The following is a 57,671-nucleotide window of genomic DNA, read 5'->3' on the forward strand; positions in this document are numbered from 1 at the left end:
CCCCTTTCTCAATCACGTTATAAGTCAATTATCTCTCGATTGACCATTTTAACAGTTACGGCTAATGAACTTAAGTCAACAAAAAATGAGCGCCCCATATTGCCACCTGTATGACTGGCTAAAATAGGAATGTTCAACTCATTTAAAATAGCTTCCACTGCTTCCACATTGCGTTCACCAATATTGCGGTTATTTTCAAAGTTAAACATACTGGCACCACCTGCAAATTTAGCGACTAAGCGTGCTCGCGGACACTTGGCTTTAATCTTTGATACCATTAAAGGGACAGCCAGATCTGCAAATTTTTCTTTTTTTATTTCCGGACGACCTTTAAAGAGTTGACTGTCAGGCAACATGATGTGACTTAGACCGCCTATTTGCTGCCTTTCATCGTAAATGGCAATGGCAATGCAAGACCCTAATCCCAAGGTCATCAATTTATTTGGTGCTTCACTGATTTTATAGTCTGAAATTCCAACCTTAATTTCTTGCATCACTCAGCCGCCACGTCTTCTGTTAGTTCATCACATTGAGGCCCTTCGATTTCTTGGTTGAGTTTGTCCAACATGATATTGTCAGCAAATAAGGTTTCCATTTCCAATTGAATGATAATGTCGTGATTGGTTTTAATAAAACTATCAATGTAAGCTTTATCGATGGTTAAATCACTGTCCACACATTCAAATTGAACCACATCAAAATCTTCGATACCCGTAATCAATTCTACTAACAAACCGATTAATTGGGCTTGCCACTGAACCACGATGAGTTTAGCCATCTCATTAATACTAGTCGGCTCATCGTATAAGCGCCATCCTAAATCAATGATTGGCAACACTTGTCCGTTGTATTGAATCATACCTAAAACAAATTTTGCCGTTTCAGGTACTGGGATCGGTGGCTCCCATTGAATAATCTTTTCTATTTTCTCAATTGGCAGACTAAAACGTTGCTTATGGCTTGCAAAAACAATTTGTTTTTCCATCTATTTCCTCCATCTATCTACATCCGTTAACATAATCAGGTCGATATCCCCTAATTTCAAGGCCTATCTACCTGATTACAACAGCACTCATCGTTACTTCGTTTTAAAAGCATTTGCTTGGAAACGTAACAATTCAGCGATTTTTTCCAGTTCGCTGATATTCGTGGAAAATTCTTCCATCGTTGCCAAAATCTCTTCTGCATTAGCAGAAACTTCTTCGGTACCCGCAGAATTTTCTTGAGTAGAAGCAGAAATATTTTCAACAGAGAACAAGACGCCATCTTTTTGTTTTTTCACTTCTTGACTTAACATGTCGACTGCTTGAATTTCTTGAATCAATTGTTCAAACTTATCTGATACTTTATTGGCTGAATCAATGGCATCGTTAATCGCTCGAGTTTGTTTCTCGCCACCTTCATAAGAATCCGTCACTTGGCCAACCATGCCACTTGACTTGTGTTGAATTTCTTCGATAATACCTTCAATATCTTTAGTTGAAGCCGAACTTTGTTCCGCTAATTTGCGAACTTCTTCAGCTACTACAGCAAATCCTTTACCCGCTTCACCTGCACGAGCCGCTTCAATAGAAGCATTCAAAGCCAATAAATTCGTTTGTGACGAAATATTAGTAATCACTTGAATAATTTTATTAATATTTTGAATATCAGCATTCATACTACTCATATTCGTCACTAATGTCCCTAATTTCTCTCGCTCAATTTCCCAACTTTCATGAACATGGAACATTAACTCAGAATTACGCATGTTAATCTCAGTGGCTTTTTTAGCATCGCTATTCATATCAACTGCACTTTGATGAATCACTTCAATCACTTCTCCTAATTGATTCATCTCTGTCACCGTCCGTTCGGCGTCCACCGCTTGAGAACTAGTAGCTTGTGCGATACCTGTAATGGTTTCAGACACTTCTTCCGTTGCTGAGCTTGTTTGTTTCGAAATATCAGCTAAAGATACGGACATTTCAGCAATGTTAGTACTCTCTTCCTGAATACCTTGTACTAAACCAGCAAAGCCTGTCAACATATCATTGTAAGCATTGGCAATCTGATCAACTTCAGTTCCATCTTCCTTGATGTCACCTGTACCAACTATTTTTTGAATCCACGGATGTCTGTCAGTTTTTGTCTGATCACCATCTATCGCACGAATATTGGTGATTTTTGCTGTTAAATCCCCTTCACTTGCCCGTTTAAAGGAGTTGACCAATACTCTTGCAGCTTGAATGATAACCCGCGATAACATAAGGGCAATCAGTGAACCAATAATGCCCCAGCCTACAACCACGACTGCCGCTGCTTTTATAAATGAATTACGCTCGTTGTTTAACTCTTGCTTCTGAACACCTGCAAATGTCACTAAGTCAGTTTTTGTTTTAGAGTAATATGATTGGCCGGTGTTAGTTTTAACATGGCCTTCTTCACCTGTCATTTTTTTAAAATAGGCTGACTTAGCTAAAGAAGTGCCAATTTCTTTCTCAATTCCTGAGCCAAGAACTAAGCCATCCTTAGTTGCCAAAACCATCCGGCCAGTATTTCCTACTTTAGTTTTTTCAATGATTCGACCAATCTCAGCAAAGTTGACATCGACGCCAATGACCCCAACTTGTTTGCCATTTTTATCAACAGTCGTCGATAAAGTCATGACAATTCGTCCTGTGTTGCGATCAGCGATTGGCTCACTCCAAGCCATTTTCCCCGGTGTAGCCAAAGCCGCTTTATACCAAGGTCTAGTTAAAAACTTGCTCTCAGTATCATCCATACGCACACTTGAAATCAATGTACTACCTTGTGGTACATAATAAATGTCTTCAATGTTGACATCCGCATCCTTCACCAAAGCTAAAACCCGTCGTAAGTTCTCTTGTTCAGTAAAGTTTGTCACCGGATTTAATACCTCGGGTTGAACCATAACAGTTGCCATGATATTCTCAACACCTAACTGAATGCCATCTAAGCGATCCGCTATCCGTTCGGTGCTATTTTTTTCCTCAATACTTATGCGACTGCCTATCATTGTCGTCATAATACGCAAATTAAGTAATAGAACAATAATCACTGGAATTAAACCAATTGCGATTAAAAATGTCACAATCAGTGGTCCCAGAGATTTAGTTCTTTTTTTTCTCTTCTTCTCCATCCAAAAAACTCCTTTAAACTAAATTATTCTTTCTCTGAGTTTATCGGCTATTTTTAGACAAAAGTTAAAGTGTTAATTTTATATTTTTTTTCGCAACCTTGAACCAGCCATTTGTCGACAAAGTAAAGTCTTTAAATGATGAAAACATCTCGTTCGTCAGAAGGTAACCCATAATTGCCTGCGGCTTGATCGCGAACGATTTCCCCATTTTTTATTTCCAGCACTCGGTAACGTATCGTATTAACAATCGTACTGTTATGAGTGGCCATCATAATGGTAGTTCCCAACTGATTTAATTGATAAAATATCCGCATGATCTCGATAGAGGACTTCGCATCCAAGCTACCTGTCGGTTCGTCTGCAATAACAATTTTCGGTCGATTAGCAATCGCACGCGCAATCACAACCTTTTGCTGCTGACCTTGTGATAGGTCGGCAGGCAAGGTATCCTTGTAAGCCAACATCCCTACAAGCTCCAAAGCGTCCAAAGCTTTTTGTTTGATACTTCTACGATTTGCCTCAACTGCTTGCAAACTGTAGAGAATATTTTTGTAGACACTTAAGTTATCTAGCAACAGCACTTCTTGGGGAACGATGCCCAACTGGCGTCTTAACAAGGGAATCCGCTGTTCCTGAAGATTGAACAAATTAGCATTACCGATTTGCACAGCCCCTTTAGTCAAGCGTTCTTCACAAGTTAATATTTTAATTAACGTAGTCTTCCCTGCGCCACTTGGACCAACAAGATAAATAAATTCTCCTTGACTAATACTGCATGAAATTCCCTTTAAAGCCCATGTACCATTACTGTATTTTTTAAACACATTCGTTAACGTAATCATCTCTCCACAACTTTCTAACTGACTCCATCATGTAAAATAATTCGAACAGATAGACCCACTGGATTATTTAACAGGAGCTATCTAATTAATAGAAAAATTGATTGCCTCAATAATTGGCTGGATACTTGCATAATATTTACGGTCCACTATATGCAACAAGCGACACTTCCTCTTATTGTTTAAATTCATTAATCCGCTGCATCATTTCATCTGTCGATTGTAGTACCTTAGCATTCATTGAATAAGCCCGCTGAGTCACAATCATGTCAGTCATTGACTCTGCTAAATCCACATTGGAACTTTCCAAATAGCCTTGTTTTATTGTACCAACCCCCTCAGGATTGGTCTGGGAATTTTGCAGAACCCCACCATTAATTCCAAACTTATTTTGACCCAAAACTTTTAATTGGCTAGGATTATCTACATTAAATAAAAGAACTTTGCCTACTTCTTGAGCGCCCACAAAGATTGTCCCATTTTCGCGAATCGACGGTGATCCCGCTGGCCATTGTCCTTGAGGAACTGTATATGCCACTTCCAATCGATCGCCGCCACTATTGCGCAAGATTCCATTCTGATCGGGACGAAACCCACCATCGCGCGTTAAAACTAATTGATTATCCGCTCCCCTGACACCAAAAAAACCTTGACCCGCAATGGCTAAATCATAAGGACCTCTCCCAGACACAAGTCCTCCTTGAGAGACGTTGAGACTACTCTGACTAACCTTGACACCACGATTAATACCGACGTTCGTCGCGTTAGGACTTAAGTCCACCGATCCTGTCACATCATTTAACAGTAATTCCTGAAAGACCGATTCTGTCTTTTTATAACCTGATGTATTGACATTAGCTACATTGTTAGAGACTGTATCCAAATTGTGTTGTAATCCTTTTAATCCGGTTAAACTAATTGATAATGACTGATTCATCTTTTCCTCCTAGACCTTTCCAAGTTCGTTTGCCGCACGACGCAGAGTCTCATCAGATGCATGCAAGGCTTTTTGATTGGTCTCAAATTGACGAGCGGTCTCGATTAGCCGCGTCATCTCTTCAACCATGTCGACATTTGAGCTTTCCAGATAGCTAGCTTGAACCACGGTTTGATTATCCACTTGACCATTAACACCTGTAAAAACTGTTTGACCTTGACTTGTTAAATCCTTTGGATCATTGAAACGAGTTAATTGAAAGGCCGGTTGATTCTTTAGCTGGTCAGCTGTAATGCCTTGGCCATTCTGTCCTAATACCAAATAACCTTCCTGCGTTATCAATTGATTGGCTTCGTTTAATGTAAAATTACCATTGCGAGTATAGGCTGTTTGGCCATTGGCAAGGCGAACATTAAAATAACCATCACCCATTAAGCCAAAATCAGTTTCCCGACTAGTTGCTTTCATTCCACCTTGATCCATGTTTTTACTAACACCATCTAATTGATTACCAAAAACAAAATCACCAATCTCATTGCGCTGGTCTAAATTAGGGCCATTTAAATGGTTAAACATTTGGACAGCTGGCGTGGTCGTTTGATTCAACTGTTGAGCCTTATAACCATAAGTATTTATATTAGCCACATTGGCACTAATATTTTCCTGCTTTTTTTGGAGAATATTCAAATTGCGCTGAATGGTATCCATACTTCTAATCATGCTAATTCACCTTCAATCAATTCTTTTAGTTTAAGTAAAATTTTACCGTGAAGCTGAGACACTCGAGGGATGGAAATTTCCAATATTTCAGCTATTTCTTTCAATGTTAGTTCTTCCACATAATACAAATTCAAAATAATTTGCTCTCGCTCAGCTAATTGCTTAACTGCTTCACTGAGGGCTCCTTTCCGTTCTTCATCAAGCAGTAATTCGTCAAAAGGGATCATTTGATCATCTTCAATCACATCTTTTAATTCAAGAACTTCGCCTTGATTATTAAAGATGGTATCTTCTAAAGAGATATTAGCTAAATAGTGAACTGTTTCATGAATTTTTGACAATTGCTTACTATTTATCCCTAATTCATCACAAATTTCCTGATCAGTAGCAGCTGCCATCTTTCTTTTTTCAACGACTTCTTTTCCTCGGTAAAACTCATCCAAATTAGTCATCCGGGTCCGAGACACTCGTGAAGTTTTGCGAACTTCATCAATAATAGCACCCCGAATACGAATATAAGCATAACTTTCAAAAGGGACTTTCTTGGTCACATCAAACTTCTTTAAAGCATCCATCAGCCCAATGACCCCAATATTAAATAAGTCATCTTTATCGTACTCACGGTTTTTAATATCAATTCGGCTAACTACCCGTTCTACAAAAGGTAAATATTTTACGATCTCCTGTTCATAATCTATTTCATACACGACTCTAGCCCCTCCATCTTCTATTCATTACCTTTGTTCGCCTCTATTCTGCTAAAGAGACCATTCCCACAGTTTCAATTGCCACTTCATTAGGAATCTCATTGAGGGACAAAACACCCAAGTCCGGAAAATTGTAAGAAATTAACTTTCTAAATATTAGGCGCATATTGGGTGATGCTAAAATAACATGAGTCACATTCTCTCCAACTAACTGATGATGAGCGTGACTTAAACTATCAAATATTTGTGTGATAACCTCTGGTTTTAATATTGGAATGGAACCAGTAGTTGTTTTTTGAATACTTTTTGACACCAATTCTTCCACTTCGGGATGCAACGTAATGACTCGCAGCGTATTATCATCTGCTAAATATTGTTTGACGATGGTCCGTTTCAACGATTGGCGAACATGTTCCGTTAGGACTTCGGAATCTTTTGTTGTTGTTCCAAAATCGGCTAATGTTTCCAAAATCGTGACTAAATCATTAATGGGAATTTGTTCCTTCAGTAAATTTTGCAGGACTTTTTGAACCTCTCCTAACCGCATAATTTCCGGAATCAATTCATCAATCACCACATTATATTTATCCTTAATACCTTCCAGTAAATGTTTGACCTCCTGGCGACCTAAAAGCTCGGCTGTATTGCTGTAGATTACTTCTTTTAGGTGAGTGGCAATCACTGTCACAGGCTCAACTAATGTGGCCCCCTGCAAATCTGCTAACTCCCGATCCTGTTCATCAATCCACATAGCATCTAATCCAAAAGCCGGCTCTTTCGTGGCAATCCCCTTAAAGGACAGCTGCTCATTCTCAGGATTAATAATCATGTATTTTTGAGGGTAGATATCCCCTCTTCCCACTTCATTCCCCTTAATTTTAATACAATAATCATTGGGATTGAGTTGCAAATTATCACGAATCCGGATTGGCGTTAAAAGTACCCCTAATTCATGAGCACATTGCTTCCGAATATTGATAATTTGTTTCATTAAGCTGTTATCTAAACTGTCGTCGGTCATCGATATCAAGGCATAACCGATTTCAATCGAAATGGGCTCAACTTGAAATGACGATACACTGTCATCTTCTTCCAGTTCTTTCTCTTTTTGTAACAAGGTTAACGCCTGACGTTGTTCCATTAACCGCTGCTCTTCATTTTTCTCTTGAGCCTTCATGCGGTAACCAATCGTGGCAAAAACAGCTGCCACAATAAAAAAAGGTAATTTTGGGAAACCTGGAACCATAGAAATAATGACTAAGACTATGGCCACAATATAGGAAATCATTGGACTGCGGAACAAATCAGCTTTAATAGCATCTCCAAAGGTATTGTTATCATCTGAACGGGTGACAATAATCCCCGATGACACCGAGATTAACAAGGACGGAATTTGGCTGACCAAGCCATCCCCAATCGATAGCTTACCAAATTTATCCAAAGCTTCAACGACACCCATCCCCTGCCCCATTGAAAATATTAAAATACCGCCTATTAAGTTAATCAAGGTGATGATAATGCCCGCAATGGCATCACCTTTAACGAATTTACTCGCACCATCCATGGCTCCAAAAAAACTAGCTTCTCGTTGAAGATCTTTCCGCCTTTTTTTGGCATCTTCTTCACTAATAATACCTGCATTTAAATCGGCATCAATGGCCATCTGCTTCCCTGGCATCGCATCTAATGTAAAGCGAGCTGAGACTTCTGAAACGCGACTGGCTCCATTGGTTACCACGACAATTTGAACAATTGTAATAATCACAAAAATAACAGCACCTACGATGTAATTATTCCCCGCTACAACATTGGCAAAAGCGTCAATCACATGTCCCGCTGATCCTTTTGTTAAGACCAAACGAGTAGAGGAAATGTTCAATCCTAACCGAAACATCGTCGTAATCAACAATAAGGTGGGAAAGGTAGAAAATTCCAAAACATTTTTTGTAAACAACGTAATAAGTAGAACATTGATTCCAATAGTGATATTAATAATTAACAAAAAATCTAAAATACTACTAGGTAAAGGGATGATGATTAACCCTATCACCGCAACGACGATAAATGAGATGATAACATCTGAATAATTAATCGTACTTGCTTTGTTTTTTGAAAAAATACTTCCCATGTTACCCCTCTTTATGTCAACTGTAAGGTTTCGACAAACTAATGTTCCAATATGAAACTACCAGCCAAATATCGTAAAATCCGTGCTTGACTGACGATTAAGTTAATCATAATTGAAACCATACTTTTGATTATTTTTACAAACTTTCTCTCGTTAACAATCCCTGGTAAATGACCGATTAAATAACTATAAAGTTCCTGTTAAAAAATCACGATCAACCGTTAAACTTTCAGCTTATGTTCAGCTGAAAGTACCACTTTTTGCTCATGATTATGTTGATAATCTAGCGAAACTATATGCTCAAATGATAATACGGGATGTATTTATATCGATTCTATTAGGCACAGTTAAACAAGCTATTTTCTCATTTAGTTAGATATAAAAGCCTTATATTTTACCTTTATTAGCCTCATTTATCTGATAGACCAAAGCTAGAACTTCGGCCATCGTTTCGTACATCTCAATGGGAATCGGTTCTCCTACATTAGTAGATTTATATATTGCTCGTGCCACCGGTTTATTTTCAATTAGCGGAATTCGCTGACTCTTGGCTTCTTCCCGAATCTTTTGAGCTAAAAAGTCGGCGCCTTTCGCAATGACTATTGGCGCACCATCACGGCTTTTATCATATCGAATAGCAATTGCTAAATGAGTTGGATTGGTTAACACGACCGTGGCATCCTTGACGTTATTCATCATGCCACCGACCATTTGCTGGTACATCCCTCTGCGCTGTGATTTCACATGAGGATCACCTTCCTGTTCTTTGTACTCGTCTTTAATATCCTGCTTGGACATCCGCAAGTTTTTGCGAAACATGAAACGTTGATAAATGTAGTCAATAATACCTAGAACGCATAAAACAAACGCTATTTTTAAACTCAATTTGCGAATAAATTCTAAGACAAAGGGCAATAATCGTTCAACACCATAATTACCAATATTCAAAAAATCGGCCACAACCGTTTTAATCTCATTCAAGGTCAAATAAAAGATCAGCACTAATTTACAGAGATTTTTAACAAGACCAAACATGGCCTTGGAGCTAAAAATATTTTTAAAACCGCTAATAGGATTAAGTCGCTTAAAATCTGGTCTTAATGGTTTGCCTGTTAGCAAAAAGCCAACTTGACCAAGACTGACAATCCAAGCACTTAGGAACCCCAAAGTCAAAAACGGCCCTATCATCACCATAAATGCCAAAACACTTTGAAAACCAATTGCGCCTAAATTATTTTCTAGGTTAGCCACGTCGTAACCTTTGGAAAAATGGCTCTCTAAGAGCCTAAAACACTGCTTGGTGACAAACTCCCACAAAGGGAGAATCAAGGTCGCAAAAACCGCAAAGGTTACCGCTGATGTCAGCTCAGGACTTTTGGTCAATTCCCCTTTTTGCCTAGCATCACGCAGACGCTTAGGAGTCGGTTTTTCTGTCTTTCCATCTTTATCCGCCACTCACCTCACCTCACTTTATAAGAGATTCAACAAATCCGTGCAAATACTCACCGATTTTCGGCATAACATGAGTAATTGATTGGACTGCATTTGGCAATAACAACATCATAAAAAAGAAACTAACTAAAATTTTCAATGGCATACCTAACATCAAAACATTAATTTGGGGCACACTACGGGAAATAATTCCCAATACGATATCAGCAATTAAAGCCACAATGATCATAGGTGCTCCTAGAACCAGTCCTATTCGAAAAACCTCCGAAAATAAATGAACAACACCCTCGACACTGATTCCAGACATCGAAGCTGTCCCAATGGGGACTAACTGAAAAGAATCAAGCAACCCTTGAATCACCACATGGTGCATATCGGTGAAAAAGAAAATACTTAATGCTAACCAATAATAAAGACGGCCATAGTTAGACGCATGAACCCCTGTAGCTGGATCGAAAATCGATCCCATAGAAAACCCAACTTGGAAATCTATTAACTGACCGGCAATTTCAATTCCCGTAAAAATCAACTGCGTCACAAACCCCATTGCCAATCCAACCAAAACCTCACGAATCACATAAAAAAACAGCACATACAGGTTTGCAACAACTACCTGCTGCTCACTCATACCACTCACAGACATCGTAAAGGCAATCGCCAACATGACCTTAGCCACAGTAGGCATACTTTTAAACGAAAAACCCGGTGAGACAACTATAAATGCCGTAATCCGACTAAAAATCAATAATAAGTCAATCAATTTCTCTGACACTCTAACACCTTCTTGAAAAGCGATCTCATTACGTCAACATCACCAATGACTGACTCATTTCTGAGAAAGATGGGTGTTTCACTCAAATGAGCTGTTCTAAGGATGTAACATGGAACATAAAACCAATTAAATAATTATAAGGTGGAGATTAATTTAAAAATCGACTTTGTAAACTCTACCAGCGTATTTAACATAAAATTCCCCACAAAAATCAAGGTTAAAAACACCGCAATTAATTTAGGAACAAAACTCAACGTTTGTTCCTGAATTTGAGTGGTCGCCTGTAAAATACTAACTAACAAACCAACAACCATCGCAACTCCTAATACTGGTCCGGCGATCATAATAATTTTTAAAAAGGCTTCGCCAATTACATCTAACACTACTTGTACCGTCATCTTTTTCCCCTCTTGTAACACTTGATTTGACCGGTATGGAACTGATACCATCTAGGCTAGTGAAACCCTCTAACTAGTGATTCTACCACGAGATACCAACCATCAACCAAAACAAACAACAGTAATTTAAATGGCAGTGAAATCATCACTGGCGACAGCATGAACATTCCCATGGACATGAGAATACTTGAAACAGCCATATCAATAATCAAAAAAGGAATAAAAATTAAAAAACCTATACTAAACGCTGTTCGTAGTTCACTAATTAGAAAGGCTGGAATCACCACAGTTAACGGCAACGCCTGTGCATCTTTAACTTGATCTTTACCTGAATTTTTCAAAAATAGTTCCAAATCTTTTTCCCTAGTCTCCTTTAACATAAAAGTTTTCATCGGTTTCTCCGCAAGACCAATAGCTTGAGATTGACTGATTTCATCCTTCATTAAAGGTTGGATGGCCACATTATTAATCTCTGTGTATACAGGTTGCATAATAAAGAAAGTCAAAAACAAGGCGATGCCAATCAATACCTGATTAGGTGGTGTTTGCTGAGTTCCAAGTGAACTTCGGACAAATGACAAGACCATAATAATTCGGGTAAAAGACGTCGTTAAGATTAGCAAAGTCGGAATCAGAGTTAAGACTGTCATTAAGACAAACATCTTAATCGTATCTGGGCTACCGTTATTACCAGCTAACTTAGTGACTGTCTGCGTAATTTCATCTACATCTACCGCCAGAACCTGCTGACTCCAACCAAAGGACCCCACCAGCAAAAAAAGTACTCTTAAGATTAGCTTCGCCATTTTTTCCTCTTTCCTGGTCCTTTCACTAAAGCCAACAGCCGATGGCCAATTTGTTGATATTGGCTAACTTTTTCAGATTGACGTGCCACTTCCTCTGCCTGTCTTACCTGAATGTCTCGGGCCTCTACTTCACTCAACTCTCTAATAATCTCATTTTTATCTTGTGTAAAACTCATCAAGTAGTAACTGCCGCAGATACAGACAATACTAAGAGACGAGTCTTTATTTATCGGCATTTTTTCAATAATCTTAATTATTCTCCCATTTTTTGTTACATAACGATTTAAATACTTCAAGACGTAATTCGCTAGTAAAATAATGGCAAAGAGAAAGAAAATACTTTTTAATAAATAAATAAAACCACTCATTTCGTCGTCACCCCTTGACTGTCAGGCCCTAACTCGCATAATTGAGTAAGCCTTTACTGGACAGAGCGGAAGCGAATTCGTTGCTTTGCTCCATCTTACTGTATGACCAGATTCGTAATAAAGACTTCACGAACTAATGCAGAGCCATAATCTTTATTAACCTGCTCTTTAATTTCCTGTTTCAAATTGTCAACCCCATTTTTTTCATGTAAAATACTTTCTGCTTCTTTTTGACGCAAGGTATTGATAATGCTGTCGCGAATTAAATCTTTACTAGTTGCAATGACTTCGGCATTTTTTTCACTGGATACCATCAGTGATAACTGGACCTTAATATAAGGCATCTCATTATTTTTACTTTTGGCTAAGTTGACTAAAAATTCATCTAAAGGAACTGATACTTCATGCTCACTAAACTTTTGATCCACTTCTTCTGGCACTTCTTTTCCCTGGACTTTGCTCGAGAAGTAGTTACCGATAAAGGTTCCCGCGGCACCACCGCCAACAGCAATAATCAGGATCACTATTACCAGTAAAATCGTTTTATTGGCTTTTTTAGTTTTTCCCTGCTCATCGACTTTTTCATCCATTTACCTACACCTCACCTTTCAGTTACTCTTGTCTTCTCCCTGATTCTCTTTAGCGATTAACTCTTTCGGCTCTTTCGTGTGCACAGCTTGTTGGAATTGTAAGACTAAATCTGCCACTAACTCTGGACTTTCACGCACCATTAACGTTTTGCCATCGACTAAGGTAATCACCGTATCAGGAGATGCTTCCATTCGGTAAATCAGAGCGCTATTTAAGAAAAAAAACTGCTGGTTCATTGTTGTTAATTGAATCATCTCAACCGCTCCCTTTTTCAACTTTTTTACTTAATTATCGTTTTAAGTTAATTAATTCTTGTAACATTTCATCTGACGTAGAAATACTTCTTGAGTTTGCTTGGTAAGCACGACTGGCGATAATCATCTCAGTAAATTCATTTGCCAAATCTACATTAGAACCTTCCAAAGACCCTTGCACTAATTTACCTGATCCTTCTGTACCAGCAGTAACAATCATTGGTTCACCTGAATTAGCTGTTTGGGTATAATTATTGCCACCCATTTTTTCCAAACCATCTGCATTGGAAAAAGTTGCTACTGAAATCTGGCCAATAACATAAGAATTATCATCGCTGTATTTCCCAGTCACAAGTCCAGTCGAATCTATGCTGTAATTAACTAAATCAAGTTCTTTACCGTTAACAGTCATTTTATTCTTGATTTCAATGGGACCAATTTGATCGGTACCAGTTAAATCAGTTTTTGGATCAAAGTCTTTGTTATTCTCTAAGGGGTTCCCACCCACTGTTCCACGGCCCATAACTTTATAACCATCGGCATTGGTTAACGTTCCGTTATTATCTAGAACAAAACCGCCATCACGAGTGTAATACTTCGTCTGGTCATCACCACCTTTTTGTAAAATAAAGAAGCCACTGCCATCTAAAGCAAAATCCAAGGCACGTCCCGTTGGTTGCGGTGTACCATTTTCCATCATCGTATCAATTGAACCAACTTTAACCCCAAGACCAACTTGACGAGCATTAACCCCACCCATACCATTAGCCGTTGGTCCTTGAGCGTTCGCCGTTGTTTGACTCATTAAATCCTGAAACCGAACCCTCCCAGCCTTAAACCCAACCGTATTAACGTTGGCAATATTATTTGATACAACATCCATCTTTGTTTGCAGGCTTTTCATCCCACTAACTCCTGAATAAAGTGACTTAAGCATTTTTTTCCTCCCATTTTGCCTTTTCTAGTGATGGCTTGTTCTGCTTCCGTCATTCCACAGAAACACAGCCTCTTGTCAGTCCAGCTGTTAATCGCTCCCACCATTTAAAAGGTACTATCTTTTTAATTTTTGTCTCTAAATAAATTTAACACTGTCAATATTGGTTATTTCTTTTAGTTCCACATGATCAATCGCTGTCACTATGGTTCGCTGAGGCAAGCTAGTAATAAACCCTGTTTCCTTATACATAATCAAACAATCACGACTGCCTTTTGATATCATTTCAGTGACGGCTTGAGACAACGCCTTTTTATCGTTTTCATCTAAGTGAATATCTCGCTCAAGCATACGTTTTTGTGCATGCTGAGAGATTTTAACACCATCATTACCCAACTTTCCTTGTAACAATTGATCAAAATCACCCATTGCTTTTGATTGGATTGAAGGAAGGTTATGTTGTCCAACTGGATAAATCTGATATCCCATGAACTATGCTCCTAATTCTAAAATATTGCTCATCAAGTAATCTTTGCCATTAACTTCAATTGTGGCAAAACCTGTTGCAAATTTCACTTTGTCAATTTTCCCAGAAACCGTCTTGTCTCCATCCATGACTTTCACTTCCTTGCCAATCATACTGATGGCTTGTTGTTGCTGAGTCATCATCATCGTGTACTCCACATTGGAACTTAGTGTTTGAATTTGCTCCAATGTGGTAAATTGTACCAATTGAGAAATATAATCAGTGCCACCGTTACTGCCGCCACTTTCGCCTCCCAATGAAGGGTTGCTCATTGACGCCGCCAGAATTTTAAGAAAATCATTCATGTTAATCCCGCTGGAATTTTGACTTTTCGCACTTTGAGCTGATGTACTACTTCTCCCCATGGGCATTTGCGAACTTACTTCTGTCATCTGCTGTCTCCTGTCTGATTTAAACTTAAACTAAAATATCAACTCGATCTGCTACTTCCGCCACTACTTCGACTTGCTTTTGAGCCTGGTAATGACCACTTTGTCGGAGTGACTTACTCCGTTGCTGATGAGCATGTTGTTGGTGGTCAAACTGGCCATTAAAATCAAATGATCCTTGGTTTGTCGTTTGCAAAGAAACGTCAACCTTACTGACTGAAATCTGTTGCTTGACTAAGTTTTGCTCCAATAAGGGCAAACTTTTTTCAACTAATTCTTTAATTGCCTCGTTCCCCACTATAAATTTAGCTGAGATTTTACCTTCTTCAAACTTAACTAAAATTTCTAACTGCCCCAAGCTTTCAGGTTGTAACGTCAGTTTCATAACCTCTTGACCTGTTTTACCGGCTTGACTTAGCAACTCCGTAATAGGTACCAAATTATGCTGCTGAAAGGTTTTTGTATCTGAATTAGCAACTGTTGCGCCTGATACCTGAGGTTGTCCCCGCTCTTTAACAATTGGTACTTGTTGCTGTATGATTACCCCAGGCCCAGACCCAACTTTTACGATTGGGTTATCTGCCACATCGCCAGGCTTTTCATTTTCTAGGCTAATTTCTTTGTGCTCTGCCTCCCTCTCTGGCAACAAGCCACTCTCATTTTCTGGACTTTTTACCAAAGGGTTAGCAGGCACAGCAGACTGAGAGACATCCCCTTGTTCAAGCTCATTGTTGACCTTATTTATAAGAACATCTTTCTTTACTGGAGCATCGTCCTCTTCCATCAACACAATCACAGGTTTTAAGCTCTCAGCCATTTCAGCATTTTTGGTTGGTACGATCTCCCTGCTTTCCTCAGTGGTGAGATTGGTAACGGGTTCTTTTGGCCCCATCTCCTTTACCAATTGCGTTGTCTCAACAAACCCAACTTGACTATGGTTTATTATCTTATCCTCTGGTACCCTTTCGTTTATTAGTAACTGACTATCTTGCACCTTGCCAGCTGTGGTGACGTGTTTAGTATCCAAGCCAAGCGATACTGCTAACTCACTAGCGGGCAGTGCTCCTTTTGCTCCAGTTGCTGAGGTCATTTCAGTGACTGAAGGATCACTATCGATCTCATGTGAAATGGCTTCTGTATGTAGTAATAAAGCAAGATCAATCCTTAATGCCATGTCCTCGTTTGTTTCACTCTCCACTTTCTCTGAATTAGGCAATTGAGAGACTTCCGTTTCAGATTTCACTGACTCACTTTCAGTTGGTTCTTCCATAACTAGAGTGACTTCCTGGTCAGTAACCATTGAGAGAGACGTTTCTGTCTGCCCCTTCATAGCTGACTTTAGAGATTCAGCAAATTGGTGTTGATCGATCTGGACATTTCCAGTTTCTACAGGTTCTATAACTGGATCAATTCCTTGAATTTCCATTTTTCACCACCTTTCAATGAGTTAGATTAGCTAACGGATGATCGAAAACGCAAGGTTCCCATTTCATCAAGATCTTTTTGTTCCCGGTGTTTTTCTTCATTGAGATAAGCTTCATATTGACGCTCTTTAAGTTTCTCCATGATTTTTCGATCTTTTTGAGCGCCTATAAAGACTTGCAGTTCCGCCTCAGTCTCATGATTGACTTTTTCAAGTGTCTTTTCCTGTAAGACAATTTGCTCATCCAAATAATTCTTATACAAATGCTGTTGTCTCAAGGTATTAACATTCGTAAAGTTTGTTGTTGACACTTTCAAATCTCGACTAGCTGTGACAATGTCTGCTAAGATTGATTCCTGCTCTATTTGTTCCATCCGTTTTTGTAAAAAGTTTTTCTTGGCAAATTCTTCTTGAGATTCTCGCCAATTTAATACTTTTGCCATGCTAAATTGATACTTCCCCACTAGTTCTCCTCATTTCCTGACCGTTACCAGTTATTTTCAAAAAGTTGTTCCAAGCAAGTGACTGTTTCACAAAAGGTCGTTGGTTCATCAACCTTTTGTCGTAAAAACCCTTTAATCCCCTGATGTAAGTCTAAAGAACGATCAATATTTGGATTACTACCTAATTTATAGGCACCGATGTCAATCAAATCCTTTGCTTCTGAGTATATGGCCATATTTTCTTTCAATTCGCCAGCGTGATGATGGTGACCATCGTCTACAATTCCTTTCATTAAGCGGCTCAGACTCTGCTGAATATCTATGGCTGGATAATGATTTTCAGAGGCCATTTTCCGGGATAAAATGATGTGGCCATCAAGAATCCCGCGAACAGCATCTGCAATTGGTTCATTCATGTCATCTCCTTCAACTAGTACCGTGTAAAAAGCTGTAATAGACCCTTTTTGAGACATCCCGCTCCGCTCCAGTAATTTAGGCAGCATCGTAAATACCGATGGCGTATATCCTTTGGTTGTCGGCGGTTCACCTGTAGCTAAGCCTATTTCACGTTGAGCCATGGCAAAGCGTGTCACAGAGTCCATCATCAAGATAACTTTTTTTCCCTGATCCCGAAAATACTCAGCAATAGCCGTTGCCACAAAGGCCCCTTTCAATCGAACTAAGGGAGGTTGATCAGAGGTGGCACAAACGATCACTGATTTTTTATAACCTTCTACTCCTAAGTCATTTTCAATGAATTCGGTAACTTCGCGACCACGTTCACCAATCAAGCCAATTACAATGACGTCTGCCTCACAGTAACGAGCCAACATGCCTAATAGTGTACTTTTCCCCACACCACTACCCGCAAAGATTCCCATTCGTTGACCTTCCCCAACTGTTAGAACACCATCAATCGCCCTGACACCAGTGCTCATCACCGTTTCGATTTTCCGACGAGTAAAAGGATCCGGTGAGGTTCGGTTGACATCGTAAAACTCCCCCTCAACAGGTTCATCAGAGGTCAGAACTCGGCCTAATCCATCCAACGTTTGACCCAGTAATTTTTCACTGATTTCAATTTTTAAGGATCGGCCTGTTGGTTTGACCAAGCAACCTGGACCAATTCCATCTAGCTCATCTAGGGGCATTAGTAAGACAGTTTTATCAATAAATCCTACGACTTCTGTCAGAACAATTTTATTGGTTTTAGCAATTTCAATTTCACATACTTCGCCAATAAAAACACTTAGTCCTTCCACTTTAATAATTAAGCCAACTACTTGTGTCACCTTACCAAATTTTTGATGATAGAATCGCTTCGCCAATTTTTCCTGATACTCAGCAAAAGGTAGCTCTATTCCCATTTTCCCACCTCCTTAAAAATCACGAATCATGGCTTCAAGTTGTTGTTGAATCGCCAGATCAAGTACTTCATAATCAGTCTCAATTACACAACCATCCAGAGGCAAACTTTCATCCACTAAAACGGCGTATTTCATCACTGGCTGTTCTTTTCGCAATTCTTCCATTTTTTGTTGAACAACCTCATGTCGATTTTTCCCAACAAAAATCGTAATGAAATTATCCATTTTATTGATTTGATTTAGCAGTGGTCCTAGCAAAAGAAACAATTCTTCAGAAGACTGGGCTATTTCCTGATGGATAATATTTTCAGCCATTGATACTGCCAATTGCAGCAATTCGGCTTGTTTTTCTTTTTGATACTCATAAATAGCTGTTTCGGCCTTTTTAAAAAGACTGACTGCTTGTTCTTTCAGTTCAGCAACCGACTCTAATCCTGCCTGATGACCTAATTCATAACCAGTTTGATAGCCGTCTTCTTGACCAATTTGGAGGCCTTCCTCCCGAGCCAGTACTTTTAACGCTTCACCATCGGTACGCGCCTGTTCTAATACACGCCCTTTGAGTTCTTTTAATTCGCTTAAAAAAGACTGTTTTTCTTGTTCTAACTCCTCTGCAAATTGCTCTCGTCGGCTGTTCTCTTCTTTAGCTAACAACTCAACTTGTTGAGCTTGCTGTTGAAAAAAATCGTGCTCCAACTGTTTCATTTCAGACGTTGAAGGAATCGCACTCACCTGCGATTGTGACCGGGGTTGGTAATTGGTCACAATCCTTTTGTTCTCTGTTAACTGATCGATTTCGGCCCCTTTGTATAGACTACGAGATAACCGCATCCTGATCCCCTCTTCCGATATAGATTTCACCTTCTTCATCTAATCGACGAATGACTGCTACAATCGCTTGCTGAGCTTCTTCAACAGCAGATAAACGAGCAGGTCCTAAGAACTGTAAATCTTCTTTTAGCATTTCAACAGAGCGAGAACTTTGGTTGCTGTAAATAAATTCCTTGATGCCTTCGGAGGCTCCTTTAAGAGCTAAGACTAAGACATCGTGTTGAACATCACGTAACACTTTTTGGACATCCGATTTTTCAAGACCGACAATATCTTCAAAAGTAAATAGATTGGCTTTGATTTCTTCTGATAATTCTGGTTGGCGTTTTTCCAAATCACTAATGATATTTTTCTCAGTACTACGGCCAACGGAATTAAGAATTTCCACCAATGTATTAACACCACCCACATTTTCTGTATCATTTTCAACAAAATTAGAAAATTTATTCTCAATCACTTTTTCAATTTTCTCAATAATAATAGGAGAGGTACTGGAAATAGTACCTATTTTTTCAGCGATTTCCGCTTGCCGATTATCAGGAAATTGAGCGAGAATCTGAGCGGCTTTGTCCGGTTGCATGTAGCACAAAATCAATGCCACCGTTTGAGGATGCTCCCCTAATAAGAGATTGGTCAGTTGTTGAGTATCAGCTTTCCTGGCAATATTAAATGGACGTTCCCGCAATTGAATCTGATTAAGAACCCCGATTACTTCCTTCGCTTTTTGTGCACCTAACGCTTTATTCAACAAGTCAATGGCGTAGTCAATCCCGCCATCGATTACATGTTTACGAGCCGTCGACATCTGGACAAATTCATTGATGACGACTTCTCGATCGTCAGGATGAACATAGTCAATGTTTGCAATTTCATAACTGACTTTTTGAATGTATTTCTCTGGTAATAATTTCATGATTTGAGCAGCAGTTTCTGAGCCAAGTGAAATCAATAAAAGTGCTGCTTTTCTAACGCCATCTACATTTTCCATTGATTCACCTACTTATCTTTCATCCAAACTTTGATTAATTCAGCTGCCAAATCTGGATTATCTTTTGCGTATTTCTTCGCTTGTTGTTCTTTTTCATTAACTATTTTAGTTAAGCGCTGTTCTTCTATATCCGCTTCCTCATCCGCACGCAACTGACGATTTTCAATTTCTTTCACGACTTGTTCGATCCCTTCGTTTTCGACAACTTCCTTTTGAAGGAGTGACTCCGTGCGATTGGCGGTATCAGTCATAAATTGTTCGACATCGACTCGATCCTCTTCTTCTTCCGTTGCCCGACGACGTTTTCTAAATAAACGAAAAACCACCATGGAAGTAATTAATAGACCAGCAACTAATGCTAACCAAATCAGATTGTCTTTTAATGATTGGAAAATCGAACGGCTAATTTTATCAGTCGTCGTCATTTCTGCCGGTACAGGTTCGCCAGCAAACTTCATTCCTTGAATCGTAATTGAGTCTCCTCGCTCTTGTTCAAAGCCAATTGCCGAACGAACTAAAGCTTCCAGTTGAGTGCTTTCAACCGGTGTCAAATTTTCATTGATTAATACCGACGCGCTGACTTTTTTGACAACTCCCGGTGCATTTAAGACCTTAGTTGTCTCAGTATCCAACTCATTATTCACACTACGATTAAAGCTCTTACTATTCTGATCCGCATTATTTCCAACAACATTCGTCACGTTATCATTAACATTGCCGCCTTGAATTTGTTCCTGATTGATGGTTCCCCCAGTTGCTTGAACGTTCTCACTGCGAATCTTAGGATCTGCATATGTAACAGTCGTTTTTTCAATAGAGTCAAAGTCCAAATCAACATTCACCATCAATTTAACTTTCCCTGGTTCGAAGACAGTTTCTAGTAAACCAGTCGTTTTCTCTTCCAAGTTACGCTCAAATTCTTGCTTAAGCACTTGATACTTACTTGCTAGATCAGTCGCATTAATACCATTTTCCTGATCTAAAAAAGCAGATAAAACCGTTCCCTGTTCATCAACAATTTTGATGTTTTTTACGGGTAAATTTTCAACAGCTCCAGATGTTAAAGACGCAATCCCTTGAATCGTTGATTCTGAAGGAGCCTGACCTGAATTTAATCCTAGAACGATGGAAGCACTGGCTTCTTTCATTTTATTTTCAAAAATACTCTTATCTGGAATGACCAACATCACCTTGGCTTTTTTCACTGTTTCTAAGGCCTCAATCGCCCGTTGTAATTCACCAGTAACCGCTCGCTGGTACATTATTTTTCGATCTTCATCTGTTGCCATCATATTTTTCTCGTCAAATATTTCAAAGCCAGTCGATTTATTTGGTAGCTTATTATCGACAGCTAAATCGATTCTAAATTTATCTAGGTGCATTTCGTCTATTAAGACTTTTGTGCCATTATTCTCAAGTTTGTACTTAATAGCTTTCTCGTCTAAATCTTGAACTATCACCCCTGACTCCGCTTCTGTAAGGTCAGAAAAAAGAACAACATAATTTGTCTTTTTGGCCATATATGTTGTCAATAAAATGACGATGATAACACTGAGAGTCACCAATATCAGCCCGCTTTTTTTGACAGTATTTAGGTTTTTCCAACCACTGACTGCTCGTTCTTGAAACTCTCGTAGCTTATCTATCATTTCCACCTAACTCCTCTGACTGCTTTAAAATTGCATATTTTTAACGTCATTGTACGCTTCAACTACTTTATTTCTCACTTGAACGGCACTTTGCATCGTCAATTGAGCTTCCGTCATATCAATCATCATCGTGTGAAGATTATCTAAGTCTCCAGTAATTAAATCAGTCGTGTTACCATTGGACTTTGCCATAGCTGTATCAAGCTTATCTAACGTATTTGTAAAAATCGTCTCAAAAGATTCCTTGTTTCCAACTAATTCTGATGAAGTTGGTGCCGATTCGGCACTAACAACTGATTTTAATTGACTTTGATAGTCTGTTAACATTTGGGCATAATTTGTTGCGATATCCATATTTTTCCCCTTTTCCCATTAGTCTTTCGTTATCTCTAATGCTTTTTTCATTAAATTTTTACTGCTTTCAAATGCCGAAACATTTGCCTCATATGTCCGTACAGTGTTCATCATTTCAATCATCTCATCACTTAAATTAACATTGGACAGTTCCACATAGCCATCTTCATTTGCATCAGGATGGCCAGGACTATAGGATAAGTTTGTGGTCCTTTGATCTTGTTCCAAACCTGTAACTTTCACACCGAAACTCTTTCTCCCTTCGGCACTAGCCAACTGATCCCGACTGGCTTTCATACTTTCTTCAAACATCACCGTTTTTTTTCGATAAGGGCCGCCTTCAGCCGTCCGTGTTGTATTAACGTTGGCAATATTTGTCGAAATAGTGTCGAGCTTTAAGCGCTCAAGTGCTAGTCCACTAGCATTTATATTGAATGAATCAAAAACTGACATTTGCTTGCCTCCTTATGATTTAGTGGTTAATTACATAATTAAGTAATGAGAATTCCCCGTTCATTTGACGCGTCAATGCACTGTAATAAAGTTCATTAACTGATTTTTCAGACATTTCAAGGTCTATATCCACGTTGTTGCCATTTTCTTTAACTGAGGTATCTGTTCTTTTTTGAACAGTAGGTTCAATAGTGTCTAACGCCCCTCCTGCTACCGTTATATGTTTCTCATTTGTTCGAGCTAATTGTAACTCACTTGCAGAGATAGCATCTTTTAACTTGTCTTCAAAGACTACCCGCTCTACTTTGTAACCTCCTGTGTTGATATTCGCAATATTATTTGAAATCGTTCGTTGCCGCAAGCTGGCCGTGTCCATCGCTTTTTGTAGTAAAATCAAATTATCTTGAGTCATATCTTACTCCTCCTTTCTCGTGAATTCGAACACAAAATAAAACGCATCCACTATGCGTTAACTCTTAGGAATTACTTTAATTATTTTCTCATTTTACTACTGTTTTACATTAAGTTATCAAGACAAAATAACCGACTTTAAAAAATAACAAAAATTCCCTAACTAACTTAAATTAAACACAGAGTGGATTATAGCTCAATAAATAGCCTTTTGTTTCTTCAAGAATTGCTTATCGATACGCAACAACCCCGAAATAAAAAGAGGTATCGTTGACATCATCAACTTTTTTTCTCAAAAACAGGATTGCTTTTTTTCTCATCAAATTCTAATCTAAAAAAGCTTAAACTCACGACAAAACTTACCGATAAATAAAATAGGTGATGGATTTTTTGTCTGAATACAAACATCCAAAGAATTGTTAAATAATACACAGAAATTAGGGGAAGCAAAAATGGATTTGTTTTTATTTTTAGGTGTCATAATGGGATTTGTCTCAGTTATCGTCGGAATGATTGTTAAAGGAGCAGACGCCATGGTCTTACTTAACCCTGCAGCTGCGATCATTATTGGTGCTGGCACATTAGCTGCACTGATGAATTCCTTTCCAGCCAGAGACATTAAGCGATTACCGAAAGTCTTTGGAGTCTTATTAAAAAATAAAAAAAATACTGAAACAGTCGAATTAGTCAACACCATTATGGGATTGGCTCAAAAAGCAAGACAAGAAGGAATCTTGTCTCTAGAGTCGACTGTCGATAACTTAGAACAACCTTTTTTAAAAAACGGCATGGAAATGGTTGTCGACGGGGTCAGTGCAGAACAAATTCAAGAAATTCTTGAAAATGAGATTGCCTCACTGGAAGAGCGACATCGTGTTGGTGCCTCTATGTTTAAAACAGCTGGCTCATCTGCTCCCACTTTAGGAGTGCTGGGAGCAGTTATTGGTTTAATCGGTGCCTTAGGTAACCTCAACGATATCGATGCTTTAGGTCATATGATTTCGGCTGCCTTTGTCGCAACTCTGTATGGGATTTTCTTTGGTTATGTGCTATTTATTCCATTCGGCACAAGATTAACTCGTAAATCAGAGGATGAAGTCAAAAATATGCTGATTACACTTGAAGGCGTTATGGCCATTCAAGCTGGCCATAATCCCAACACCATTGAACGTAAATTATTGGGAATGCTTGATCCGGCGGAGCGAACAGAAAAGAAAAAATAAGGACTGACGCAAATGAAACGAAAACATAAACATGAGGAGCATGTCGACGAAGGATGGCTTTTGCCATATGCTGACATGTTAACCTTGCTTTTGGCTCTCTTTATCGTGATGTTTGCCATGGCCAAAGTCGATGACACTCGCTTAGACGCTTTAAGTGATCAATTCAATATTATTTTATCTGGTGAACACAGTGGCGGAAATGGTGGTATTTTACCTGATCATCCAAAACAAAGTTCTGATGAAGGCCAAACGGCAACCCAAGTCGATGAAGAGAAAATGGTTTCCGCTGGTGAGACTATCAAAAAGGATCTGACAGAAGCCGGACATGCAGAAGACATCGATGTCTCTTTAGAAAAAGATGGCTTGCGAATTGCCATTAAAAGCGGATTGCTCTTTTCATCTGGTAGTGCTGAAATTCCAGCTGATATCGAATCCTTAGTTGGTAAAATATCTAGCTCTCTTAAAACATTGGACAACGATTTAATCATTGCAGGCTATACGGACAATGTTCCTAATCAAACCGAAACCTACGCCTCTAATTGGGAGCTAAGCGCTGCTAGAGCGATTAAAGTCATGGACTTCCTCGTAAAAAATAATGCCGTTAAAGAAGAGCATGTGTCGATTCAAGCCTATGGTGAATTCAAACCAAAAGTGCCTAATAACAACGCGGAAAATCGTGCAAAAAATCGTCGAGTTGAAATTTTTGTAGTCCGGAAAAATAAGTAACGTTCAGATTTACGGCAAAAAAAGAAAGAAAGTGACTGGTTCTTGTCACTTTCTTTTTTGTTATATAATAATAGTTATATAATAGAAGAAACAGGTTTAATCAGGATCTAATCTATGTGGGTAGGTCAGTAAAAGATGATCACGCTCATTAATACTAACGAGCATCTTTTTTTTATCACCATCGTTTTTCAACAAAATGATAATTTACTGTAAATAATACCTCACTTTATGACTAGTATCTTTTGAATATCATTTTAATTATTCAGTCTATATAACTATTGACTCCTATTTCAAATAATCACAGCATCTTAACAGTAAAGCTGTTTGACTATTTCCTTCCCATCTTAGTAAATCAGAGGCCTTATTTAATTCCTTTGACATTTTTAAATTTCATGTTTTGTGAACAGAAGAGCACATTCTTTTATCTGTCATCCAATCTCACATGGCAAAAAAAAGAGCATCGTTTTCACGATACTCTTTCATAATACAGCTTATTCGGCTGAGTTTTCGTCTGCCAAACCGTATTTCATATACAATGTGATTTTGAAATATCGCTGACCGTCAAAAGCCTTATATAATAGAAGAAACACGATTCAAACTATCGCTAAATATCATCAAATTTCATACTTAGACAGTCACGGAGACAGTCACGAGAAAGCAACGGCCAACGCTTTAATATAGATCAGCACCTACTTGTTACTAGTAGGTGTTTTTTAGTTCGCAATTACTTCAATTAAATATACTTTTCGATTGCTTTTATCTCTTCATCTTCATACAATTTATACATATCAATTAAATTATTTGATAATTTCAACAATTCAGATACTCTTTCTTTGGCCCCCATGCTCTCCTTATCAATTAAAAATACCCCACAACTGACAAACGCACTACTTAATTCTTTATATTTCGGATTATTAATATTTAACAGCATATTAATTGATTCTTTTGACTCATGATTTTTTCCTAAAGATTCAATTGCTTCTGAAGAAATAAAATCATCATAAATAATTATGTACTCTTTCAATTTTTTTAAGTCATTAATTCTAAATTCAATCATCACATCAAATTTTTTCAGTTTTTTTATTTGCGAGCGTTGATAAAACAGTTGAAATATCTGAAAAGAAAAAACCACAAATGACATAATGGCGGCCACACTTGACCACATGAAAATACCATCTTTATCATAGAATATTGACCAATCCATTCTCGATCACTCCTCACATCAATTATACCAGAAAGTGACTCAGTATCATGGCATCGAAATAACAGTTCTAATAATTAAGCGACTGGTAATCTTTTATTTTATACTTCTTCGCTATTCACGACTTAAAAATTAGGATCTGATATAAAATATTTTTTTACTGCATCATACGTTCTTATTATTACTGGTAAACCAGAAAACCCTAAATCATTTATTGCGTCTTCTCTAAGATATTTAGCGTATCTTTGTTTATCCAGATAATCATGTATTAGGGACAAATTATTTAGGATATCTTTTTTATTTAAAATATCACTTAAAAATACAAAAGAATATTTGATACTGTCATTACCTTTATCTAAATCAATGGAAATATATCTATCTGCTTCAAATCCATTTCCTGTCCATTGTAATAATAATAGTGTTGGTGTTGCAGGATTTTCCACAGAATAATTATTCATAATCTCCGTTAAACTACAATTATACATCTTTCTATCAAAAGAATACAAGCCATGATCTAAATCAATAAAATTTGATGTAACTTTTTTTTGATTATTCAGTTTACGGTACCCAGGAATATAAAAATTAATATCTTCACCCGAAATTTTGTCCAACATGTCTATGTAACCCATAATGTAATCTCTTGTGTCTTGTTGTTCAATATCTGCTAATAAAATCCCCACTACTCTATCTCTGTCACCTTCTTTTTGGCGCACAACTTCTTCAAATCCACCTAGTTTTTTAATTGGAAACAAAATATTCCCTCCTTATTCTTAACAAACTATATACACAATATTAGACGATCTCAACTAAATCACATTCTGAATCTTTACTAATCATCAATCATGTAACTAATATATGAAGTCTCGCTACTCAAAGAATCTTTCAAATTTTTTTCAAAGTCTAATTTTGAATAATCCGTTAGAAAGCCATATAACTCTTGCGTATCTAATAGTTTTTTAGCTTTATCAAGAAATTCACTTTCAGATATTCGTTTATAAAATAAATCAGTATTTAATTCTAAAAACTTTTCTTTGTTCACCCACTCAAATGATTGATACTTACCAACACTAATATAAAACAACTTATCATTTGGTTTTCCAGACATACGAACATATACAAACATTGGCATAGATGTCTCTTCAATGAGTTTTAACAACTCATCATGCTCAATTTCTATCATAATCATTCTCCTCACTATCTAAAACATACCGCCCATCACGACTTTTATTTATATTGATGTTTTAGAATAAATGTATCCAAACCTACTTTGGAATATAATTTAATACCTTTTATCTTTATTGGTTTAAGCCCTAACTCTTCCCAGTTCTCAATTGTTCCAACACTAGCACCACAGTATAATGACGCTTCACTGGGTCGAAAATACTCTTGTTTAACCTCTTGATTGGTTAAAATGTTCAATGATTCCTTTACCATAGCTAAAATTTGAGCAGCAATCTTACTTTCCATCTGTTCGCTAAAAATGTTGTTAGTCACAGTTCCCACCACTCATCATGGATATAATTGAGAAACTCAGGATTTTGGAAGTGCCATTCATTTCCAATTTTCTTAATGAGTTTCCTTTCTCTTAATTGATTTCCAGTAACACCTTTACAGAATGTATCTCTTACCCATTTGGTTGATTTGCCGTCTAGTTCAATCGCAATTCGATCAATCTTGAACCAAGGTTTTAACAAAAATGCTTTTGTTTCAATCAAGTCAAATTTTTCATTAACTTTCATCTCTACTAATTTTTCTAATTCACTTTCTAAACTCACTTAAACACTTCCCTCGCTGACCGCTAATTTTAGTGTTTTTTATAATTCTTTTAATATTTTGAAAGTTGATTCATTGAATAGGACAGCGCAATTTTGCGCTTACCTAATTTTAGTGTTTTTTGTCCCTTTCTCTAGATTCTATCCACCTTACACTACTAATTATACAGCATTGATACATTTAGTCCATAACGTAATAAAAACCTGTCATATCGCTCTAGATGAGCAACTATGACAGGTCTAGTTAGTTTATACTACTGTAAATTCCCCCTCCTGTTTATTTCACCTTCAAAAACAAAATCAGCCGACAACTCACGAGTAGATTTATCTCGTGTATTGACATTTACAATCATATTCTTTTCTAAAATTCCAAAAAGTATTTTTTCCAGTTTATCCATTTTCTTCAAAATTCCTGAATTGTCAGTCTTAACATTGACAGTCGATTCAGTTGCCTTATTAAGCCAATCCATCGTTTTAATAACTTTAGCATTCTTAGGTACTCCAACACCTTTTTCATAATGCGGAATAAGACTTTTAGATTGTGCTGCTGTATAAACTTTCGTCCCTCTTTCGAGTGGTAAAGTTACATTGCGACCCTCAACTGTAAATAATTGACCATTTGGACGCTCTACTAGTTCTTTGTATAATGGTCCACGTTGGTCATTAATTGTCGCTAAACCGCCGCTATGGAAGTTTGTACCAGTAGCATACGTTGCCACAGCATAACCTGGTGGAGCGTTTCGATAATCAACATCAATATATACGGTTTTACCTTGTACTGCATTAATGGCATTCTGTGCTTCAATCGCTCCATAGGTATCTGCAAGAATTTCTAATGTTTTAAGATCTACATTCATACGATTATAGTCGGTTAAGGTGCTACTTGCATTTTCCAACTTATTCATATAGTCCCTGTTTTCCATTACCAGTGTTTTTAAATCCTCAGGTAATGCATTAAACTGCTCTAACGCCGTCCTTGCATCTATAGCATTCATTTTTTGCTCACCATCAATAATTAATCGTTTAAGTTCTGGATTTGTTTCATTAAAAGATTTCAATGAATCTTTAGACTCATTCAATTTAACTAAGAAATCGTAATTATTTGCACCTAGCTCTTTAATGGTTGGTGATAATTGTTCCCACAGACCTAAATCACTGATAGCTTGCGCAACTACTTCTGGTGTATCTGAGTATAAAATAGCTTTTTGTTGTTCAAAATTAAGATTCTCCCATATCCCTTTGGCCTGTAGTGCTTGCATGACTGTATTAGTAGCATTAGACTCAACTAACGCCTGTTGATCAGTATATGTCATAGTGTTCCAAATCCCATTTGATATAGCTGCTTCAGCAATCATCAACTTTGTATTAGATGATAAGTCAGCATTTTTACTTGCCCAAACTAATTCATTCCAACCTTTTTCTGATGATGCGGCTTTAGTTACCTCTTCTTGAGCATTGGTCTTAACCTCTCCTGTTTTAGGATCAAGAACTAACCCATTCCATATCTCTCCAAATTGATTAGCGTGGTCGGCAACTAAATCTATTTTCTTAGCATTTTCCTCTGCTGTTTTTGAAGCAGTAGTAGAGAAATCAGTAAAGGATTCCATTATACTTTTATTGTTTGCCACTGCATCTTGACCAGCAGTCCCCATTGAACTAATCAATTGACCATTTGCAAGCCAAACTTCATCTACTAATTCAGGATATTTTCCAAGTATTAAAGACATTTGATCCTCAGTTATTCGTGTAGCACTTTCAGAACTTTTTTCCAGCAAGCCTAACATTTCTTTGGCATAAGAACTATTTAAGTCGTATCCAGCATCAACTAAACTCGTTTTTAAGTCTTCTGTCATTTTCCCATATTCTAACTTTGAATTTTGACGTTGTTGACCTAGCGATTGAAGCCATGATTTTGCTTGTTCACTAGTTGCTTCATCCACATTACCAGTCATAGCAGATAAGATTTCTTTTGTTTCTTTCTCGCTTTTTCCAAGTGACTGAACGTATGCTGTAGCAGTTTCTTCCGCTAAAGCTTTAATAATTACAGACTCTTCATACGTTTCTTGTCGATGATTGTTAGATGCATTAGTTCTGATTTGAGAAATCTTCTCATTATTTTCTTGTACCATTTTAAGATATTTTTCTTGGTTTGCTATCTCTTCGTTAGTCCTTTTTTCTCCAGCAGCTTGGACATCATCAGGTAAAGTAACAAGCATCTCTTTTAGGGCTGATATTTTTGAAGTCAAATTATCTTCAATATTTTTACCCATCTTCTCAAAATTGTCATTAATTACTGGAGTATTTTCAGATATGCCCTGTTCTAGTAATGTAAACTGACCACCAGCATCTTGTAAATTATCTCTAATGGTCACTAATGTTCGATCAGTTACACCGCCAACATCAGTTCCCCAACGTTCGACTCGTTGAGACGAATTCCAAGCCTCTTCACCAAACAATTTCCAAGCACCATAACCAGCAACCAACACACCCGTAGTACCTACTATTGCTAGTGCCACGGGGCCTAATGCGCCTAACGCACCAGTTAATCCAGCAACTCCACTTGTACCAGCTGCAGTTGATGCCGCACTACCAAAACCGGCAGTTGCAGTTGCTCCAGCAGTGGCTGCACTATTCCATTTTAGAATATCAGCAGATCCCGTTAGTAATTGAGCTGTAAAATCAGCAACAGTTTTCTTCTTAGCCATAACGCCTAAAAATCCAATTGTTTTTGTGGTCATGCCACCTATTCCAGAAGCAATTCGACCTGTAATACTTAATACAGGACCAGCTGCAGCAGTATAAGCAATTAGCTTCATGACCATCTTTTGAGTTTTAGGATCAGCATCAGCAAAACTTTTTGCTAATTTAGATATTGATTCAAGCATTGGTTTCGCTACTTTAATCCCTTCACGGAATGCATCAACAAAAGGGCCACCCAAATCAATTGCCACATCCCTCACTTCGCTTTTTAACATCTCTAGTTGAGATTCCATTGTCCCGTATCTTTTTTCTGCTTCCTCACTCAGCGCTGTATTTTCCTTGAACGCTTTATTTGAAGTAGCTATTGCATCACTAAATAGTTCACTTGCCCCTCCTGCTCTGAGTAAAGCATCGCGCAATCGAACTTCTGATATCCCCATATCATCCAACATCTCAATTGCGGTTGATCCTTTTTCTTCAGCATGAGATAGCCCCTCAATAAATTTTCCTATTGCACCCACAGCATCTTTCTCAAAGGCCTGTGCAAACTCATCACCGGTCATACCAGCAACATATGCAAAATCTTCAAGTGATTGTTTATTATCTTCAGCATTTTTGTAAAGTTCTTTCAACCCATCATTTCCAAGACCTAAAGCATTAGACATTTCTTTTAATTCTTTACCACCATTATTAAACGCAGTACTAACATTCTCCCAAGCAATGCCGTTTCTTTCAGCTACTTGCTGTAATCCATTAAATGCATCAACACCTTTTGAAGAAGCTAACTGCATGTTAATCATTAACTTGGAGATACTTGACCCACCAGACTCAGCTTCAATACCTACTGAACTTAAGGCAGCACTTAACCCAACAATATCGGCTTCTGACATTCCTACAATACTACCGGCACCGGCCAATCTCATTGCCATAGCAGTAATCTCAGATTCAGTTGTTGCAAAATTATTGCCTAAATCGACAATTGAACTTCCTAAATTTTCAAATTCTGTTTGTGGTAGCCCTGTAATATTAGCCAGTCGAGCCAAAGCTGTGGCAGCTTCTTCTGAAGACATGCTGGTTGACTCACCTAGGTCAATCATTGTTTTTGTAAAACTAGTCACATTCTTTGTCTCAATACCCAATTGACCTGCTGCCTCGGCAACAGCTGCTATTTCTTCATGAGTAGCTGGTAACACTTTGGTTAACCCTCTTAAACTGGCTTCTAAATCATCATAACTGTATACAACCTTACCATTACTATCTACAACCTCGTCTACTGTCTTCTTAACACCTGTAAAAGCTGACTCCCAATCAATAGCCGCTTTAGTCACTAAACCCACACCAGCGACAATTGGCAATGTGACACCCTTAGTCATTTTGTCACCAACAGTAGTCATTTGACCACCGACAGTTTCAAGCCCTTTACCAAACGTCATTAAACCGCCAGTAACACCTTCGTTTTCAATTTTCCACTTAGCCATCTCACCAGCAGTATTTGCTAATTGTGTGTTGTACTGGGCTAATTGTCCGTTTGCTTGCTGTAACTGTGTGGCAAGCTTGGCAGTCTGTTCGGTTGGTTTACCATCGACTAATGAACCTTCATAAGACTTTCTTAGCTGTTCAAGTTTCTGTTGTTGAGCGCCAATAATATTGGTCAATCCATCAAATTTAACGCCTAACTTACCATACTTATCACCAGCTAAATCAGCAATTCGCATATTCGCTTGCATTTCCTTAGAAAAATAACTAACTCGTTTCTTAGCTCCGTCTACACCTTTACCAAAAGCTGTGTCATCGAGACCAAGTTCAATCATCATTCTACCTAACGGTGTTCCTCCACTCATAATGTTCACCTCTCATTATTTTTCAGGCCCCATAAGAACTAACTTACGAGGCCATTTTTCACAATTATTTAACTTAACCGCTTAGTTAATTCAATCAGTAACGTCTGTTTATCTTCATTCGTAAGCTCACTATTATCAAGTATTTTTTTACCCAATATTTCGTCAATGTCATTTCTAGTTAAACCAGATTGAGATATCAACATTGCCAAACTCATTGATGGTACTACATTACCAGCACCGATATCAATCAATCTCGGTCTGTCATTGTGAAGCTTACTAAATGTTTGGTCTATTCCAAACCCATCAAATAAATTCATATTCATTGTCCTACACCCCCCTATTAAAATTTTTTATCGTACATATTTAGACAGTTGACCCCACCACCGGTTTGACGGAATTATATTTTCATTGAAAATAAATCAGTGGGGGGTCTACTATTTTTGCGAGAATTACAAATTCTGTGACATCATTGTTTCAATTCTTTAATGAAGACATTCAGCAACTGTAGCTGCACATTCAAGACCTTCTCTTGTGGTGTGATGATGCCGTCATCATAGTAAGTAGGTTGAGTGATATCAATCTTCAAGTCATCAAGCAACACCTTCTGATTAGCTGGTGTCTTGAAGCTTCGCTCCATGATGTAGTAGCTGAGTGCAGCTAACTCTGCCATAGTCAACCCATACAACTCAATGATTGTCCAAACAGATTCAGCTACCATGTCAATGTCCTTCTCAGCACGTATTGCAGCTAAGTAATCTAAGGTTGGTTGATTACTGTTAGATGACGATGTCATCGGTATAACATTATTGTCTACCATAATTAATCCGCCCCTTTAAACGGGCTAGACTCATAGTGGAATGGTGTTTCATTCTTAACCCTCTCTAATGATATAATCTCAGTTCTAGGCTTAATTACATCGGCTTTAGTAGTGAAGTTGAAAGAGGCCTTGTGAAGGTTTAGCTTATTGATGTAACGTCTTCGCTGCTCATCCGTCTCGTCAGGATCATCGTAGTACAAATAAGAAGTGGCAATGAGATCATCAAGTCGAATAGCTTGGAGAATCTCTTCATCTTTAGATAGGTCAATACCAAACTCATCATTGCTTACGGTCTTGTTCCATGACAGCAACCTATTCAGGTAGCTAGACTCATGTTCAGGTTCTGGTTGCACAATTATGACATGAGTATCAGTTTCAACAATACGGGCTGGTGGTTGAACATCAAATGACTTTCTAATTTTAAACTCCCACACAGGACTGAGGCGCTTCTTTTGTGCTGTAATACGGTCGATTGGATTCATAGTTACTTCCCTCCCTTAGCTTGGTTCAACATGATATTTTGAAACGCTTCGTAGTTATTAACTAGATAACCATAATCATTTACACTTGGATTTGATAAAATACGATTACTTTGTATATCTTTATCAAAGTGGTCATGATACTTAACAACTCCACCTAGTTCAAAATTGACTGGTAAACCTTTAGAATCATAAACATATCGCTCAACATGTTGTAAGTCTGCCATATCTCTCAGCACGTCTGTCAACGATGACTCGTGTTTTAGCAGTACCTTTTGAAGGTCTTCCTGTAATGACTTAACTCTGGAGTCATACATTGACTTCGCTTTTTCAACTGCCTCAGCGTGAGATTGCTCTTCTTTCGCATAAAATTTCACCAATTTGGCGGTGTCCCCTTTTGTCGCTTCAATACTTAATTCAGGAAGAGAACGACCATAAAACTTAATCATGCGTTTCTCTTTCTCTAATAGTTCCAACTCTTCTGGAGAACGAACGTCATTCTTTGCAAAATCAATCATGATTGATTGACCACAAATCACTTCATCCCATACAGAGCGGTCGTACCTTAACCGCTCATATTCCTCATTTCTTAATCGATTTAACTCTTCTATTGTTTTTTCAAATGACATATTTCTTATTCCTCCTAGTTTTTAATCGTGCTTAACGGGATCATTATTTTGAGTTCAACGTCAAGTCCCAAACTTGAGCAGCATCATTGTTAACAGGTTGACCATTAGCCAACATATCAACGGCAAACAAGGTTGCACGTTTCATAGCGAACGTTTCTTTGTAAGTGTAGACTTTTTCAGGTCGTGACTGGTTCGCATCATATTCACCGTCGACATATGAAAGCAATTTATTTTCTGGAACTTCAACGGATTGAATAATTTGCTCAATTGAAATGAATGGTAAAATTGAAACGAAAGTTCCATCAGCTGTCTGAGTGGTTACATTACCAATAATGTCGTAGTAATTAGCTGGATTAACCAGTAAATAAATTTTTCCAGATATATTTCTAAACTCTTTTGTACCAGGATCATTAGGACTAATTTTAAATGTGTATTGTGACATAAGTTTCATAATGATGGACATTTCTCGAATCATCATATCAGAATCTTTAAATGTCAAGGTTCCAGCTGATGCTTTGTCGGGATAAACTCCAGCAGTTACAGCACCGTCAAGGTCTTTCATTAATCCAATAGGTTCATTTTTACCTGTACCTGTAATGATTACCTTTTCCCAAATTTCGGCAATTGCCTCTTTAAGACAGATTTGAATATACCGATTAATCCAACGAGGTCCTAAATCTAACGTGTCATTTGAGATTAGAAAGAAAGCTGTTAAAGCTAATTGAGTAAATTCAGTTGCACCGAATTCAGCATCCAATTGACCTTCTAAATCCTTATGTAATGGTCCAAATACTGCTACACCTTTACGACGTGATTTAATCACTTTTTCGCGGCCTACTGTAGGTGAGAATTTGATGATGCTTAACAACGGACGTTCTTTTTGTAGATTCTCAAAGACTCGTTCTAAAATGGTTTCAGGCCAAACCATATCCTCATCAAAGCCACCCTTTTTAACCACTTCATTGTAGAATTTTGTTTCTTTCCCAGTTAAAACATCAATGCCTCGGGCTTGTAAAACTTGAGTATCGCTACTTCCACCAATTTCATCGTATTCAGCTCTAACTTGCTTAGCGGCATCCTCTGCAAGTGCGGTTACATAGCCTTCCATTGCTTCACTAATTTGTTCCGGTTTCGCAGTTGATGATGTAATTGCCGATTTAAAGGTATTTAGAGCATCGATTTTCGTTGTGTTTAATTTAATTGTCATTATTTATTTCCTCTTTTCTATTTTTAGGGTTTTATTTTTTTCAGTAATATAAGTGATGTAGGTGGTGATTTATTCCTCATAGTTCGGTTAAACCTGTACAAGTAGAAATGATAATTCTAGAAATTCTTTCTTTTGATTATCATTTAAGTACCCTTCAAGCATTTCCATAAAAGATACATGTTCACTATCATTCGTAATTAGTTCAAAATTGAATGTCTCATTGACAAAATATTTCATGATATCAGCGTGTTTTTGACTTAAATTACTACCGCTGCACCCCAACATATCTGCTGTTTTATCTATAGCGATACCAGCATAGTATCTGTTTTCCAATGTGATAAACATTAGTGAATCATGCCTCCATGTGTAGATGAAACCCATGATAAAAATAATTTTTCTTGATAATTCTTCAACTCTACGTTTCTTTTCAACATTATTAATATTTTCAGGATTCCTTATAATTTGCATCTTTAATATCCGAACTTCCAACTTATAACTAATTAAATGCTTAGGATGAAGATTAAGATTCATACCTGTTACTAATTTTGACATGTCAATTTCTTTAGCTTTACGATTAATATCTTTAATTCGTGAGTAAAGAGGCGCCTGTGCTATTTTGAGAATATTTGAAATTTTTTTTACTGAATTTCCCTTTAACTTTAATGCTAAAATCTCTTTTTCCATCCGAGTCAATTTACAAAATACTAACTCCATTTTTTCATTCTCTGGATAATTAAGAGTTTCAAAACTAACTTCTTCTGAAAATGATGCCAATTTATCAACATCAATATGATTACTCAATAATTTCAAACTCTCATTCTTCACCTTGCTAAACTTGGTTGCTGACATTTTTAAGTCTTTAGCTACCACGTTATCTTCTCGTACTTGATTTGTTTCTTGTGATCTATGAAAATATTTCCGCATTAATATTTCACGTTCTAATTCAGACACTTCTTTTAAAGCAGTTAATAATATTTTAAAATTGTGAAGTTGATTTTTACTTAACGATTCTCGGTTATCTTGAAAATGTCTCCAAAATCTTAATATCACTTCTGTTGCATCATCTTTTTTCAAATTTCACACTCCTATCATTTCCAACATTTTGTTAAAATCATCTTCAATCTCTTCCTCAGTCATTTCCGATGTCTCTCTCTCAAACTCATAACCAAAATGAAAAGCAGCAGCTTCTTCTATTTCTCGTATTTCTTCAAAAATACTTTTTTCAGACTCTAAAAATTGTTTGCATTTTAAGGCACTTCTTTTTGAGTAATATTTTTCGAATAAATATTGATGGCTTAAATTATCCAAACTTTTTAGGTACCGTTGAAAATGTTTACTTTTAAAATTCAAGATGTCTCTTTTCAACTCCATCATTTGTAAATGAAAGACATGTTCAACGACAACAGACTCTACCCGAACTCCAACATTGATAACACCGAGCTCAGAATACTCAATCCAAGGTGTGAAACTTCGATGTTTAAATTCTTCTAAGGCATAGTGGTATCTCCTGTTAATTTGGCCAATACGTTTTAACAAATGAAAGTATCTGTAGATGATAGACTCTTCATAAGTTAGCTCTCGTTCTTCTTGCTCCAAGCTCACACCCCGATTCAGCAAAATAAAAAGAGCCAAGATACAACTAATTAAAGTTGTGATCATTGGCTCCAGTTTTCTGGTCACCTATTAAATTTTTTCTTTATTAGTGGTGCTTACAAACATTACTTTTCCTTCAACCACTTGCAATACTACTTCACCGTACGCTGGTAGCTCATAACTTTTCTGGACACTGTCTTTTATGACAATAATTTTATTCTCCAAGATGATTTTCCTCACTTTCAAAATAATTTACATATTCGTCTTTACTAAACGTTTTTTCATTGTGATGCTTCAAATCAACCTTGTTGGCTTGTTTGATGATATAGCCTGTTTCTAGAAATGGTGAATATGGGTTGATACAGTGAGAGGTTCGTGAACCTTCCCCTATTCCATGATAATGCCAACGATAGCAATAACAGCACCAGACAGCAAGTTGAGTATTGTCATCATGTGGATATCCAAGTAATACAGGTTGATTCATGTCTTTTTTTAATATTTTCATTAGTTTATTTCTCCTTTAATTTAATTAGATACAAATGACCATCACTCAATAATATTTTGCTTAAACAACTCTAAAATAATTAATCTCAAGTCTTCATCAGAATAAAGATTTATTTTCATGTCAGTCACCTTTCTAAATATATCTATGACACCTCTAAAACCATTGGTATATCAACGTTTCAGTATTATTACACCTTTAAATAGTCATAGATATATATAATAATTATCTCTCTTTATATTTACTATTTTATTTTTTTATTCTTTATTATTATTAAGAATTGAAAACAATCTAAGTCATCTATGACTAATTGCTTATAAATCCCAATACACCAGTAGGTTGACACTGCCATAAATATGTACTCAAATTTATACTTAGGTCTCACCAATTATTCGATAATCATCAAAAAAACATTTAATTGTAGCTGTTTTCTAGTAAAATACTGGTGTAAACTCTGCCAAAAATACACTGTTTTGACATGTTTTTAACCACAACTTTATTTTTTCTTTTTTGAAAATACATATTTTCTTTTACCGTTAACTCTAACTTGTTTAGTAGTTAGAACTTCTCTCTTGCAAACTTCCCTACTGAATTCAATTTGGGAAACAGATTCAACACCATACTCAACACACCAAACTAAATACTGCTGGTAAATTGATGAGGTTGATTCATTTTCTAATTTAGGCTCATTATGCTTAATGAATGCTAAAATAGTGTTATTCTGTTCCTCATATGTCTCCAATTGCTCTTGGACATAATCAGACTGACTAAAACCTTTGTTCAACATTAACCGTTCCAAACCTTTCAAGGATAGTTGTAACAGGTACTCAATGCTTGTAGGTTCAGTCAATTGATCTTCTATATTTGGGTCAAAGTCTTCATCAGTTTCTTTGAACTCAGCTCTTAAAGGGATTAATAGCAATCGCCTCATCAATCCATTACTATTATCTTTTATCATTGGTACTCCATTACATCCATAAATTAGTGTACTGTAATTTTTGAAAGAAAACGGGTCACCATTCTTTCTTTCAGCATCAAGAACCCCACCAGTCGAAAGCATTTTAAACACTGAATTATCTTGAATCGTCTCCTTTGAAATATCATCACCAATGTTTGCTAACTTCCCAAATAACTCAGCAGTCTTAAATCGCTTATCTAAATCTTTCAATTGAATATTGGAGATATTTACTTCACCAATCATTTTGCTAATTAATGCAAATAGTGTTGATTTACCATTCGACCCCTCACCTGTAAAAATTATTGTTTTTGTAAAACGATTCGAACGAAGCAAAGTGTAGCCCATTACTTCCTCAATTAATAATCGAGTTTGAGCATCATTGCATGCGATTTTATTCAATGTTTTATCTAATACTTTTGAATAAGCTGACTCATTATAACGAGTTGGAATTTTATTTTTAATAATATATCTTGGATTAAATTCTTCACTCTCCATATTGTCCAAATTTATCACGCAGTCTTTCAGTACAATAAATTTGTGATCCGATAACTCTCTGTCTGGAGCCTTCAATCTCAAGTAGCTGAGAACTTCACGACGTTGCATTGAACTCAAATTATTAATATTTTTCAGCATGATTCTCTCAATTTCAGATTCATTATCTAAATAAACACCATCTTTGAAAATATGAAGTTGTTCACCTATCCGAATTACAAAGTGTTCGTGAATTAAGAAATCTCCAAACTTATCAAACTGAAATTTATTTCCAACAAAGAAACTTTCCTTTAAAAAGGCCTCATCACGTAAGATAGTTTCTATCTCCCGGTCAGGGAGTGGTTCACGTATGATAAACTTATTGATTAATCGAATAGTTTCGCGAATTTCCTCTTTATTCATTCCAACAGACTGCAGCTTTAATATATAATTGAAGAGTTCAGCGTTTCGGCCATCACCGTCTTCTAATTTGGACAGGCCATTTTCTTTACGACTAGTTGGATAGAGCCATTTTGGTAAATAATCAAGTTCATTTTCAACATCCACTTTTCTAATCCAGCGCCTGGCTTCACCATTAATTTTGAGAGGCTCTACAACATTGCTAACACCAACTTTAACAGTTATTTTGACTCCAATTGAAGAGAACCAATTGATTCGATTCTTATCGACCTCATCAGGTCGTCTAAAATAGAAATGTGCACCTTGGTCTGTTTTTAAGACATTAACATTTAGCTCAAGTTCATCGACTATTTTTAACAATATATCAGTTTCCTCATTAGTATCGATGTCAAGAAAAAGCACCTCTTCTTTTAATACTGCACCATAAGACTCATATCGTCTTGCAGTGTTAAAGGTGACCAAATTTGAATCGTCATCTTTAAACTTTTGAATACTTTTCTTGCCACTTGATTTAATATAACCACGGTAAATTTTAATCACCACCCTTCTTTGCTACTTCCAATTTTATTGCGGTACTAACTGTTCATTTCTGATGCGCTGATTTAAAACCCGGTATCCAATTTCTATCATTTCTTCATAAAGATCAGTAACACCAGTTGTGTCTTCTTTTATAGACAACTCAAGTATTTTAATTTGGTTTACGCACAATTGATAACTGCAAGTTTTCCAAGATTCAACAAGGGCCTCGACTCTTTTAATAAATTCATCCACTTCTAAATCATCAAGTTTTTTCATTTTAAACTCTCCTGTTCTATGTTATGATTAGAAGATAAAGGCACATGCCTATATCTAATTTTGATTAGCCCTGTTTACAGCCAAGTAAATAGTCAGGGCTAATCTTTTTTTCGTGTTCAACTAACAACTTAACTAATTCACTAGCTTCTACCATCATTTCTACCACCTCAGCAAATGTTTGCTCATTCGTCTTATCCTCCAACATGTTATCTGAAAAACTATCAATCCTTGTTCCGTCCTCAATAGAGATTAAGCTATTGATTATTTCTTTCTTTAATCGATGAAACTCTTGGTATCCATTCATTGTTGATTCACTCCTTCAAATCCTAATTTTGGCCGTTGCGTTATTTTTTTACAATTACTTCCTGATGCTGGACTAAGTACTTCAATATTTCATTTTTTACCCACCTCTTGGATGATCCTACCCTGAAAAATGGCAGCTTAGCAATCAAATACTTATCTGCAGATGCATTGGAAATGTTTAGAAATTCTATCAATTCTTTTTTTATCATGATCTCCGGTGAATCACTAAGATTCATGTTGAATTGTTCTAAACCACTTAACACGGCTGAGACAACCGAATCAATTATTTGCTGTTCGGCTGTTTCTGATAATAAACCCGTAGTCATATTTAGTTCACCTCCCTTAATTCAAAAATGTCGTCGAACTCAACATTTAACGAATCCACAATTTTTTTTGCTAATTTAGCACTTGGTTTTCTTTTTCCATTAAGAATATAACTCAAAGTATTTTCGCTAACTCCAATCTCACTGGCAAACTCACCATTGGTCAGTCCTTTGCGGTAAAGAATCATTTCCAAAGTTACTCGTTTTATTAAGACATTCATTATTTCACCCTCCTTGTTTCATTTTCAAGATCAAAATTATCAACTTGATAATACGGATTATACACTTATCCAATTGATAAGTCAACTTTTATTTATCAATCGGATAAACACCTGCTAACTTCGTCATATAAACATCTTATCAAAATGATAAGTTTCTAGTGACATCTTGGTTGAAATGTGATAAGTTATACCTATCAAATAATATGTCGAAAGTGAGAATATAAAGATGAATCGAATTAAAGAGTTACGAATGAAGCATGGAGCCTCATTAAAGGATGTAGCAGAAGCGGTTGCGGTTGCTGAAAGCCAACTATCTTTCTATGAAAATGGAAAACGAGCTCCACGAGACCAGAAAACGTGGGACCGCATAGCTGACTATTTCGATGTACCTGTTGCCTATTTAATGGGTATAAGTGATGACAGAATTGATTGGGAAAAACACAACAAAAACATCACTCCCGAAACTGTAGAGGCTGCTGCTCGTTTTGATAAGCTAGACCCTAATAGTGAAGAATACAAGCTTACTGAAGATTACTATTACGCCACTCTTACTATTGAAAAACTTGAACAAAAAATAGAGCATCTGACAAATAATATTGACCTCAGTAAAATCTCAGACGAAACTATTAACTTCCATATTAAGGGTTCAAACTTAACTGAAAAAGAACGAATATCACTTGGATTATTCATTGCTGGCATCATTGAACTAAGAAACTATAAATAATTAATCAGTACTCCTAAAATCACAGCGTGGCCGTTGCGACAAACAAGGAGAGAACAAATTATGGCAGCACCTAAGCAATACACAAATAAAGATGGGTCAAAGTCTTGGATGTTTCAAATATACATTGGACTTGACCCTATTACTGAAAAGAAGAAATACACCACTAGACGTGGATTTAAAACTAATAAGGAAGCTAATTTGGCACAAGCAGAATTACTACTTGAATTAGAAAAGAAATTGAGCGAAGCAGAAGAAGCAGAACTTAAGAGGTTGGAAGAAGCTAGGACTAAGAGGTTTGTGGAGATTTATGAGTTATGGATAGCTCAACACCGCCACACTGTCAGAGAGGTGACAGCTGACCGCATAGAGGACCAGTTTAGACTTCACATCCTCCCTATTTTTGAGGATGAACGTATTATGGAAGTCGACACTTTATTTTGTCAAAATGCTATTAGTAAGTGGGCCGGATATTACTCCCATTTCAAGGCTCTTAAATCTTATACTCAGAAAGTTTTTCAGTTTGCTATCAACATGCAACTGATTACAACGAATCCCATGCAACATGTAATCATGCCAAGAAAACAAGAAAAAGTAGACGATAGTGATCAATTTGAAAATTTCTATGACTTAAAAGAGTTGCTGCTCTTCTTTAAATGCTTAGAAAAAGAAAACGTCAAAAAAGACTTAGCAATTAGCCGAGTCCTTGCATTCACTGGAATTAGAAAAGGAGAGCTAGCAGCACTCACTTGGGAGGACATTGATTTCGAAGAAAAGTCCCTTAGAATCTCTAAAAGTTTGACTTACGTTAAGGCTGTACCAAAGATTACACCGCCTAAAAATAAGAAGTCTAAGCGTGTTCTACCTATTGATGATAGAACTATTGAGATACTGAAACAGTGGCGTGTAACGCAAGCTACCGAGCTTCTACAGCTAGGTTTGAATGTAAAGAACGACCCGACTCAAATCGTTTTCACACATCCTAGTAAAGGTGAGTTAAATCACTATTTAAGCCGTGATTATATTAACCATTTCCTTAAGATGATCATTGCTAAATACGACCTTGGTTACATTACACCTCACGGATTTAGACATACACATGCATCACTCTTATTTGAAAGTGAAGCTTCTATTAAAGAGGTACAGGAGAGACTAGGACATGCTAACGCTCAAATCACTTTGGATATTTATACTCATGTAACAAAAACAGCACGAGTTGAGACTGCTGAGAACTTTGCTAGGTATGCAAACTTTTAAGGGCTACCCAGAAAATAGCAGTTTAATTGATAAACGAACTTTTAAGAGCCAAGTGACAAAAAGTCACCTAGTTGATAAACGTGACCTACGATTAACTCTCTGAACAAAGTTACAAATAGTAACCTCGTTGGAAAAAACGCAAGTCAATTAATTCTTTACACCAAGCAAGGTCGAAAATTTCGACTTTACTATTTCTCCAAAATAAAAGGATAGTCACGGGGATAGTCACGGACCATTTTACCGCTAAAAAAGAATAAAGAAAAAAGCAGAAACCCTGTAGTACCAAGGTCTCTGCTCTAACTTTTCTATTCGGCTGAGTTTTCGTCTGCCAAACCGTATTTTTTGTTGAAACGATCCACACGGCCATCTGCTTGAGTAAACTTTTGACGTCCAGTATAGAATGGATGAGAATCAGAACTGATTTCAACACGGATCAATGGGTATGTGTTACCATCTTCCCATTCAACTGTTTCTTGACCTTTTTTAGTAGAACCAGACAAGAATTTGAATCCAGTTGTTGAATCCATAAATACAACTGGTTGGTAATCTGGATGGATATTTTCTTTCATGTTTATGTCTCTCCTTTGCCCTGAACCATTTGCTGAGTCAGAGTTGTTTTTTTAAGTTTTGCAACATTACTATATTATCACAGTTTTAAGTCAGTGACAATCATCTTTTTGCTCTTTGTTGATTGTTTTTTCCAAAAGAGACATCTTTAAAGGCTTCAAAGAGTTGTTTATTGTTATCTGTACGGCGCAAGAAGTTTAACAACTGTTCAGTATACTCCAAGGAATCGCCTTTCATATTACGTCGTAATTTCCAAATTTCATCAAGTTGAGAGGCTTCCATCAACAGATCTTCTTTGCGTGTTCCTGATTTTTTAACATCAATGGCCGGGAAAACACGTCTCTCTGACAGTTCTCTAGATAAATGCAACTCCATGTTACCTGTTCCTTTAAATTCTTCATAAATCACATCATCCATTCGGCTTCCAGTATCAACTAGGGCCGTCGCTAAGATGGTTAAACTACCACCTTCTTCGATGTTTCGCGCTGCCCCAAAAAATCGTTTTGGTTTGTAAAAAGCCGCTGGATCAATTCCTCCACTTAATGTTCGCCCACTCGGTGGAATGACCAAATTATACGCACGCGCCAAACGAGTAATACTATCCATCAAGATGACTACATCACGTTTGTCTTCCACGAGGCGCATCGCACGTTCTAAGACCAGTTCTGATACCCGTGTATGATTTTGCGGTTGCAAGTCAAAGGTTGACGAGACCACGTCTGCTTTGACGCTACGCTCAATATCGGTCACTTCTTCAGGGCGTTCATCGATTAGTAGCACAATCAATTCCACATCAGGATGATTTTCAGTAATCCCATTAGCAATTTCTTTAAGTACTGTTGTTTTCCCTGCTTTAGGGGGCGCAACAATTAAGCCTCGCTGGCCAAAGCCAACTGGCGAAAAGATGTCAATCATGCGAGTGCTTAAACGTCCTTTTGACGTTGCTAAAATTAATTGGCGATCGGGGTAAAGAGCAGTCATAGCAGGAAAATGCGGACGTTCTTTGGCTTCTTCAGGGTTTTTACCATTAACTGTTTCCACATGCATTAAGCCATAATACCGTTCTGATTCTTTTGGCGGGCGGGCTTTTCCAGCAACTTTATCACCATTTCGTAAACCGAATCGACGGATTTGAGACGAGGAAATATAGATATCTTCTTGACTGGCTGAATAGTTAATAGGACGTAAAAAGCCATAACCTTCAGAAGAAATAATATCTAAAACACCTTCCATCATAAAGAACCCTTGTTTTTCAGCTTGGGCACGAATAACGGCTAAAGACAATTCCTTTTTTGTCATCTGACTGTAATAAGGAATTTTAAAATTCTTTGCATAGCTATAAATTTCTTTTAGGGTACTGTTCTCCAGCTCCCCCATTGTTAAATAATCTTTCATCAACTTGTTGCCTCACTTCCTGAATAAAAAAAGTTACCTCCAAATGACTGCCACACCACTCCTACAATTGACAATGAACATCGTAAACTATTTTGTTAGATGATTAGTCTTCTTCCACCATATAAATGTCAGCACCTAAAGCCGTTAATTTTTCAATGATTGAATCATAACCTCTTAGAATATATTCGACATTCGTGATTTTAGTTTGCCCTTCAGCCATTAATCCTGCCGTTACTAGGCAAGCTCCGGCTCGCAAATCGCTAGCAGCCACTTCGGCTCCTTGTAATTTATTTGGCCCATTTAAGATAATCATATTCCCCTCTATTCGGGCATCTGCTCCCATTCGTGCTAATTCTGGAATATGATTAACCCGCTTTTGATAGATGCTGTCCATGACAATGCTTTCACCTTGTGCTCGGAGTAATAAGGGTGTTAATGGTTGCTGTAAATCCGTCGCAAACCCTGGGTAAGGGTAGGTTTTAACATCCACAGACTTTAATTCTTTTACGGGGTGAACGAAAACAGAATCTTCGCCAATTTCCAAATCTACGCCCATTTCCTCAAGTTTCGAAATAAAACTTTCGATATGTTCATGAATCACATTTTTAACTAAAACACCTTGACCAACAGCCGCTGCCATTGAAATATACGTACCAGCTTCAATTCGATCGGGAATAATTGAATGACGGCAACCATGAAGTTCTTTAACACCATCAATTCGAATTTCATCAGTGCCTGCTCCCCTAATTTTTGCTCCCATATTGTTTAATAGTGTTGCCACATCAATAATTTCGGGTTCTCTGGCAGCATTTTCAATAACCGTCCGACCTTCTGCTTTAACCGCCGCTAACATCACGTTGATTGTCGCGCCAATTGATACCATATCCATAAAGATACGTGTCCCTTTCAGTCCGTTTTCACTTGTATGTAAATAAGTGGCACCGTGTTCAGTTTTAACATTTGCACCAAGTGCTTCAAACCCTTTGACATGTAAGTCAATCGGTCGCGGGCCTAAGAAACAGCCCCCAGGCAAACCGACAACCCCTTCGCCAAATTTCCCTAATAAGGCGCCCATAAAATAATAAGAAGCACGTAAACTATTTATTTTACCATTTGGCATCGGAACTGAAACCATCTCAGTCGGATCAATGACCATTTTATTATCGGCAAAGGTCACTTTAACACCCATGATTTCTAATATTTCTTTAAGTGAATACACATCGTTTATATCGGGAACTCCCTCTAAGATAACAGGGGAATCGGCAAGAATTGCTGCGGGGATTAGTGCAACAGCACTGTTTTTAGCACCATTTATCGTGACCTCGCCTATCAGAGGATGGCCACCATTAATTACAAATTTTTTCATTAATACTTTCACTCATTCCTTAAAAAAGCCGCTGAATCACAGCTTGTACTATTTATTATCTCGTTGGTTCAATTCATTTTAATCCTCATCATTTTACCACAGTTTACTTAAATTAAAAAGGATTGCTTTTACTTAATCCTTTTCTTCTATTAAAAAGCCTTTTATGAAACACAGTGTTTCAATAGAGAAATACCAATCTAAATGAATGTAACCAGTTACAATTAGAGTATCTTGACGTTATGATAGAGAGGTAATGAGGAATAAAAAAATGAGAAACGGCACGCGTTGTTTTCTCAAACAAGGGAGCGAAACAATATGTTTCATCAAAAACTGGATTCATTTCCAACGGATTTTTTATGGGGATCAGCTTCAGCCGCTTACCAAGTAGAAGGCGCTTGGAACACCGATGGCAAAGGAGCATCCATTTGGGACAATTACGTTAAAATACCTGGCACGACATTCAAAGGCAGCAATGGCGATGTGGCAGTAGATCACTATCATCGCTACCGAGAAGATGTGGCCTTAATGGCCGAACAAGGCTTAAAAGCTTATCGTTTCTCAGTTGCTTGGACACGAATTTTACCTCAAGGCAAAGGCGAGATCAACCAAGACGGTTTGGATTTTTACAACGATTTAATTGATGAACTGTTAAAACACGGCATCGAGCCAATAGTGACTATCTATCACTGGGACTTGCCACAAGCCCTACAAGATGAGTATGGCGGTTGGGAATCTCGTCATATCATCGAAGATTTCACAGCCTATGCACGTATCTTATTCGAGGCATTTGGAGACCGTGTTAAACACTGGGTCTCACTAAATGAGCAAAATGTCTTCATTATGCATGGCTATATGATGGCCTCTCACCCACCAGCAGTTTCAGATCCTAAGCGGATGTATCAAGCCAATCATATGGCAAATCTGGCAAATGCTTCAGTTATTAAAGCTTTTAGAGATGGGGGTTACTCCGGTAAGATTGGACCAAGCTTTGCTTACAGTCCCTCTTATGCCATTGATGCCAACCCACTTAACGTCGTCGCTCACGAAAATATGAGTGATTTTTCAGCCAATTTTTGGATGGATGTTTATGTCTATGGACGGTATCCTAGAGTGATGATTAATAATCTGACGAAAATGGACGTTATGCCTGATATTCACAAAGGTGATTTAGATTTATTAAAAGCTGGAAAACCAGATTTTATGGGACTTAATTATTATCAATCTATGACAGTGGCCAGCAATCCCCTGAATGGCGTCTCTATGGGCGGAGAAGCCAATTATACCGGTGAAAAAGGATCCACTCAAGAATCAGGAATGCCTGGGCTCTTTAAAATTGTGGAAAACCCCAATCTGGAAAAAACAAACTGGGATTGGACCATTGACCATGAAGGCTTGCGAATTTGTTTAAGACGGATTTCAAGTCGTTATGACTTGCCCATCTTAATCACCGAAAACGGCTTAGGGGAATTTGACACCTTGGAAGAAGATGGCAGTGTTCATGATCAAGCAAGAATCACCTACCTAAACAACCATTGCCTAGCCATTCAAGAAGCCATCAGCGACGGGGTTGACGTGATTGGTTACTGTACGTGGAGTTTTACCGACTTACTTAGTTGGTTAAATGGCTATCAAAAACGTTACGGCTTTGTTTATGTGGATCGGGATGAAGTTAATCAAAAAGATCTCACTCGTTATAAAAAAGATAGTTTCTATTGGTATCAGAAAGTCATTACATCTAATGGCCAATCATTAACTGACTGATACCAACCAAATCGTCAACTCTCAACTATTGGTGGTTGACAGGATAAAATTCATTATGTTTAGCTTTTTCGTCTCTTTCAGAATCGAAAAAGCTTTTCAATTAAGGAGAATCAATTATGGATGTGTTAGAGCATTTTTTAAACAAGTTTCTTGGACCAGTAGCAAACTGGATGAGTAAAAGTAAATTTTTTAGCGCCTTGTCTGAGGCATTTATGCGGACTACTCCAGTAACTCTAGGAGCTGCCGTTTTAATGATCATTGGTAATTTTCCAATCCCCTCCTGGGTAGCTTGGATTGAGTCCTCTGGATTAAAAGTCCATTTCGATTCCGTTATCGGTGCAACAATCAATGCCATTTCACTTTTTGTCGTCTTTAACTTTGCTTATGTATACGCACGCAATGAAAAGGAAAATCCTTTATCCGCTGGCCTTTTAGCCGTTGCCAGTTTCTTTATTTTAATGCCTCAAAAAATAGAGGTCCCTACGCTGGAAAAAATGGTGACCAAGTTTCCAGGTGAAGCAGTTGTAACCGGCATCGAGAGCCAAGAAGCGTTTGGAACCTTCTTCACTGGTGGAACCGGCTTAATGGTGGCCATCTTTGTGGGCTGGTTAGTGGGTTATCTATTCGTCTTATTAAACCGCAAAAATCTAACCATCAAAATGCCAGACAGCGTTCCTACGAATGTCGCCGAATCTCTGAGCCCAGCTATTTTATCTGGCCTAATTTTCATTATTTTTTTCCTGATTCGAGTCGCTTTTGCTTTCACGCCATTTAACAGTATTTTCTATTTTATTTTTGGTATTATTCAACAGCCTCTGCAAACCCTTACAAGCTCTCCTATTGCCATTATTGTGATATTTACCGTCGCCAATATGTTATGGTTTTTCGGCATTCATCCCAACATGGTCTACGGTGTAGTCATGCCGATGCTCTTAGCTAACGGTACCGCCAATATGAATGCCTTTAAAAATGGTGAACCACTGCCCTTCTTATTAATGACTGTTATTGCTCAAGTATGCGGAAATGGCTTTGGTGGTCAAGGTGGAACATACGGCTTAGTCATTGCTATGTTTACCGCTAAGTCCGATCGCTATAAATCCTTACGTAAATTAGCCGGCCCGCCAGTAATTTTTAACGTCAACGAACCACTAGTATTTGGGACTCCCTTAATGTTAAACCCGGTCTTCTTCTTACCGATGGCTCTAGGCCCGATTTTCATGGGCTCCTCTGCATGGTTAATGGTTAAGCTGTTGAATTTCACCGAGCTAAATCCGCTTATTTCCATGCCATGGACCACCCCGGCCCCTTTGATGATGGGACTTCAAGGAGGCTGGAAATATTTGCTGATATTCCTAGTAGCGTTAATCATCAACATCTGTCTGTGGTTCCCATTCTTTAAAGTAGCAGACAAACAAGCCTTAGTTGAAGAACAGGAAATCCTAGCTAATCAATCATAATCATCAATCAGTTCTAATTATTCAAGAATTAAAGGGCTAAAAAAATCCTTTGTAAGTTGCTCCAATCGTAAACCTTACGGTTGGACCTTCCTTTACTTAAACTAGATATCTACTAGGTACAATCGTTTAACTAAGGTTTCAATTAAATAGACAACCGGTAATTGTGACGATAAGTCGGCATTATAGTATAATCGATCGTATGAGGTGTGATAATAAATATCTAGATTTACAAGTTGGGCTAATGTGTTCGTTTCTCTATTGGTAATACCAACGGAAAAGATGTCACGATCAGCAATCAATCTGGCCGTCTGAACCACTTCCATGGTCTCTCCGGACACCGAAAAGAATAAGCAAACTTCCTTCCGAGTAGATTTTTTTTCTTGCTTCGGTGCTAAGTAAGGAAAATAAGCAGAGGTGGAAGCAAAACTTCGATAGCCTAAAGTAGAAAATTGGTTGGCGGCATATTCCGCCATTATACCCGAAGCTCCCAAACCCAAACAGTGAATTAGTTCGGCTTCTTTTAACTTCGTGACCAATAATTCAACCTTATCATCAAAATCAGAGGGAAACGTGTCGCTAGCTAATAAACCACGACGAATGCTCTCTTGGCCAAGTATTTCTTTTCGCTTATTTAATTCATGCTTCAACATTAGTCGCATTTCTGGAAAACTGTCGAAGCCCATTTTTTGTGTGAAACGAACGATCGTAGCAGGTGACACATGAGTCGCATCTGCTAATTCTCGGACACGCATATAAGCCACTTTTTCTAAATTTGAACCGACAAATTTGGCAATCTCACTTTCCAATTCTGTCGCTGTCTTAAGTTTTTGGATATCAAACATCGCACTCAGCTCCTCCCCTTTATTTTAAAGGAATTAACCACAACAGTAAAGGAGGTCATCACAGATGACTCAATATATTGGCATTGACATTGGTGGTTCTGCTATCAAACACGCTTTAATCGATTCACAGGGAAATATTAAACAGTCAGCAAACTTACCAACTCCAGAAAATCTAATCGACTTCACAGCCTGCCTAAAAGACATTAAAAGTCGTTACAATAACGAAAAAACCAGCGGTATGGCCATCAGCATGCCCGGACTAATCGATTCAGCAACTGGCCATGCCATTCACGGTGGCGCTCTAACTTTTATTCAAGACTTAAACGTTCGAGCCCTCATTAAAGAAGTCTGTGGAGTGCCTGTTCAAATTGAAAACGATGGTAAATGCGCAGCTTTAGGCGAGCATTGGCTAGGTAATCTAGTTGGCGTTGAAAATGGCATTGCCCTTGTCATTGGCACTGGTATTGCCGGCGGGATTATTGTTAACAATCAATTAGTCCGAGGCCATCATTTAACGGCTGGAGAATTTTCATATATGCGCACCAATAGTGACTACAATGATTTTCAGCACCTGTTTGCCATGGAAGGCAGTTCAGTTATTTTAAGCAATACCTATGCCCGAATTAAAGGCATGAATGAGGATCAAATGGATGGCAAACGTTTTTTTGCCGATGTAGCAGCCCAAAACTCTGACGCTGTCTCCTTATTAAATACTTACAGTAAAAAACTAGCAACTCAACTCATGAATTTGCAAACTATTCTTGATCCAGAAGTCATCACAATTGGTGGTGGTATCAGTAAGCAAACAGCTCTATTTGAGCACATTGACCGTCACATCGACGCCATCATTGCTGAGTTTCCTTTACCATTAATGAGACCGAATGTTAAACAATCCTCACTTGGAAACCATGCCAATTTAATAGGAGCACTAAGCAATTTTATCAATAAAGAATCTATCTAAAAATGACCTCTAGAAAAAAACATCGTCCTTTAAGTTAAACAGGTTGGCAAGCTCACGTAAAAAAACAGGTTATTTTCAAAAAAATGGGCCGCTATGTCTTATTCAAGGGATAGTCGTTATAATAAAGAGGTAGTAAGTAATCTATTTTAGCTGAGTGCTAACACTCGGACACCATTAAATAAGGAGTGAATGTAAATGAGTAATGGATTTAAAGAAGGCTTTTTATGGGGCGGGGCAACGGCTGCCAACCAATTGGAAGGTGCCTATAATATCGATGGTAAAGGATTAACTATTGCCGATATTTCACCTGGTGGCAAACAACGGATGAAACTTTTAGCTTCTGGTGATTTCCCTTTAGAAATCGATAACAGTAAGTATATCTATCCAAATCACGACGGTATCGATTTTTATCACCTATACAAAGAAGACATTGCCATGTTCGCAGAAATGGGATTTAAAACCTTTAGAATGTCCATCTCTTGGGCTCGTATTTTTCCTAACGGGAATGATGTGGAACCAAACGAAGCAGGTTTGGCATATTATGAAAGTGTGATCGATGAATTATTAAAATACAACATCCAGCCGACAATCACCATGTCTCACTACGAAACACCTTTAAACTTAGTGACAGAATATGGTGGCTGGAAAAACCGTGAACTGATAGGTCTCTTTGAGAAATATGCCCGCACTATTCTGGAACGCTTCCATACTAAAGTTAAATACTGGATGACCTTCAACGAAATCAATACAGGTGTTTTTGGCTCCTTCTTCTCGACTGCCATGAGAGGTGCCACACCACAGGACAATTTCCAAGGACTGCACAATCAGTTTGTGGCCAGCTCATTGGCGACTAAAATAGCTCATGAATTGAATCCTGATTTAAAAGTAGGATGCATGAGTATCTATGCCACAATGTATGCCTATGATTCAGATCCTAAAAATGTTATGGCTATGGAAGAAAAAAGCCGGATGTTTAACTATTTCTGTAATGATGTGCAGGTTCGTGGTGAATACCCAAGTTATGCCCTACAGTTCTTTAACGAACATGGGATCGAACTTGATATTGCTGATGGCGAGTTAGACTTGTTAAAAAATCATACAGTTGATTACTTGTCATTTAGTTACTACATGTCAGCAACCGTCTCTGTTAATCCTGAACATCAAGGGGACACCAGCCAAGGAAATTTCTTTGGTGGCGTAAAAAACCCATTCTTGAACGCCAGTGAATGGGGCTGGGAAATCGATCCTGTTGGTTTACGTCTAGCCTTGTGCAACTTATACGGCCGTTACGGGATTCCTCTTTATATTTCTGAAAATGGTTTAGGAGCCATTGACACTCCTGACGCTAATTTCAACATTGACGATGACTATCGCATTGATTATTTACGTCAGCATATTACAGAAATGGAAAAAGCTGTCACCATCGACGGCGTCGATCTTTTCGCTTACACGCCTTGGGGATGTATTGACCTTGTCAGTGCGTCAACAGGTGAAATGTCTAAACGCTATGGCTTTATCTACGTGGACCTAGACGACGAAGGCAATGGTACGATGAATCGCTATAAGAAAAAGTCATTTGATTGGTATAAAAAAGTTATTGCTACAAATGGAGAACATTTAGCTTAAACCTAAATAAACAGGCCTTGCATAGATCAAGCAAGGCCTGTTTTTAATATGGCATAACTAAGATATGGGTAATGTCGGCAATCACTGTTTGTTCATCTTTAACTTGCCAATACTTTTTTTGTTCTTGATTTGTTTCCAAGTTTATAATGACCTTCTTTGGCTCACTAGCCGTCTCCATATTAGCAATCGCTTGAATCATAATCCCATTAATATTTTTAGGGTCTTCATGAAAATCTGCTACCACCTTTTTAGCCTTTTCCAAATCAGCTTTTGATGTCAGCTTACTCAAGTCCTCTTCTGTTTCAACATTTTCAATCCCGGCAACTGTCACTAACTCAATCATTTTTTCAACGGATAGGCGCTGCAACTCCGCCTCAAACTTATCGGTGGCCAATCCTTTAATAGTCAATTCAACAGTTCCTTCATCCTGACTTTCTTTTAAAACCTTTGCCTGATAACTAGTTTTTTCCTTTAAGACTGTGAACATAGCATCTGCCGCTTTCTTGGAATCAGCCTCTTCAAGTCCTAATTCAGCTAGTTGCTTAGCTAACTGCTCAACTACTGCCGTATCATGGCTTTCAATAATTTTTTTTCCAAAACTTTTTTCATACTGCTCAAAATCCCTTAAATAAAACTCTGCATTCATAAATGCTTCTGCAGAGACCTTGGTTTCTTCCTTCTTGCTGCATGCACCTAAAGCCAGCAGCGCTGATATCAATAAGACTAGCCAAATCATTTTTTTTCTCACACATTTCACTCCTAAACTATCCAGCGTTGTCAGCGGCTAACCTTCTTTTCCGCACTGACACTGAATTCTTTCTTTAAAGGTAACACACATTGTTACGGAAAAGAAAGACCTATTCTCATAAATCAGTCATTTTCCGCTTGAATGACGCCAAGCACTTCCACCATCGACAATGCTTTCTCAATTGGCAATACAAATTTATTTAGTTGAGCCAAATCTGTCGGAACATGCGCTGTTTGATTGACTAAAGTCTGAAACATCGCTTTTTTTATTTTTGCACTTCGCTTAGCAGCCTCTTTCTCTTGTATCATCCGTTCTTTTAATGAGCGCTTTACCGTTAAGGTTTTAGTCCGTACCCGCCTGCCATCACTTGTCCTCAAAATCTCTCGATTACCATCAATTGTCTTTAAAATCACTCGCAATTCTTCATTTGAGCAATTTTCTTTAACCTCAATACATGCGTTCTTTCTTTTTTTCCGTTTTCGCTTCCGCTTATTTGATGGTATAAAAGGGGCCATTTCCAACTCAAGAAGCGGCGCCAAATTACCATTAATATACAATTGCTTTTTTTGTATTTTTTGCAACTGACTTCCTCTCCTCTGTCATTTATTAATTTGATTAAACGTTCAAAAAAATGAGCGTTAAACATAACCGATTACATTATAGCATGTTTTTTACCCATGGAGATCAAAATAATCAAGCAAAAAAAAAAAGCGAAACTAAGAATATAATTTCGCCTATTCCAAAATGTTTATTTTTTTACATCATTCACATGAAACCAAACATGAACCCCGTTTGGATCATCAATTTCTAATATTTTCTTTCCTTTATTATAAAAGAAATGCCGACCTAACTTAGTTAAATGCTCCTGTAACCCAATTAACTCAGCTTCTGTAGCAACTTTGAATGACAGGTAATCCAAACCCAAATTTTCATCATCCTGATCCTCTGTCTTGATTTGATTAAGGGTATTAATTGCAAGATGATGATGATAATCTCCCGCAGCCAAATAACGTAAACTTGGGAAAGCTGCACTGGTCAGCTTAAAACCTAAAACCTCTGTATAAAACTGTTGACTTTCCTCTAAGTCAACAACATTTAAATGCACATGGCCAAGACGCGTTTCAAGTGGTAACTTACTAAACCGATCAGTCTCTTCGGCTAATAAACTTTGAGTATCCAAACGACTCAGGACACTATCCATTGTCCCTTCAGTATGATAATCCCACTGTTCTTTCGGTTTATCCCAAGACAATTTAATGCCATTAAATTCTGGATCTTTCAGATAGATAACTTCGCTATGCCCAAGATCACTCATACCGACAATTGGATAATCTAAACTTAGTAAATGCTGATACAAGGCACTTAAATCACGGCGCTCCGGTAATAATATACCAAAATGATATAAACCGTTGTGACTTATTTCACTTGGGACACCATCTTCTTTTTCCAATAAACAAATGAAGGTTCTCTTTGCTTCTTTAATTCCCAAAAAAGCCATACCATTCTCTTCACGCATGACATCTAATCCTAGGACAGATTTAAAAAAGGCAACTTCTTTATCTATATCTTTCACTTTTAGGGCAACAAGAGCTAATCTTGTTTCTTCTTTGAGTTGATAACTCATCGTTTCACTTCTCCTTACTCTCCACTATGACATTTTATTTTCTATAATTATCCTACCATTTTTTTTAGAAAAAGGATACTTTTTTGATGTAAGCCCGCTTAGTTTGTTATTTATCAATGCATTTTTGCATATTAAAATAACTTGCCTCGATACTCTCTTATTCTTATCGGACTACCTGATCACTAACTTAAGTAAACAAAGTAACTTTTCCAAAAGTCAGGCCTTAAGAGCTAATTTCGCTTAACATTCTCTGAAATTTAGTCCACACTAAATAAACCTCTTATTACGAACTGATGAATCAACCTAAAATAAACTTGAAAAGACACTGAAAACGTAGTATGCTCAATAAGTAATTATTCCCTAGCATGACGATTGTGTCATGCTTTTTATTAAGGAGATTTATATGTCAAAAAAACTACCTTTTTCTGCCTACTTAACACTTGGTTCCATGTTGTTTGGCCTATTTTTTGGGGCAGGAAATCTGATTTTTCCAGTTCATATGGGACAACTAGCTGGAAGTAACACACCGATTGCCACCCTTGGTTTTATTTTAACTGGTGTTGGATTACCCTTTTTAGGTGTCTTAGCCATTGGGTTCTCTCAAAGCAACGGACTGTATGATCTGGCTAGTAGAGTTCATCCTGCCTTCGGCCTATTTTTTACCATGGCCTTATATCTAACTATTGGCCCATTTTTTGCTTTACCTAGAACTGCTACCGTTTCATATGAAGTCGGCCTTTCCCCGTATATTCCAGAAAAGTTTCAAGTGTTAAGTTTGTTGCTTTTTTCTCTTTGTTTTTTTGTCTTAGCTTGGCTCTTTTCCCTCCGTCCAGCTAAAATTATGATGTGGGTTGGCAAAATACTGAACCCCTTGTTTCTGATTTTTTTAGCTTTCTTAATTTTCAAAACTTTTACTCAACCGATGGGCTCTATTACCGAGCAAGTACCTCAAGAAGTCTACCAAAATAATTCTTTTTTTACAGGCTTTATTGAAGGTTATAATACTATGGATGTCCTTGCTTCACTGGCTTTCGGAATTATTGTTGTTAATAGCATAAAATCATTGGGCGTGACAAAACCTAGTGCCATTGCCAAGGACACTCTTAAGTCTGGTTTTGTGACATTGGTCCTGATGACTGTCATCTATGCCAGTTTAGCCTATATGGGTGCTACAAGTGTTAATCGATTCCCTCTATCTGAAAATGGCGGAATTGCTTTAAATCAAATTTCTCATCATTATTTTGGCTCTTTTGGCAGTCTTTTATTAGCCATTATCGTTACCTTAGCCTGTTTGAAAACCGCCATAGGATTAATCACGGCTTGTAGTGAAACCTTTGTGGAGTTATTCCCCCAGATTTCCTATAAAAATTACGTTCATTTGTTTAGTATTGCCGGATGCGCCATTGCCAATGTAGGTCTAACATCAATTATTAAATTATCGATTCCTGTCTTGATGTTTTTATATCCTTTAGCAATCGTTCTAGTATTGTTAGCCTTCTTATCGCCACTCTTTAAACACCGCTCAATCGTCTATCAAGTTACCATAGGCGTCACATTTATCATTAGCATTGTTGAAGGGTTTAAAGCTGGTTCTGCGCCATTTAAAGCTTTACCAGGTATTCAACACATCATTAGCTTTTTCAATGCCATACTGCCTTTTTCATCTGTCAATATGGGATGGATCATCCCCGCTCTCATAGCCTTAGCCATTGGCTGGGGGATAAGTTTACAGCAATCAAGTCCAAAAAAAAACTGACCTAGGTCAGTTTTTTTTATGTTGTTGTGGGTTAACTCGTCTTGCAATTAATGGTAAGATCAGACCTAAGGCCACGAATATAATCGGTGTGACGATGTTCAAAATCAATTGGAAAATCCACGCTTTCGGATCCGCTCCATAATCCAATTTTGGCACCATCCCCAAAATACAGGCAAAAGCCGTAAAGAAGAAACACCAAGCCCCTACGACAAATCCAATTTTAGGATTTTTGATGAATTTATAATCTGAAACAAATCGTTTTGAGTATTTATTAATCAACATATACGCTAGAAATACCCATAAATAACGTAATGGCATTACCACTGAATTTAAATTAAGCAACCAACGGTATAACTCACTCATATTACCAATCCCTAAAGAAGGTACAATGATTAAGATACTAACTAAAACACCAGTCATAATATAACCATTAATCGGTGTTCCTTTTTTATTAAGCTTAGCCAATGAATTTGGAACAAATTCCGGATCAGCATCGGCCAACAAAATTTTAAGTGGAGCATCAATGG

The 57,671-nt window shown here is 37.6% G+C and carries 64 protein-coding genes (1 of these 64 only partly in view); 9 read left to right on the forward strand and 55 right to left on the reverse strand.

Annotation, left to right across the window (positions count from 1 at the left end):
* Positions 1-17 precede the first annotated feature (17 nt).
* From RWN13_RS05315 to flgB, 27 genes are all read right to left on the reverse strand, one after another.
* Positions 18-494, reverse strand: coding sequence for a chemotaxis protein CheD (locus RWN13_RS05315; protein ID WP_314061223.1), 477 nt, complete (start codon positions 492-494; stop codon positions 18-20).
* Positions 494-985, reverse strand: a complete 492-nt coding sequence (locus RWN13_RS05320; protein ID WP_314061224.1) for a chemotaxis protein CheW — start codon at positions 983-985, stop codon at positions 494-496. The genes RWN13_RS05315 and RWN13_RS05320 overlap by 1 nt, the downstream gene beginning before the upstream one ends.
* Before the next feature lie 93 nt (positions 986-1,078).
* Positions 1,079-3,142 carry a methyl-accepting chemotaxis protein gene (locus RWN13_RS05325; protein ID WP_314061225.1) on the reverse strand — a complete coding sequence of 688 codons (2,064 nt, stop codon included), beginning with the start codon at positions 3,140-3,142 and terminating at the stop codon, positions 1,079-1,081.
* Between the two features lie 131 nt (positions 3,143-3,273).
* The gene (locus RWN13_RS05330; protein WP_314061227.1) at positions 3,274-3,984 is read right to left on the reverse strand and encodes an ATP-binding cassette domain-containing protein; all 711 of its coding nucleotides are present in this window, start codon (positions 3,982-3,984) and stop codon (positions 3,274-3,276) included.
* Between the two features lie 172 nt (positions 3,985-4,156).
* Positions 4,157-4,918, reverse strand: coding sequence for a flagellar hook-basal body protein (locus RWN13_RS05335; RefSeq protein WP_314061229.1), 762 nt, complete (start codon positions 4,916-4,918; stop codon positions 4,157-4,159).
* A gap of 9 nt (positions 4,919-4,927) precedes the next feature.
* A complete protein-coding gene (locus RWN13_RS05340) occupies positions 4,928-5,638 on the reverse strand; it encodes a flagellar hook-basal body complex protein (RefSeq protein WP_314061231.1) in 711 nt (236 codons plus the stop codon).
* Positions 5,635-6,345 (reverse strand): FliA/WhiG family RNA polymerase sigma factor, encoded by a 711-nt coding sequence (locus RWN13_RS05345; RefSeq protein ID WP_314061233.1) that lies wholly within the window; start codon positions 6,343-6,345, stop codon positions 5,635-5,637. The genes RWN13_RS05340 and RWN13_RS05345 overlap by 4 nt, the downstream gene beginning before the upstream one ends.
* A gap of 43 nt (positions 6,346-6,388) precedes the next feature.
* Entirely contained in the window at positions 6,389-8,473 is a 2,085-nt protein-coding gene (gene flhA, locus RWN13_RS05350; RefSeq protein WP_314061235.1) for a flagellar biosynthesis protein FlhA, read from the reverse strand.
* A 387-nt stretch (positions 8,474-8,860) separates the two neighbouring features.
* On the reverse strand, positions 8,861-9,928 hold the full coding sequence (flhB, locus tag RWN13_RS05355; RefSeq protein WP_314061238.1) for a flagellar biosynthesis protein FlhB: 1,068 nt from the start codon (positions 9,926-9,928) through the stop codon (positions 8,861-8,863).
* 10 nt (positions 9,929-9,938) lie between these two features.
* Complete coding sequence (gene fliR, locus RWN13_RS05360) at positions 9,939-10,697, reverse strand: flagellar biosynthetic protein FliR (protein ID WP_314061239.1); 759 nt, start codon at positions 10,695-10,697, stop codon at positions 9,939-9,941.
* A 134-nt stretch (positions 10,698-10,831) separates the two neighbouring features.
* Complete coding sequence (gene fliQ / locus RWN13_RS05365) at positions 10,832-11,095, reverse strand: flagellar biosynthesis protein FliQ (protein ID WP_314061241.1); 264 nt, start codon at positions 11,093-11,095, stop codon at positions 10,832-10,834.
* Positions 11,096-11,151: 56 nt separating this feature from the next.
* The gene (gene fliP / locus RWN13_RS05370) at positions 11,152-11,901 is read right to left on the reverse strand and encodes a flagellar type III secretion system pore protein FliP (RefSeq protein WP_314061244.1); all 750 of its coding nucleotides are present in this window, start codon (positions 11,899-11,901) and stop codon (positions 11,152-11,154) included.
* The gene (locus RWN13_RS05375; protein ID WP_314061247.1) at positions 11,889-12,269 is read right to left on the reverse strand and encodes a flagellar biosynthesis protein FliZ; all 381 of its coding nucleotides are present in this window, start codon (positions 12,267-12,269) and stop codon (positions 11,889-11,891) included. Before RWN13_RS05375 ends, fliP begins: the two co-directional genes overlap by 13 nt.
* Positions 12,270-12,364: 95 nt before the next feature.
* Positions 12,365-12,859, reverse strand: a complete 495-nt coding sequence (gene fliL / locus RWN13_RS05380; RefSeq protein WP_314061249.1) for a flagellar basal body-associated FliL family protein — start codon at positions 12,857-12,859, stop codon at positions 12,365-12,367.
* A gap of 18 nt (positions 12,860-12,877) precedes the next feature.
* Positions 12,878-13,114 carry a flagellar FlbD family protein gene (locus RWN13_RS05385; protein ID WP_314061251.1) on the reverse strand — a complete coding sequence of 79 codons (237 nt, stop codon included), beginning with the start codon at positions 13,112-13,114 and terminating at the stop codon, positions 12,878-12,880.
* 34 nt (positions 13,115-13,148) lie between these two features.
* A complete protein-coding gene (locus RWN13_RS05390; RefSeq protein WP_314061254.1) occupies positions 13,149-14,051 on the reverse strand; it encodes a flagellar hook-basal body complex protein in 903 nt (300 codons plus the stop codon).
* A gap of 135 nt (positions 14,052-14,186) precedes the next feature.
* Positions 14,187-14,537 carry a flagellar protein gene (locus RWN13_RS05395; protein ID WP_314061256.1) on the reverse strand — a complete coding sequence of 117 codons (351 nt, stop codon included), beginning with the start codon at positions 14,535-14,537 and terminating at the stop codon, positions 14,187-14,189.
* Positions 14,538-14,540: 3 nt separating this feature from the next.
* On the reverse strand, positions 14,541-14,966 hold the full coding sequence (locus tag RWN13_RS05400) for a flagellar basal body rod modification protein (protein ID WP_314061257.1): 426 nt from the start codon (positions 14,964-14,966) through the stop codon (positions 14,541-14,543).
* Positions 14,967-14,991: 25 nt separating this feature from the next.
* A complete protein-coding gene (locus tag RWN13_RS05405) occupies positions 14,992-16,389 on the reverse strand; it encodes a flagellar hook-length control protein FliK (protein ID WP_314061260.1) in 1,398 nt (465 codons plus the stop codon).
* Between the two features lie 26 nt (positions 16,390-16,415).
* Positions 16,416-16,850, reverse strand: coding sequence for a flagellar export protein FliJ (fliJ, locus tag RWN13_RS05410; RefSeq protein ID WP_314061262.1), 435 nt, complete (start codon positions 16,848-16,850; stop codon positions 16,416-16,418).
* Between the two features lie 23 nt (positions 16,851-16,873).
* Positions 16,874-18,196 carry a flagellar protein export ATPase FliI gene (gene fliI, locus RWN13_RS05415; protein WP_314061264.1) on the reverse strand — a complete coding sequence of 441 codons (1,323 nt, stop codon included), beginning with the start codon at positions 18,194-18,196 and terminating at the stop codon, positions 16,874-16,876.
* A 12-nt stretch (positions 18,197-18,208) separates the two neighbouring features.
* A complete protein-coding gene (locus tag RWN13_RS05420; RefSeq protein ID WP_314061266.1) occupies positions 18,209-19,027 on the reverse strand; it encodes a FliH/SctL family protein in 819 nt (272 codons plus the stop codon).
* Positions 19,011-20,015 (reverse strand): flagellar motor switch protein FliG, encoded by a 1,005-nt coding sequence (gene fliG, locus RWN13_RS05425; RefSeq protein WP_314061270.1) that lies wholly within the window; start codon positions 20,013-20,015, stop codon positions 19,011-19,013. Before fliG ends, RWN13_RS05420 begins: the two co-directional genes overlap by 17 nt.
* 8 nt (positions 20,016-20,023) lie before the next feature.
* Positions 20,024-21,664 (reverse strand): flagellar basal-body MS-ring/collar protein FliF, encoded by a 1,641-nt coding sequence (gene fliF / locus RWN13_RS05430; protein ID WP_314061273.1) that lies wholly within the window; start codon positions 21,662-21,664, stop codon positions 20,024-20,026.
* A 24-nt stretch (positions 21,665-21,688) separates the two neighbouring features.
* A complete protein-coding gene (gene fliE / locus RWN13_RS05435; protein WP_314061276.1) occupies positions 21,689-22,018 on the reverse strand; it encodes a flagellar hook-basal body complex protein FliE in 330 nt (109 codons plus the stop codon).
* 18 nt (positions 22,019-22,036) lie between these two features.
* The gene (flgC, locus tag RWN13_RS05440; RefSeq protein ID WP_314061277.1) at positions 22,037-22,471 is read right to left on the reverse strand and encodes a flagellar basal body rod protein FlgC; all 435 of its coding nucleotides are present in this window, start codon (positions 22,469-22,471) and stop codon (positions 22,037-22,039) included.
* Positions 22,472-22,490: 19 nt separating this feature from the next.
* Positions 22,491-22,883 (reverse strand): flagellar basal body rod protein FlgB, encoded by a 393-nt coding sequence (gene flgB / locus RWN13_RS05445; RefSeq protein WP_314061280.1) that lies wholly within the window; start codon positions 22,881-22,883, stop codon positions 22,491-22,493.
* A gap of 451 nt (positions 22,884-23,334) precedes the next feature.
* On the opposite strand from flgB, the gene motA reads away from it, so the two are divergent.
* A complete protein-coding gene (gene motA, locus RWN13_RS05450) occupies positions 23,335-24,105 on the forward strand; it encodes a flagellar motor stator protein MotA (RefSeq protein WP_314061281.1) in 771 nt (256 codons plus the stop codon).
* Positions 24,106-24,117: 12 nt separating this feature from the next.
* Positions 24,118-24,831, forward strand: coding sequence for a flagellar motor protein MotB (locus RWN13_RS05455; RefSeq protein ID WP_314061283.1), 714 nt, complete (start codon positions 24,118-24,120; stop codon positions 24,829-24,831).
* 733 nt (positions 24,832-25,564) lie between these two features.
* Here RWN13_RS05455 and RWN13_RS05460 read toward each other — a convergent pair.
* The 20 genes from RWN13_RS05460 to RWN13_RS05555 all read right to left on the reverse strand — a co-directional run bounded on the left by RWN13_RS05460 (position 25,565) and on the right by RWN13_RS05555 (position 41,063).
* On the reverse strand, positions 25,565-26,035 hold the full coding sequence (locus RWN13_RS05460; RefSeq protein ID WP_314061284.1) for a hypothetical protein: 471 nt from the start codon (positions 26,033-26,035) through the stop codon (positions 25,565-25,567).
* A 122-nt stretch (positions 26,036-26,157) separates the two neighbouring features.
* Positions 26,158-26,784: a hypothetical protein gene (locus RWN13_RS05465; RefSeq protein WP_314061285.1), complete on the reverse strand. Its 627-nt coding sequence runs from the start codon at positions 26,782-26,784 to the stop codon at positions 26,158-26,160.
* Between the two features lie 77 nt (positions 26,785-26,861).
* On the reverse strand, positions 26,862-27,212 hold the full coding sequence (locus tag RWN13_RS05470; protein ID WP_314061287.1) for a hypothetical protein: 351 nt from the start codon (positions 27,210-27,212) through the stop codon (positions 26,862-26,864).
* A gap of 44 nt (positions 27,213-27,256) precedes the next feature.
* The gene (locus RWN13_RS05475) at positions 27,257-27,526 is read right to left on the reverse strand and encodes a hypothetical protein (protein WP_314061288.1); all 270 of its coding nucleotides are present in this window, start codon (positions 27,524-27,526) and stop codon (positions 27,257-27,259) included.
* Entirely contained in the window at positions 27,523-27,807 is a 285-nt protein-coding gene (locus RWN13_RS05480) for a hypothetical protein (protein ID WP_314061289.1), read from the reverse strand. Before RWN13_RS05480 ends, RWN13_RS05475 begins: the two co-directional genes overlap by 4 nt.
* Before the next feature lie 251 nt (positions 27,808-28,058).
* Positions 28,059-32,318: a phage tail tape measure protein gene (locus RWN13_RS05485; protein ID WP_314061292.1), complete on the reverse strand. Its 4,260-nt coding sequence runs from the start codon at positions 32,316-32,318 to the stop codon at positions 28,059-28,061.
* A gap of 95 nt (positions 32,319-32,413) precedes the next feature.
* Complete coding sequence (locus RWN13_RS05490; RefSeq protein ID WP_314061296.1) at positions 32,414-32,668, reverse strand: hypothetical protein; 255 nt, start codon at positions 32,666-32,668, stop codon at positions 32,414-32,416.
* 143 nt (positions 32,669-32,811) lie between these two features.
* The gene (locus tag RWN13_RS05495; protein WP_314061297.1) at positions 32,812-33,162 is read right to left on the reverse strand and encodes a hypothetical protein; all 351 of its coding nucleotides are present in this window, start codon (positions 33,160-33,162) and stop codon (positions 32,812-32,814) included.
* 2 nt (positions 33,163-33,164) lie between these two features.
* Entirely contained in the window at positions 33,165-33,644 is a 480-nt protein-coding gene (locus tag RWN13_RS05500; protein WP_314061300.1) for a hypothetical protein, read from the reverse strand.
* Positions 33,645-33,646: 2 nt separating this feature from the next.
* Positions 33,647-34,270: a hypothetical protein gene (locus RWN13_RS05505; protein ID WP_314061302.1), complete on the reverse strand. Its 624-nt coding sequence runs from the start codon at positions 34,268-34,270 to the stop codon at positions 33,647-33,649.
* A 43-nt stretch (positions 34,271-34,313) separates the two neighbouring features.
* Positions 34,314-35,477, reverse strand: coding sequence for a phage major capsid protein (locus tag RWN13_RS05510; protein WP_314061304.1), 1,164 nt, complete (start codon positions 35,475-35,477; stop codon positions 34,314-34,316).
* Between the two features lie 87 nt (positions 35,478-35,564).
* Complete coding sequence (locus RWN13_RS05515; RefSeq protein WP_314061305.1) at positions 35,565-36,551, reverse strand: hypothetical protein; 987 nt, start codon at positions 36,549-36,551, stop codon at positions 35,565-35,567.
* A gap of 3 nt (positions 36,552-36,554) precedes the next feature.
* Positions 36,555-37,073, reverse strand: a complete 519-nt coding sequence (locus RWN13_RS05520) for a hypothetical protein (protein ID WP_314061307.1) — start codon at positions 37,071-37,073, stop codon at positions 36,555-36,557.
* An 87-nt stretch (positions 37,074-37,160) separates the two neighbouring features.
* Positions 37,161-37,295 (reverse strand): hypothetical protein, encoded by a 135-nt coding sequence (locus RWN13_RS05525; protein WP_314061308.1) that lies wholly within the window; start codon positions 37,293-37,295, stop codon positions 37,161-37,163.
* Complete coding sequence (locus RWN13_RS05530; protein ID WP_314061311.1) at positions 37,285-37,575, reverse strand: hypothetical protein; 291 nt, start codon at positions 37,573-37,575, stop codon at positions 37,285-37,287. The genes RWN13_RS05525 and RWN13_RS05530 overlap by 11 nt, the downstream gene beginning before the upstream one ends.
* A 493-nt stretch (positions 37,576-38,068) precedes the next feature.
* Positions 38,069-39,964 (reverse strand): phage/plasmid primase, P4 family, encoded by a 1,896-nt coding sequence (locus RWN13_RS05535; RefSeq protein ID WP_314061312.1) that lies wholly within the window; start codon positions 39,962-39,964, stop codon positions 38,069-38,071.
* A gap of 21 nt (positions 39,965-39,985) precedes the next feature.
* Positions 39,986-40,216 carry a hypothetical protein gene (locus RWN13_RS05540; RefSeq protein ID WP_314061313.1) on the reverse strand — a complete coding sequence of 77 codons (231 nt, stop codon included), beginning with the start codon at positions 40,214-40,216 and terminating at the stop codon, positions 39,986-39,988.
* Between the two features lie 64 nt (positions 40,217-40,280).
* Positions 40,281-40,520: a hypothetical protein gene (locus RWN13_RS05545; RefSeq protein ID WP_314061315.1), complete on the reverse strand. Its 240-nt coding sequence runs from the start codon at positions 40,518-40,520 to the stop codon at positions 40,281-40,283.
* Between the two features lie 40 nt (positions 40,521-40,560).
* The gene (locus tag RWN13_RS05550; RefSeq protein ID WP_314061320.1) at positions 40,561-40,845 is read right to left on the reverse strand and encodes a hypothetical protein; all 285 of its coding nucleotides are present in this window, start codon (positions 40,843-40,845) and stop codon (positions 40,561-40,563) included.
* Positions 40,846-40,847: 2 nt separating this feature from the next.
* Positions 40,848-41,063: a helix-turn-helix transcriptional regulator gene (locus RWN13_RS05555; protein ID WP_314061321.1), complete on the reverse strand. Its 216-nt coding sequence runs from the start codon at positions 41,061-41,063 to the stop codon at positions 40,848-40,850.
* A 226-nt stretch (positions 41,064-41,289) separates the two neighbouring features.
* Between RWN13_RS05555 and RWN13_RS05560 the strand changes: the two genes are divergently transcribed.
* Together RWN13_RS05560 and RWN13_RS05565 are read left to right on the forward strand one after the other, a co-directional pair.
* Entirely contained in the window at positions 41,290-41,787 is a 498-nt protein-coding gene (locus RWN13_RS05560; RefSeq protein WP_314061322.1) for a helix-turn-helix domain-containing protein, read from the forward strand.
* Between the two features lie 60 nt (positions 41,788-41,847).
* Positions 41,848-43,041 (forward strand): site-specific integrase, encoded by a 1,194-nt coding sequence (locus RWN13_RS05565; RefSeq protein ID WP_314061325.1) that lies wholly within the window; start codon positions 41,848-41,850, stop codon positions 43,039-43,041.
* A gap of 305 nt (positions 43,042-43,346) precedes the next feature.
* On the opposite strand, the gene RWN13_RS05570 is transcribed toward RWN13_RS05565, so the two are convergent.
* The 3 genes from RWN13_RS05570 to RWN13_RS05580 all read right to left on the reverse strand — a co-directional run bounded on the left by RWN13_RS05570 (position 43,347) and on the right by RWN13_RS05580 (position 46,369).
* A complete protein-coding gene (locus RWN13_RS05570; RefSeq protein WP_314061328.1) occupies positions 43,347-43,610 on the reverse strand; it encodes a type B 50S ribosomal protein L31 in 264 nt (87 codons plus the stop codon).
* Between the two features lie 100 nt (positions 43,611-43,710).
* Entirely contained in the window at positions 43,711-45,003 is a 1,293-nt protein-coding gene (gene rho / locus RWN13_RS05575) for a transcription termination factor Rho (RefSeq protein WP_314061331.1), read from the reverse strand.
* A gap of 103 nt (positions 45,004-45,106) precedes the next feature.
* Positions 45,107-46,369 carry a UDP-N-acetylglucosamine 1-carboxyvinyltransferase gene (locus tag RWN13_RS05580; RefSeq protein WP_314061334.1) on the reverse strand — a complete coding sequence of 421 codons (1,263 nt, stop codon included), beginning with the start codon at positions 46,367-46,369 and terminating at the stop codon, positions 45,107-45,109.
* Positions 46,370-46,684: 315 nt separating this feature from the next.
* Here RWN13_RS05580 and RWN13_RS05585 point away from each other — a divergent pair, with 315 nt between their 5' ends.
* Together RWN13_RS05585 and RWN13_RS05590 are read left to right on the forward strand one after the other, a co-directional pair.
* Entirely contained in the window at positions 46,685-48,130 is a 1,446-nt protein-coding gene (locus tag RWN13_RS05585) for a glycoside hydrolase family 1 protein (protein WP_314061335.1), read from the forward strand.
* 116 nt (positions 48,131-48,246) lie between these two features.
* Positions 48,247-49,587 carry a PTS transporter subunit EIIC gene (locus RWN13_RS05590; protein WP_314061336.1) on the forward strand — a complete coding sequence of 447 codons (1,341 nt, stop codon included), beginning with the start codon at positions 48,247-48,249 and terminating at the stop codon, positions 49,585-49,587.
* A gap of 101 nt (positions 49,588-49,688) precedes the next feature.
* Here RWN13_RS05590 and RWN13_RS05595 read toward each other — a convergent pair whose 3' ends face one another.
* A complete protein-coding gene (locus RWN13_RS05595; RefSeq protein WP_314061339.1) occupies positions 49,689-50,429 on the reverse strand; it encodes a MurR/RpiR family transcriptional regulator in 741 nt (246 codons plus the stop codon).
* A gap of 64 nt (positions 50,430-50,493) precedes the next feature.
* Here RWN13_RS05595 and RWN13_RS05600 point away from each other — a divergent pair, with 64 nt between their 5' ends.
* Together RWN13_RS05600 and RWN13_RS05605 are read left to right on the forward strand one after the other, a co-directional pair.
* Positions 50,494-51,390, forward strand: coding sequence for an ROK family protein (locus tag RWN13_RS05600; protein WP_314061342.1), 897 nt, complete (start codon positions 50,494-50,496; stop codon positions 51,388-51,390).
* 195 nt (positions 51,391-51,585) lie between these two features.
* Complete coding sequence (locus tag RWN13_RS05605) at positions 51,586-53,016, forward strand: glycoside hydrolase family 1 protein (RefSeq protein ID WP_314061344.1); 1,431 nt, start codon at positions 51,586-51,588, stop codon at positions 53,014-53,016.
* A 43-nt stretch (positions 53,017-53,059) separates the two neighbouring features.
* Here the strand turns inward: RWN13_RS05605 and RWN13_RS05610 are convergent, their stop codons facing one another.
* From RWN13_RS05610 to RWN13_RS05620, 3 genes are all read right to left on the reverse strand, one after another.
* Entirely contained in the window at positions 53,060-53,764 is a 705-nt protein-coding gene (locus RWN13_RS05610) for a DUF5105 domain-containing protein (protein WP_314061347.1), read from the reverse strand.
* 122 nt (positions 53,765-53,886) lie between these two features.
* Complete coding sequence (locus RWN13_RS05615) at positions 53,887-54,345, reverse strand: hypothetical protein (protein WP_314061348.1); 459 nt, start codon at positions 54,343-54,345, stop codon at positions 53,887-53,889.
* Between the two features lie 167 nt (positions 54,346-54,512).
* Positions 54,513-55,388 carry a VOC family protein gene (locus RWN13_RS05620; RefSeq protein ID WP_314061350.1) on the reverse strand — a complete coding sequence of 292 codons (876 nt, stop codon included), beginning with the start codon at positions 55,386-55,388 and terminating at the stop codon, positions 54,513-54,515.
* A 403-nt stretch (positions 55,389-55,791) separates the two neighbouring features.
* Here RWN13_RS05620 and brnQ point away from each other — a divergent pair, with 403 nt between their 5' ends.
* Positions 55,792-57,144: a branched-chain amino acid transport system II carrier protein gene (gene brnQ, locus RWN13_RS05625; protein WP_314061354.1), complete on the forward strand. Its 1,353-nt coding sequence runs from the start codon at positions 55,792-55,794 to the stop codon at positions 57,142-57,144.
* A 6-nt stretch (positions 57,145-57,150) separates the two neighbouring features.
* Here the strand turns inward: brnQ and RWN13_RS05630 are convergent, their stop codons facing one another.
* A protein-coding gene (locus tag RWN13_RS05630; protein WP_314061355.1) for an amino acid permease crosses the window boundary here: on the reverse strand, positions 57,151-57,671 show its final stretch. It continues 922 nt past the right edge of the window; only the last 521 of its 1,443 coding nucleotides appear in the window; its start codon lies beyond the right edge, outside the window; the stop codon is at positions 57,151-57,153.

It is taken from the genome of uncultured Vagococcus sp. (assembly GCF_963518325.1).
GTDB lineage: Bacteria > Bacillota > Bacilli > Lactobacillales > Vagococcaceae > Vagococcus_D.

Excerpts from the sequence above, each read along its gene's own strand:
- RWN13_RS05315 (WP_314061223.1), bottom strand. The coding sequence starts at position 494 with ATGCAAGAAATTAAGGTTGGAATTTCAGACTATAAAATCAGTGAAGCA.
- RWN13_RS05320 (WP_314061224.1), bottom strand. The coding sequence starts at position 985 with ATGGAAAAACAAATTGTTTTTGCAAGCCATAAGCAACGTTTTAGTCTG.
- RWN13_RS05325 (WP_314061225.1), bottom strand. The coding sequence starts at position 3,142 with ATGGAGAAGAAGAGAAAAAAAAGAACTAAATCTCTGGGACCACTGATT.
- RWN13_RS05330 (WP_314061227.1), bottom strand. The coding sequence starts at position 3,984 with ATGATTACGTTAACGAATGTGTTTAAAAAATACAGTAATGGTACATGG.
- RWN13_RS05335 (WP_314061229.1), bottom strand. The coding sequence starts at position 4,918 with ATGAATCAGTCATTATCAATTAGTTTAACCGGATTAAAAGGATTACAA.
- RWN13_RS05340 (WP_314061231.1), bottom strand. The coding sequence starts at position 5,638 with ATGATTAGAAGTATGGATACCATTCAGCGCAATTTGAATATTCTCCAA.
- flhA (WP_314061235.1), bottom strand. The coding sequence starts at position 8,473 with ATGGGAAGTATTTTTTCAAAAAACAAAGCAAGTACGATTAATTATTCA.
- fliQ (WP_314061241.1), bottom strand. The coding sequence starts at position 11,095 with ATGACGGTACAAGTAGTGTTAGATGTAATTGGCGAAGCCTTTTTAAAA.
- fliP (WP_314061244.1), bottom strand. The coding sequence starts at position 11,901 with ATGGCGAAGCTAATCTTAAGAGTACTTTTTTTGCTGGTGGGGTCCTTT.
- RWN13_RS05375 (WP_314061247.1), bottom strand. The coding sequence starts at position 12,269 with ATGAGTGGTTTTATTTATTTATTAAAAAGTATTTTCTTTCTCTTTGCC.
- fliL (WP_314061249.1), bottom strand. The coding sequence starts at position 12,859 with ATGGATGAAAAAGTCGATGAGCAGGGAAAAACTAAAAAAGCCAATAAA.
- RWN13_RS05385 (WP_314061251.1), bottom strand. The coding sequence starts at position 13,114 with ATGATTCAATTAACAACAATGAACCAGCAGTTTTTTTTCTTAAATAGC.
- RWN13_RS05390 (WP_314061254.1), bottom strand. The coding sequence starts at position 14,051 with ATGCTTAAGTCACTTTATTCAGGAGTTAGTGGGATGAAAAGCCTGCAA.
- RWN13_RS05395 (WP_314061256.1), bottom strand. The coding sequence starts at position 14,537 with ATGGGATATCAGATTTATCCAGTTGGACAACATAACCTTCCTTCAATC.
- RWN13_RS05400 (WP_314061257.1), bottom strand. The coding sequence starts at position 14,966 with ATGACAGAAGTAAGTTCGCAAATGCCCATGGGGAGAAGTAGTACATCA.
- RWN13_RS05405 (WP_314061260.1), bottom strand. The coding sequence starts at position 16,389 with ATGGAAATTCAAGGAATTGATCCAGTTATAGAACCTGTAGAAACTGGA.
- fliI (WP_314061264.1), bottom strand. The coding sequence starts at position 18,196 with ATGGGAATAGAGCTACCTTTTGCTGAGTATCAGGAAAAATTGGCGAAG.
- RWN13_RS05420 (WP_314061266.1), bottom strand. The coding sequence starts at position 19,027 with ATGCGGTTATCTCGTAGTCTATACAAAGGGGCCGAAATCGATCAGTTA.
- fliG (WP_314061270.1), bottom strand. The coding sequence starts at position 20,015 with ATGGAAAATGTAGATGGCGTTAGAAAAGCAGCACTTTTATTGATTTCA.
- fliF (WP_314061273.1), bottom strand. The coding sequence starts at position 21,664 with ATGATAGATAAGCTACGAGAGTTTCAAGAACGAGCAGTCAGTGGTTGG.
- fliE (WP_314061276.1), bottom strand. The coding sequence starts at position 22,018 with ATGGATATCGCAACAAATTATGCCCAAATGTTAACAGACTATCAAAGT.
- flgC (WP_314061277.1), bottom strand. The coding sequence starts at position 22,471 with ATGTCAGTTTTTGATTCATTCAATATAAATGCTAGTGGACTAGCACTT.
- flgB (WP_314061280.1), bottom strand. The coding sequence starts at position 22,883 with ATGACTCAAGATAATTTGATTTTACTACAAAAAGCGATGGACACGGCC.
- motA (WP_314061281.1), top strand. The coding sequence starts at position 23,335 with ATGGATTTGTTTTTATTTTTAGGTGTCATAATGGGATTTGTCTCAGTT.
- RWN13_RS05455 (WP_314061283.1), top strand. The coding sequence starts at position 24,118 with ATGAAACGAAAACATAAACATGAGGAGCATGTCGACGAAGGATGGCTT.
- RWN13_RS05460 (WP_314061284.1), bottom strand. The coding sequence starts at position 26,035 with ATGGATTGGTCAATATTCTATGATAAAGATGGTATTTTCATGTGGTCA.
- RWN13_RS05470 (WP_314061287.1), bottom strand. The coding sequence starts at position 27,212 with ATGATAGAAATTGAGCATGATGAGTTGTTAAAACTCATTGAAGAGACA.
- RWN13_RS05485 (WP_314061292.1), bottom strand. The coding sequence starts at position 32,318 with ATGATGATTGAACTTGGTCTCGATGACACAGCTTTTGGTAAAGGTGTA.
- RWN13_RS05490 (WP_314061296.1), bottom strand. The coding sequence starts at position 32,668 with ATGAATATGAATTTATTTGATGGGTTTGGAATAGACCAAACATTTAGT.
- RWN13_RS05495 (WP_314061297.1), bottom strand. The coding sequence starts at position 33,162 with ATGGTAGACAATAATGTTATACCGATGACATCGTCATCTAACAGTAAT.
- RWN13_RS05500 (WP_314061300.1), bottom strand. The coding sequence starts at position 33,644 with ATGAATCCAATCGACCGTATTACAGCACAAAAGAAGCGCCTCAGTCCT.
- RWN13_RS05505 (WP_314061302.1), bottom strand. The coding sequence starts at position 34,270 with ATGTCATTTGAAAAAACAATAGAAGAGTTAAATCGATTAAGAAATGAG.
- RWN13_RS05510 (WP_314061304.1), bottom strand. The coding sequence starts at position 35,477 with ATGACAATTAAATTAAACACAACGAAAATCGATGCTCTAAATACCTTT.
- RWN13_RS05530 (WP_314061311.1), bottom strand. The coding sequence starts at position 37,575 with ATGAAAATATTAAAAAAAGACATGAATCAACCTGTATTACTTGGATAT.
- RWN13_RS05540 (WP_314061313.1), bottom strand. The coding sequence starts at position 40,216 with ATGAAAAAACTTGATGATTTAGAAGTGGATGAATTTATTAAAAGAGTC.
- RWN13_RS05545 (WP_314061315.1), bottom strand. The coding sequence starts at position 40,520 with ATGAATGGATACCAAGAGTTTCATCGATTAAAGAAAGAAATAATCAAT.
- RWN13_RS05550 (WP_314061320.1), bottom strand. The coding sequence starts at position 40,845 with ATGACTACGGGTTTATTATCAGAAACAGCCGAACAGCAAATAATTGAT.
- RWN13_RS05555 (WP_314061321.1), bottom strand. The coding sequence starts at position 41,063 with ATGAATGTCTTAATAAAACGAGTAACTTTGGAAATGATTCTTTACCGC.
- RWN13_RS05560 (WP_314061322.1), top strand. The coding sequence starts at position 41,290 with ATGAATCGAATTAAAGAGTTACGAATGAAGCATGGAGCCTCATTAAAG.
- RWN13_RS05565 (WP_314061325.1), top strand. The coding sequence starts at position 41,848 with ATGGCAGCACCTAAGCAATACACAAATAAAGATGGGTCAAAGTCTTGG.
- RWN13_RS05570 (WP_314061328.1), bottom strand. The coding sequence starts at position 43,610 with ATGAAAGAAAATATCCATCCAGATTACCAACCAGTTGTATTTATGGAT.
- rho (WP_314061331.1), bottom strand. The coding sequence starts at position 45,003 with ATGAAAGATTATTTAACAATGGGGGAGCTGGAGAACAGTACCCTAAAA.
- RWN13_RS05580 (WP_314061334.1), bottom strand. The coding sequence starts at position 46,369 with ATGAAAAAATTTGTAATTAATGGTGGCCATCCTCTGATAGGCGAGGTC.
- RWN13_RS05585 (WP_314061335.1), top strand. The coding sequence starts at position 46,685 with ATGTTTCATCAAAAACTGGATTCATTTCCAACGGATTTTTTATGGGGA.
- RWN13_RS05590 (WP_314061336.1), top strand. The coding sequence starts at position 48,247 with ATGGATGTGTTAGAGCATTTTTTAAACAAGTTTCTTGGACCAGTAGCA.
- RWN13_RS05595 (WP_314061339.1), bottom strand. The coding sequence starts at position 50,429 with ATGTTTGATATCCAAAAACTTAAGACAGCGACAGAATTGGAAAGTGAG.
- RWN13_RS05600 (WP_314061342.1), top strand. The coding sequence starts at position 50,494 with ATGACTCAATATATTGGCATTGACATTGGTGGTTCTGCTATCAAACAC.
- RWN13_RS05605 (WP_314061344.1), top strand. The coding sequence starts at position 51,586 with ATGAGTAATGGATTTAAAGAAGGCTTTTTATGGGGCGGGGCAACGGCT.
- RWN13_RS05620 (WP_314061350.1), bottom strand. The coding sequence starts at position 55,388 with ATGAGTTATCAACTCAAAGAAGAAACAAGATTAGCTCTTGTTGCCCTA.
- brnQ (WP_314061354.1), top strand. The coding sequence starts at position 55,792 with ATGTCAAAAAAACTACCTTTTTCTGCCTACTTAACACTTGGTTCCATG.